Source organism: Microbispora sp. NPDC049633 (assembly GCF_040675265.1).
GTDB lineage: Bacteria > Actinomycetota > Actinomycetes > Streptosporangiales > Streptosporangiaceae > Microbispora > Microbispora maris.
In genome coordinates, this window is sequence record NZ_JBFAOO010000047.1 from 1 (window position 1) to 47,232 (window position 47,232).

The window sequence follows — 47,232 nt, forward strand, 5'->3', positions numbered from 1 at the left end:
GTGGCCGTGAGGTCGTCGCCCGCCTCGGCGGGCCGATGCGTCAGCAGGACGAGGACCGGCGTCCGGGTCAGGCGGCCCGCCAGGTGACGCAGGAGCTGAAGGGTCTCCTCGTCGGCACGGTGCACGTCCTCCAGCACGATCAGCAGCGGTCCCGGCACGCCCTCCAGATAGTCGCCCGCCGCCCGCGCCAGCCAGAACTGGCCCACGGGCGCCGCGTCGTCGGTCAGCAGCGGCGCCAGCCGGGCCGCGGTCTCGGGCTCGGGCGGGCAGGTCGCGGACAGCTCCCGCAGCACCTCGCTCCACGCCCAGGCGGGCGGCACGCCGCCGGTCGTCTCGGGACAGCGGCCGACCACGGTCTGCCAGCCGTCCGCGGCCAGGCGCCGCACGAGCGCGTCGGCCAGGGTGCTCTTGCCCGAGCCCGCCTCGCCGCCGAGCCACACGATGCGGAACCCGGCCCCGCCTTGCTCGGCCGCGGCGGCCAGCCGGGACAGCTCCGCCGTACGGCCGACCATGCGGGGGGAGACGGGATCCGGGACGGGCGCGGGGGCCGGGATCACGAGCTCCGGAACCACAGGCTCCAAGACCAGCGGGGCCGCGTCGAGCGACTCGGCCTGCGCGAGGATGTCCGACTCCAGCGCGCGCAGGGCGGGCCCGGGGTCGACGCCGAGTTGCTCGGCGAGCAGGGCGCGCGTCCGGCGCAGGGCCGCGAGCGCCTCCCCCTGCCGCCCGGCCCGGTAGTAGGCGAGCGCGAGCAGCCGTACGGCGTTCTCCCGCAGGGGATGCGCGGTGAGGTGACGCTCCAGCTCCGGGACGACCTCGGCGTGCCGGCCGAGCGCGAGCCCGGCCTCGGCGCGGTACTCCACCGCGACCGCCCGCAGCTCGTCCAGGTGGACCACCTCGGGGAGGGCCCACTCCTCCTCGGTGAACTCCGCGTACGCCGGGCCGGTCCACAGCGCCAGGGCCTCGTCCACGATTTCGAGCGCGTTCGCGGGCCGCCCCTCGGCGAGCTGGCCGGCGGCGGCCTCGACCAGCCGGGGGAAGCGCCAGGCGTCCACGTCGCCGGGCTCCAGCGCCAGGCGGTATCCGGGGGGAGCGCTGACCAGCACGCGGGCGGCGGCGCGGGGGGCGCGGTCCGGCTCCAGGGCCCGCCGCAGGTTCGACACGTAGACCTGGAGCGCGGCCAGCGCACGCGGCGGCGGCTGCCCTCGCCACAGGTCGTCGACGAACCGGTCGGTCGACACCACGTGCCCCTGAGCGCCCACCAGCCGGGCCAGCACGGCGCGCTGGAGCGAGGTCCCGAGGTCCGCGGGGCGCCCGTCGACCTTCGCCGCAATCCGCCCCAAAACCCGCACTTTTACCATGACGGAGCAAGCATAGGGATCAGGCCGGATAGTGGTAATAACCGAGCAGGTCGTCCAGAACGCTCACGTCGTCCATCCGGATCCGCGTCCCGGTCGCGAACGCGTTGATCATCTTTCCTCCGCCGACGTACACCCCGACGTGGTGAGTCCTGCCCGGCCTGCCGTAGAAGACCAGGTCGCCGGGTCGCGGCACGCCGACCCGGCGCAGCCTGCGGAGGTGGTCGTCGGTGTTGCCGGGGCCGAGCACGTCGTCGCCGAAGGCCAGGCCGTACACCCAGCGGGTGAATCCCGAGCAGTCGAAACCACGCGTCCGGCCCGCCGGGCAGGGCTTGATCGAGCCGCTGTAGCCCCGGCACGTCCCCTTCGACGGTCCCGGCCGCGCCGCGTGCCCCCCGCCCCACGAGTACGGAAGGGAGCCCTGCGCGGCGTACGCGACGGCGACGGCCCGGGACAGTTCCTCGTCGAGCGGCGCCGATCCGGCGGCGGCCAGCGCGACGATCCCTCCGATCAGCAGCCGACGCTTAACCCCCATGGATCGGGACAATAGCCACCCATCTTTTTATTGGCCATAGAAGCTTTACCCCACTCGATCGACGCGCCGGAGGGGGATTGTTACTCTGAGTACGGCTCAGCTCGTACGTTCATCGGCGTGTCGGTCGAAGCGCTTCGTCGGTCGCCCCGGACCTACCATCCCGTTCCCCGGTGGTCCCCGGCGCCAAGGAGAGCGAAGGGAACCACCGTGGAGACGTGGACGGCACAACCCCCTTCCCCCACCCGCTGGTGGGTGCTGGGGCTGCGCGGAGAGCTGGATCTCCACGCGGTGCGGCACCTGCGCGAGCCGCTGCGCACGCAGATCGAGGCCCGCGGCCCGTGGCTGGCCATCGACCTGAGCGAGGTGCGGTTCATCGACACCACGGGCGTGGGGCTGCTCGTGCGCCTGGTGCACAACCTGCGCGAGAGGGACGGCGACCTGGCGCTCATCGCGCCGGGCGGCCAGGTGCTGCGCATTCTGCGCTGGACCAACCTGACCCGGCTGTTCCGCGTCCTCGACACCGCCGACGCCCTCGATTAGCCGACGCCCTCGATCAGTCGGGCAGGATCTGCACCGGCGTGTCGCCGCCTCCCGTCGGGCCGTGGCCGCCTCCCGCCGGACCGTTGCCGCCTGTCGGAGGCGTCACGGAGACCAGGCCCCGGCAGCTGCCGCCGCAGCCGCCGAACCGCTCGGTGTTGATCGGCGTGAACTCGGTCGCGGGCACGCCGCGCAGCGCCCGCAGCATCGTGTCCTTCCAGATCGGGCCGGGGATGCTGGCGCCGAACACCGAGCCGTAGTAGCGCCCGCCGATCGTGACTCCGTTCAGCTTGTACTTCTGGGCGCCGCGCGGATCACCGACGCTGACCGCGCCCGCCAAATCCGGGGTGAACCCGGCGAACCAGGCGGAAGAGGAGTTGTCGTTGGTTCCGGTCTTGCCCGCCGCGTCGCGGCCGATGCCCCCCACCGACGACATCGTGCCCTTGGTGAACACGCCTGACAGGATGTGCGCCGCCGCGTCGGCCACCTCGGGATCGAGGGCCTGCCGGCACTTGGGCTTGTAGTCGGTGCTCTTGCCGGTGCTGTCGGTGATCCGGGTGATCGCCATCGGCGCGCAGTACTTGCCGCGCGCGCCGATCGCGGCGTACGCGGTGGCGACGGTGACCGGGTCCATCTCGTTGATGCCGAGCGTGAACGTCTCGTACTCCTGGAGCTTTTCGCCGTCGGCGCGGCGGATGCCCAGCGACTTGGCCGTCTTGACCACGTCGCAGAGCCCGACCCGCCGCTCGAGCTCCATGAAGAAGGTGTTGACCGAGTGCCAGGTGCCGGTCTGCAGGGTCAGCCAGCCGGGCGAGCCCTCGTCGTTGGTGACCGTGTGATTGATGTCGCCGATGCCCTGGCCCGAGCAGGTGGTGAACGTCGACAGGCTCGGGGCGCGGTAGCCGGCGCCCGCGCTGAAGCCGTCGTTGATCTTCATGCCCTGCTTCAACGCGGTGAGCAGGGTGAACGTCTTGAACGTCGAACCGGCCTGGAACCCGATACCGCCGCCGTGCGCGACGTCGGCCACGAGGTTGTAGGACATCTGGTGCTTGCTCTTGCGCGTGCCGTACGGGCGGCTCGCGGCCATCGCCTTGATCGCCCCGGTGCCGGGCTGGACCAGCGCCTCGGCGGCGACGGGGTTGTCGGATGGGTGGACCCACTTCCTGATCGCCCTGTCGGCGGCGGCCTGCGTGGTGGGGTCGATCGTGGTCCTGATGGTCAGCCCGCCGCGGTTGAGGAACGCCAGGCGCTGCTTGGCCGTCTTGCCGAAGTCGGCGTTGTTGAGGATCTCGTTGCGCACGTAGACGCAGAAGTACGGGTATTTGCTCGACTCGCAGCCGCCGGGCAGCGGGGTCCCCTTGTAGCCGAGCCTGGCCTTCTTCGCCTCGGCCGCCTGCTCCTCGGTGATCTTGCCGAGCTCGGCCATCCGGTCGAGCACGACGTTGCGCCGTTTCAGCAGCCGGTCGCGGCTGGTCTTGCCGAGGTTGGGGTCGGTGGCGTTGGGGTCCTGCACGGCCCCGGCCAGCGTCGCCGCCTGCGGCAGCGTCAGCTCGCTCGCGCTGATGCCGAAGAACCGCTTGGCCGCCGCCTCGACGCCGTACGCGCCCGCGCCGAAGTAGGCGATGTTGAGGTACTTCTCCAAGATCTGGTCCTTGGAGTACTTCTTCTCCACGCCCATCGCGTAGCGCAGCTCGTTGAGCTTGCGGGCGTAGCTGGCCTCCAGGGCCTTGTTCTTCTCCTCCTCGGTGTCGGCGGCGTTGAGCAGCACCTGCTTGACGTACTGCTGGGTGATCGAGGAGCCGCCCTGGGCCACCCCGCCCGACTGCAGGTTCTTCGCCAGGGCGCGGACAGTGCCCTCGATGTCGATCGGGCCGTGGTCGTAGAACCGGTAGTCCTCGATCGAGATGATGGCGGTCTTCATGATGTCGGCCATCTTGTCGAGCGGGACGACCTCGCGGTACTGCTCGTAGAAGCGCGCGATCTCGCGGCCCTTCACGTCCTGGATGACCGAAACCTGCGCCAGCGGGGGTTCGGCCAGGTCCCGGGGCGCGAGGCCCACGTCCTCGACCGCCGACACCAGTCCGACGCCCGCGCCTCCCACCGCCGGCAGCGCGATGCCCGCGACCAGCACGCCCGCCGCCGCTCCCATGGCGGCAAGGCGCAGCACCTTCCCCGTGGCGTTCACTAGATCCTCCCCCATATGGCTATAGACAAGGTTATGGGGCCGTAAAACGCGATCGACCCCGTAACGAGTGGTTACGGCAGCCGGCCGAGGCCGCGCGCGAGCACGGTCGCCGTCTTGGCGACGACCTTGTCGTCACCGGATCCGTCGGCCGCCAGGCGATTGGTGTAGATCGCCATGATGATCGGGGCGGCCCCCTTGGCCGGCCAGACGACGGCGATGTCGTTGGCGGTGCCGTACGTGCCGCCGGTGCCGGTCTTGTCGCCGACGATCCACGTCTTGGGCAGACCGGCGCGGATGCGCGCGTCCCCGGTCGTGTTGTCGCGCAGCCACCCGAGCAACCGGGAGCGGTCCTTCGCGCCGAGCGCGTCGCCCGCGGTGAGCGCACGCAGGTCGCGGGCGATCGACGCGGGCGTGGTCGTGTCCCGCCTCTCCTTGGGCGACCACTCGTTGAGCTCGGTCTCCCACCGGTCCAGCCGCGAGACCGGGTCCTTGAGCGTGCGGAAGTAGCGGGTGAGCCCCTCCGGCCCGCCGATGCGCTTCAGCAGCATGTTGCCGGCGGTGTTGTCGCTGTAGATGATCGCGGCCCGGCACAGCTCGGCGAGGGTCATGCCGTCCTTCACGTGCTTGGCGGTCTCCGGCGAGTTCGGCTTCACCTCGTCGGCCGTCCAGCGGACGACCTTCCGCGTCAGTTCGCGGTCGGTGGTGCGGTCCAGCACCGCCGCGGCGGCCACCGCCTTGAAGGTGGACGCCAGCGCGAACCGCTCGCCCGCCCGGTAGCCGATCGTCTTCCCGGTCGCCGTGTCGATCGCGTACGCGCCGATGCGGCCCTTGAAGGACGTCTCCAGCGCGCGCAGGGCGGCGGCGGCGTCCGTCCGGGGCGCGGCGGCGGCGGGGGTCGCCGGGGCGGCCCCGACCAGGACGAAGACCGTCATCGCGGCGGCTTTCACCGTCACCGGGTGTCCCATGGCATGTCCTCGCTCTCGTGCGTCGGTGATCTGTCAGACGCAGGAGCAAACCAGAGGGTTCGGAACAAGTCCAATATTCATATGGACACCCGGCCGATATCGGTTCACATATGAACCGAGCTCAGAGCGGCGGCGCGAAGTGGCGACCGGCCGCGACGAGATCGTCCACGGCCCGTGCCGCGGCGGCGAGCCGCTCCCCCGGCGATCCGGAGACGACGATGTGCGGGAGGCCGCGCCGGGACAGCTCGGCGCGCAGCCGCCGGTCCATCTCGTGCCTGACGTGCTCGCCGTCGCGCCAGCCGTCCTGCTCGAAGGGCACGCCGCCGACGGACGTGTGGATCCACAGGTCGTGCCGGGCCCGCTCGTGGACGCGCAGGACGTCCGCGCTCACCGTGCCGAGATAGCGCTCGTGCCACAGGGCGGTGGCGAGCGCGTCGGTGTCGCAGAACAGCACGGGCGACCCGACCCGCGCCGCCGCCTCCTCCCAGCCGAGCTGCCGGTGCGCGATCAGCGTGAACTCCTCCGGCTCCCACTCCAGGTCGTCGAGCCACGGCTCGGGCGCTCCCGCCCTCTTGGCCGCCCGGCGGGCCAGGGCGAGCTTCTCCTCGCAGTAGGTCCTGCCGTACTCGGGCACCCACCGGGTCGCGGACCAGACACCGCCGCGTGCGGCGTAGCGGGCGGCCAGGGCGCGGGCGAGGGTGGTGGTGCCGCTGGACTCGGCTCCGACGACGACCACCCGCCAGGCGAGGTGGGCGCGTACGGCGGGGCTCAGCCAGGGCCACGCGGCCACCGGGTCGTCGCGGACCATCGTCCCGCTGACCGGGTGGCGGTTCCGGTCCGGATCGACCGCCACGTGCGCGCCGCCGAACCTGCGGGCCAGCTCCGGCCCGTACGCCTCGGAGGAGAAGACGGCATCGACGTCGGGCGCGCCGCCGCCGTGGGCGAGCGCCAGCGCGTGCCGGAACGCCTCGACGTGCGCGGCCCAGACGTCCGGGTCGTCGTAGTCGACCTCGACGTCGTCCACGACCGGCGCCACCACCACGTGCGGCTGCGGATGGGCCTCGCGCAGCCATGCCGTACGCAGGGCGAGCGGGATGCTCTCCACGCTCGAGGCGGCCACGACCACCGTGACCAGCGCGCAGTGCTCGGCGGCCGTGTCGACGAGGTGGTGGTGGCCGGCGTGCGGCGGATAGAACTTGCCGATCACCAGCCCGTGCGCGTAGCGGGCGCTCACCGCGCCACCGCCGCACCAGGGGCGGGGACGGGCCGGGCGGCGGCCAGGTCGCGCCGCCAGGCGACCAGCCCGGCCACGCACAGCGCGAGGAACAGCACGTAGAGGACGCTGGTGAGATAGAGGTCCTTGTACGCGTAGAGGGGGATGTAGATCAGGTCGACCGCGATCCACAGCCACCACGACTCCACCCGCTTGCGGCACTGGCCGTAGGTCGCCATGAGCGACAGGGCGGTCGTCAGGGCGTCCCAGAACGGGACGGCCGAGTTGGTCCAGGCGGCCAGCGCGGCGGTGAGCAGCCCGGTGACTCCGGCGCCGGCGAGCGCGAGCCACACCCATTCGGCGCGGCCGGTCCTGGTGACCGCGAGCGTGGTCCGCCCGGCCCCGCCGTAGAGCCACTGCCACCAGCCGTACAGGCCGAGGACCACGTAGACGATCTGCAGGCCCGCGTCGGCGTACAGGCCCACGGCCAGGAAGACCAGGCCCAGGAGGACGACGTTCGCGACGCCGATCGGCCAGTTCCAGATGTTCTGGCGGGCCACCAGCCAGACGGTGAGCGCTCCCGTCACGAAGCCGAGCAGCTCCGCCCAGCTCGTCGACACGCCGCCCAGGGTGATGGCGGGCTCCAGGAGGGGCCCCAGCAGATCGGTCAGTGCCACCACGACCTCCTTAATCGTCAGTGTGACGATAACAGGGGATCGCGAAGGGGAGAACACACCGGCAGCCGGCGACCGGGACGGCCCCGCGGCCGTCCCGGTCCTGACGGTGTGTCAGACGGACTCCTGGATGAGCCGGACCCGTTCGGCGCTCTCGCGGTTGTGCCGCTCCGTCCACGTGGCCAGCGCCGTACGGCAGGCGTGGTCGAGGTGGCGCAGCCCGATCAGGTCCAGCTCGATCGGGCGGTCCGTCGGCAGGGCCTCCAGCGTGTCGAGCATCGTCGGCAGCCGCAGGAAGGTGGCGTTCCCGGCGAGTCTGACCAGCACCGGGCCGTCGCCCGCGTCGTCGACCTCGACCTGGATGTGCGAGGTCTCCCACGCGGCCTTGACCACGGCGAGGGCGAGGCCGATCAGGACGCCCTCGAACATGTTGAGGGTCACGATCGCCACCGCGGTGACGACGAGGATCACCGCCTCACCCCGGTGCGCCCGCCAAAGTGGGACCAGCTTTCCGACCGGCAGGAGCTTGAACCCGGCATGGATCAGCACTCCGGCGAGCGCCGCGACGGGGATGAGGCCGAGGACGGCCGGCAGCAGCGCGGCGAACAGCAGCAGCCACACCCCGTGCAGCACCCGGGACAGCCTGGTCTTCGCGCCCGCCTGCACATTGGCCGCGCTGCGCATGATGACGCCGGTCATCGGCAGCGCGCCCAGCAGGCCGCACAGGGTGTTGCCCACGCCCTGCGCGAGGAGTTCCCTGTCGTAGTCGGTGCGCGGCCCGTCGTGCATCCGGTCCACCGCCGCCGCGCAGAACAACGTCTCGGCGGAGGCGATGAGAGCGAACGCCATGATCGCGGCGAGGACGCCGAGGTCGGTCAGCCGTCCCACCTCGGCCGGGCCGGGCGGCTGGATCACGTCGAGCAGGCCGCGTACCTCGATCTTCGCCACCGGCAGGTGGAGCGACGTGGTGATGATGGTGGCGAGCACCACCGCGGCCAGCGCGCCGGGCACGACGCGGACCCGCGCGGGCAGCCGGCTCCACAGCGCCGTCACCACGATGGTGCCGGCGCCCACCGTGAACGCCGTGGCGGCCGGGGCCGAGGCGACCAGGTCCGCGGCGAGACCGGGCAGGTGGGCGATCTTCGCAAGCCCGCTCGCCGGGGCCTTCACCCCGGCCATGACGTACAGCTGACCGGCGATGATGACCAGGCCGATCCCTGCGAGCATGCCCTCCACCACGGCGACGGAGATGGCCCTGAACCAGCGGCCGAGCCGCAGTCCGCCGAGGGCGAGCTGCAGCAGCCCGGCGGCGAGGACGACGACGCCGAGGACGCGCAGCCCGTAGGCGTCGACGGTCTCGGCGACCAGGACGGTCAGGCCGGCCGCGGGGCCGGAGACCTGCAGGCTGCTGCCGGGCAGCAGGCCGACGACCAGGCCGCCGACGATCCCTGTGACCAGGCCGAGTTCGGCCGGCACGCCGGAGGCGACGGCCACGCCCACGCACAGCGGCAGGGCGACGAGAAAGACCACCGTCGAGGCGGTCAGGTCGGTACGCAGCGCACGCCGGAGCGGCGCGGTGATGGAAGACAAGGTGGTCCTTCCGCGACGAGGGTGTACGGGCTCGGTAGGGCGGGTGCCGTTCCCCGCGGCGCTCACAGGGGCTCGAACCCGCCGGCGCCCGGCCTGCGGCGAGGAAGCTCCTCCCGCCGGTCGCCGACGATGGCCGGGAAGCGGCGGGCGTGGTCGATGAGTGACTGCATGAATGGCCTCGTGTTCTTCTGTCGCTCTTCAGGTCGGCAGAAACGTGACGTCAGGCGCGCTCCGGACCCGGCGGCCGTGCCCGCCGGGTCGCGGGCAGGCGGGAACCCCGGTCGCGGGCAGGCGGAAGGAACGCCTCGCGGCCGCGGGGGCACCGGTGTGATCAGGTCGTGCGGAACGCGCTGTCTGTCAGCAGCGGAAGACCTGCGTGACGACGGGAGTCGGAGGCTGCCCCGCGCTGGGGGCGTGCCGGCTTCTCGCGGTACGCGCGTGCGTGGCCCCGGCGGACGTATCCGGCTCGGCGGACTCGGTGACGACCGTGGGGACCTGGGCCGATTGCCGGCGGGGAGAGGGCGCGGAATGCTGCCGCTGGCTCAGGCCGCGCAGGACGCGGCCCTCGTGGGAGGCCGAGGCGCTCGTCCGCCCTTGCGAATACGGCGCGTCGTACCCGCAGTCGCGGGTGTGGGACTCCGAGCGCTCCAGGGTCCGTTCCGTCACCGCGACGAGGGCCGGCCCGTGATTCGGCAGCACGACGTTGCCCAGCAGAGCGGACAGGAGCAGCGCGACGACCACCGCCATCCCCCGCGCCATGGGTGATCCCCCCGTCGCCCTCGCCACGTCTCGCCCGGATCCCGGTACCGCGAGCACCGCGGCACGCGCCGATGTCGCATCCCCGTCTCACAGGATGGTTGACCGGTCAGTGACATCCGGAGTTGAACAATATGTAGAACGACGCGGCCGGAATCGCAAGCCCTACAAACTCGGCCAGATGTTAATTCTTGGTTACCTTGGTGCGATTGTATAAGCAGATACAAGTTCCAATCGGTAATTCAGACGCGTGCCGAACGCTTCATTTCGTACGCATCGAATGAACGGCGTATCCGGCGGCGGCGCCCACGGCGTACCAGAACAGGTCGGGGGCGTTGAAGGTCGTGCCGAGCGCGAGCCGGGCCAGCGCGCTGTGCGCCGACAGCTCGGCCGGCACGCCGGTGAGCTGGGCGAACTCGACCAGCCAGCTCAGGCAGAGCGCGACGGCCGCCACCATCACCGGCCGGGCACGCGGCGCGGCCACGACGACCAGCGCGTACACGAGGAGGGTGTAGAGGAGGTCACCCGCGTACTTGGCGACCGCGCCCGGCAGCAGCGCCCGGACCGCCAGGCCCGCGGCCACGACCACCACGGCGGCGGCCAGGGCGGCGAGCCGGCGACGCGGCGAATGCGGCATCCGGGCACCCTATCGGGGCCCGGCCGTCAGGGGATCCGGTGGTAGCGCACCCAGATGTCGCCGCCGATGTGCCCGGACAGCCGCAGCACGACGCCGTCGGGGTCGGGCGGCACGGGAGAGGTGTTGTGCACGCGTTTGTGCCGGACCCACCCGCCGGAGGTCACCTCGTCGGCGACGACGCGCCAGCCGATCGGGACGCGGATGATGACGTCGCCGAACATCGAGTCGCAGCGGACCGTCATGTCGATCTCCCGGTGCGGGCAGTCCGCGTACCGGAAGTCGACCACCGCCGTCCGCCAGGTGCAGTCGAGCGTGATGCGCGGCGGCACGCTCCAGCGCCCGGTCTTCCTGACGGCACGCGTGCCGCGGGTGAACAGCAGCAGGTCGTCCGCCGGCTCCGACCGCACGTCCGGCGCTCGCGTCCCGGGCAGGTCCGCGACCAGGGCCTCCAGCTCGCCGTACGTGCGCGCGGCGTACAGACGGTCGAGCCGATCGGTCAGTTCGTCCAGGGTGATGCGGCCCTCGCCGACGGCGGCGCGCAGCCTGTCCGCGGTCCGGTCCCTGTCCCGGTCTCCGGCGCGTAATTCCGCCTGGTCGCCCACGATTGCGCACTTTAGTAATCGGCATTCCAGGGTCGCCACGCCCGAATATCCGAAATAGCGGTAATCGTCGGCCCGAAATGTCATGAGCGCGTGTGAAAAATCATCTCATGGAACGATCTAGCCGGGAAAACGATCGCTAGTTAAACTCCGAGTCAGCTTCGGCCGCCCGTCTCGGGTGGCCGTTCGCCCGTCGCCCAACGGGGAGGGCCCGTGCCCTCCCATGCCCGGGGGCGGCGCGGCTCCTCCACGCCCTGAGCGGCGGGGCCTCACAGGTCTCCATGGAGGTGTCGTGTCGAGGAAGCCCCCACCTGCCTACTTACGGACCACAGCGGTCATCGCCGGCCTCGGCCTGGTGACGGCGATGATCCCGGCGGCCACCGCGGCCGCCGACCCGAGCCCCACCCCGTCGCGGTCGTGGAGTGCCACGGCCGTGACGGGCGCCGAGCGCGTCCAGGGCGCCAAGTCGCCCAGCGGCCGGCTCGCCAAGAGCGACCCCGCGCTGCTCGCCTCGCAGTCGGCGGAACGGACGAGCGTCGTCGTCAAGCTCGACTACGACTCACTCGCGGCGTACAAGGGCGGCCTGCCCGGTCTGCCCGGCACCAGCCCGTCGGTCACCGGCAGAGCGCTCAACCCGAAGAGCGGTGACGCGGCGAAATACACCAAGCACATCGAGACCGTCGAGAACACCTTCCTCGGCGAGCTCGGCAGCAAGATTCCCGGCGCCAGGGTCGGGCAGAAGCTTCGCACGGTCTACGGCGGCGTCGCCCTGACGCTTCCCGCCAACAAGGCCGCCGACCTGCTGAAGCTGCCCGGCGTGGCCGCCGTGCAGGAGGACAAGCGGGAGCAGCCCCTCACCGACTCCAGCCCGGAGTTCATCGGCGCGACCGCCGTCTACAACCGGCTCGGCGGCGCGAAGTCGTCGGGCAAGGGCGTCATCGTCGGCATCCTCGACACCGGCGCGTGGCCGGAGCATCCGTCGTTCGCCGACCCCGGAACGCTTCCGGCTCCCCCGCCGAGAGCGGACGGCACCGCGCGGACGTGCGACTTCGGCGACAACCCGCTGACGCCGGCGGCCGACCCCTTCCGCTGCAACAACAAGCTGATCTCCGGCCAGCCGTTCCTGGAGACGTACAACGCCATCGTGGGCGGGGAGATGTACGGGGACAGCGCCCGTGACTCCAACGGCCACGGGACGCACACCGCCTCCACGTCGGCGGGCGGGCCGGTCGACCACGCCAACCCGCTCGGCATCGACCGCGGCGCGATCCACGGCATCGCGCCCGCGGCGCACGTCGCGGTCTACAAGGTCTGCGGCGCGGAGGGCTGCTACCAGTCCGATTCGGCGGCCGCGGTCGCGCAGGCCATCGCCGACGGCGTGCGGGTCATCAACTTCTCGGTCGGCGGCGGCGCCGACCCCTACAGCGACCCGGTCGAGCTCGCGTTCCTCGACGCGTACGCGGCGGGCGTGTTCGTGTCGGCCTCGGCCGGCAACTCGGGACCGGGCGCGGCGACGACGGACCACCGCGGCCCGTGGGTGACCACCGTGGCGGCCTCGACGCAGAGCCGCACCTTCCAGTCGACGATCACGCTGACCGGAGGCCCGTCGATCAAGGGGGCGTCGATCACGGCGGGCGTCGCCTCGCCGCTGCCCGTGGTGCTCGCGTCGGCTCCGCCGTACAGCGACGCGCTGTGCGTCAGCACCCCGCCCCCGGGGCTGTTCACCGGGAAGATCGTCGCCTGTGAGCGCGGCCCGAACCGGGTGCTCAAGGGAGCGCAGGTCAAGAAGGGCGGCGCCGCGGGGATGATCCTGTACAACTCCACCCCGCTCGACGTCATGACCGACAACCACTGGCTGCCGACGGTCCACATCGACAAGCCGGAGACCGACGTGCTGCTCGCCTGGCTGAACTCGCACCCGGGTGGGACGGCGAGCTTCACCCAGGGGGAGAAGGCCACCTGGCAGGGCGACGCGATGACGACGTTCTCCTCGCGCGGCCCGGGCGGCGACTTCCTCAAGCCCGACGTCACCGCGCCCGGCCTGCACATCCTGGCGGGCACCACCCCGACGCCGGAGTCGGAGCTGGAAGGCCCTCCGGGCAACCTGTACCAGGCGATCGCGGGCACCTCGATGTCGTCACCGCACGTGGCGGGCGCCGGCGCGCTCGTGTTCGCGCTGCACCCCGACTGGACGCCCGGCCAGGTCAAGTCGGCCCTGGAGACCACCGCGACGACCAAGGTCACCAAGCAGGACCGGACCACCCCGGCCGATCCGTTCGACTACGGCGGCGGCCGCATCGACCTGAGCAAGGCGGGCGACGCGGGCCTTACCCTCGACGAGACCGCGGCGAACTACGCCGCCTCGGCCGCCGACCCGCTGAACCGGATCGACCTCAACCTGCCGTCGGTCAACGCGCCCGTCATGCCGGGAGTGATCACCGCCAAGCGCACGCTCGTCAACGCCACCGGCAAGTCGCTGGTCTACGCCGCGTCGGGCACCACCGTCAGCGGGGCGAACATCACCGTGCTGCCGCCGCTGTTCACGGTGAAGCCGGGCAAGAGCCAGAAGATCACGATCGTGATCACGGCGCCGGACCTGCCCGACGGGCAGTACTTCGGCCAGGTGAACCTCAAGCAGGTCGGCGGCAACCGGGAGCAGCACCTGCCGGTGGCCTTCTACCGGCAGGAGGGCGTCGTGCCGATCGACCAGACCTGTGCGCCGAGCACCATCGCCAGGAACACGGGCGAGTCCACCTGCACGGTCACCGTCCAGAACAACACCCTGGAGGACACCGAGGTCACCGCGGTCAGCACACTGGATCTCAAGCTGCGGCTGGGCGGCGTCACCGGCGCGACCAAGATCGGCAGCCAGATCGTGACGGCCAAGAGCACCCTCGCGGGCAGGCAGCCGGACAAGCCGACCATCGCACCCGGCGAGAGCCCGGTGGGCTACCTGCCGCTGTCGGCCTTCGGCATCGCCCCGACCCCCATCGGCGACGAGGAGGCGCTGAACTTCACCGTCCCGGCGTTCACCTACGCCGGACGTACGTTCACCAGGATCGGCGTCGTCTCCAACGGCTACACGGTGGCGGGTGGCACGAACGGCGCGGCGGACATCCAGTTCGCACCGCAGACGCTGCCCGACACGGCCCCGCCGAACGGCGTGCTCGCGTCGTACTGGACCGACCTGAACGGCACCGGGACGCCGGGCGTCTACGTCGCCTCCCTGACCGACGGGGTGAACAGGTGGATCGTCGTCGAGTGGCAGGTCAACCTGTACGGCACGAACAGCCGCAAGGTCTTCCAGCAGTGGATCGGGCTGGGCGGCGCCGAGGACATCTCGTTCGCCTACGACCCCGCCAACCTGCCGGGTGACCCGGGGGCGGAGTACGGCCTGACCGTCGGCGCCGAGAACGCGGAAGGCACGGCCGGCAGTCAGATCAGCGGCCCGCCGACGCAGGACTACCGGATCACCAGCACGCCGGGCGCCCCCGGCGGCACGCTCAGCTACTCCTTCAAGGTCAAGGGCGTGTCCTCGGGCACCGGCAGCGTCACGACCGGCACCTCCACCCCCCAGGTGAAGGGCATCACGGTCGAGGTCGACAAGATCACCGTTCAGTAGGGTTCCGGGGGCTTTCGGAGGGCCCGGCGGACGTGCGTGTCCGCCGGGCCCTTCGCGTTGTTATGCGGTTTCCGTTCACGCGGAGCCGTCATCTAGAGAAATTATAGAGCCTTTTATTGTTGACATATGCTGACGAGACCTGGCAGAGTTTTGATTCGAACCGGGAGATAGGGGAAATCCCGTGGACGGTCGCTACTGCGATTTCGAGATGAAGCATCACCGAATCATTTGCAGTGAGGGGATCGGGGGAACGCGCGAGGCCATTCAGGGAGCCCGCGCGCGGACGCGAGTCGAAGCCCTGCACGGGGACGCGAAGGGCGCCGCCGCATCGACGCAGGGAATTCGTGCCACGCATCGCGAGCTCCGTTCTTCCGCCGTACCGATGACTCTCCTTTCCGTGCATCCGCCGGCTACCTGGCTCCTGGTTCCGCCCACCCAACACACGCGAAGGCACCCTCAACCAGGCGAGGTCGCAGAGCATGTCGGCATTCAGCCGGAGAATGCACATCCCGCATTCCGCGGATCGCAGGACGGCACGTTCGCTGATGGCCATTTACGAGGCGGTCGAGCAGCTCAGCCTCGCGAAAGGATTCGACGCGATCACGGTCGCGGATATTACGAAGATCGCCGACGTGCATCGCTCCACCTTCTACCGGCACTATCGCGACAAATTCCACCTTGTCGAATCCTGCTATGAGGACGGAACGCGCAAAGGCCGGGAAATGCTGCTTTCGGCCACGAGCGGCCTGGTCTCCCCCCAGCAGTTCGTCACGGCGTTCGCCCAGATACTCGACCACATCGCCGCACGCCGGAATCTCTATGGCGCGCTGCTCGTGCACAAGAGGAGCACCTGGTTCGAAAGCTGGCTCCACGAGCACTGGAACGGCCTCATCCACGACGTCTACCGGAGGTCTCTTCCGCCGGGCGTGCAGATGACCGACGGAGCCCTGGCCGACCTCAGAACCGGGATAACCGCACACGCGTCCGTCGCCACCGTGCGGTGGTGGGTGCGGGAGAAGCAGCGGCTGACCTCGGAGCAGCTCGCCTGCTGGTACACGAGGCATACGCTGCACGACATCTCCCGGCACCTCACGCCCTGCCCGCCGGGCACCCACTGACACGCCTCACACGACCGGCGGAACAGGCCGTCCGTGATCACGTACTCAGGACGTCGAGCCGTCCGCTCCGCCGGCGAAGCCACTTATGAGCTCGATCGCCTTCGCGGGTTCGTCCGCATGACAGCGCACCCTCCTGATCGGGTGCTCGGACCTGCGCAGCTTCACCACGTGCGGGCCGGCGAGCTCGATCACGATGTTCGTGGAGCTGGAGACCTCCATCACCAGGGTCTCGCCGACCACCTCGGCCGATCTGCGCATCCCCTTGCTGCTCCTCTCGATGCGGACCGACTCGATGAGGGAGGCCGGTATGGAGATGTCATAAAACGACGCGAAACGCAGGCGGAGCCGTCGCGGTCCGACGGCGTGCGGATAGACGTGCAGGGTCGCCAGGAAGCCGGCCAGCCACAGCAGTCCGAGGACGCTCAGCACGAGCAGGACCGTGCGCATCGTCGGCCAGGGAAGAGCGAGGTGGACGACCACGAGCAGCACGCCGTCGACCACCATCACCAGCCACATGATCGTGCGGACTTCCGCGCCGTAGGCAACGGCCACCTCATCCGCGCCGAGGTCCTTCTTGCGGCGGACCGCCAGGTACAGCGCACGCCACAGAAGCAGATCCTGCTTGAAGACGGCGGCGGCCGGCGCGGGCAGCACCGCGTCGAGCGCCGTACCGGCGGCTCCGATCTCGTCACGCCCGTCCGCCCGCGCGTCGCGGTAGATGGACCACGCCAATCTCGCCTGCAGCAGGACGAGCCCGAGTAGCGACAACTCGACGACCAGCACGATCCGGACGCCGGTGCCGAAATCGATCACCCCGGTCACCAGAAGCAGCAACTCGATCGCGAGTACGGCGGGAATCAGCCACCGCCCCGCCGACGCCAGCCTCGCCGTCAGGGATCCGCCCTCAGGTCTCAACGGGATACTCCGTCCATCTCTTCTCGGACACCACCCACGCCTCCCTGATCAAGTGGTCGTTCAGGTAGGAGTACGGCAGCCACCCGTACCCGTCCGCCGCCCACCCGGATCCCCAACTGTTCCGTATCAGAAAGGCGCCGGCCGCATCCTCTCCGCGCGGCCGGTCGTCATATCCGGCGATGACCACCACATGCCGTCCGTATTTCTTCGCGTCCTTGGGCGGCAACGGCATGACGTGGGTCCGGAACGAGGACATCTGAACCGGGTGCAGGGGAATGTCGACCGCCACCGGAACCCCGCCGACGAGGAATTCCTTCAGCAGGCGCAGGCGCGACTCCACCGGCATGGCGTCCCGGAAAACGCAGTCGTACTCTATCCCCCGCCGGGCCGCCGCCCGGCGGAAGCATCGGGGCGGCGGGTCGGTGTTCGCGCGGTCCTCCGTGAAAGGCCATTCCTCCTCTTCGAGCATGCCGAATCTGTTCCACGCGTCGAAGCTCCGGAGCAGCGTGGATCCCGCCCTGTTCCTGTCTCCCATGATGAGGCGGGAGGTGCGGTAATTGAACAGGACGGAGGGGGTGAAATCCCGTTCTCCATTGCGGCGCGCGTAGAAGCCGGCGATTCCGGCGGCCACGGCGGCGGTGCACAAAGGAACGGTGCGCTGGTTCACCACCGGTGGAAACCAGGCGGTGAGATCCACGGAGTTCGGCATGCCCGGCCCATCGGCGGGCCGGGCGGTCCAGGGTGTTCGGAAAGGAAGCAACGCGATCCGCACCGCCTACACGGCGCGGGCACCGGAATCGTGACCGGCGCGCATGACGGTGACCATCCTGCCGTGCCGGATCCTCGTCGCACGGGCGAACGCCTTGAGGGCTGCGGCGCCGAACTCCTCGGCGAGCCTGGGTTCGAGTTCGTAGTGACCCGACGTGTCGGAGCCCCGTACGAGGAGAGCGCTGTCGGGGCCGCCCAGAGGCCGTACCTCGGGCCGGATGAAGTCGATGGCGAAGCAGACCCGGTCGGACCGGCTCACGTTGGGGCCGGAACTGTGGATCGTCGTCGGCAGGTGCAGCGAGCACTGGCCCGCGGTCAGCGTCACGTCCACCGCTGTCTCGTCGTCCACGTTGAAATCGACTTCCTCTCCCCGCATGAGAGCCGACACGCCGGACCCTCGGTAGCTGTGCGGCATGAGACCGCTCCCGTGGGTGCGCGGCGCGTACCGCATCGTGCCGTTGCCGCGGTGGGTGTCGGTGAGCGCTATCCACATGCGCACCGCTCTCCCGTCGAATCCGTCCCAGCCGTAGTACGGAGCGTCCTGGTGCCAGGCGAGCTCTCCGGGGCTTGCGGCCTTCCTGAGGAACAGGCTCGTGGCCCAGACGAGCAGGTCGGGTCCGAGCACCTGCTCCGCGACCGCCAGGACACGGCTGTCGTGCACGAGGCGATCGGCCCATCCCGCGACCAAGTGGCTCTTCGGAAACGTCCAGTGATGGCCGAGGACGCCGCCCACCCTGGTGGCGAGGCTCTCGTACCTCCGCACCTCCCGGAGGATCTCCGCCGCCTCCTCCGGCGTGAGAAGGTCCACCGGGAGGCAGAAACCCTCGCTCCCGAGCATCGAGAGTTTCTCCTGGTCGAGCGGCGTCACGACCAGGCGCCTTCGTCCGAGGGCGCCGGCGCGGCTGGAGGCAGGAACTCCACGACCCTGGCCATCAGAGTCGCCGCGTCCTCGCTCTTGGTGTCGGGCGCGGAGGACGCGAGGAACTCCCCGATCCTGCGATGCTCTTTCGCGGTCACCTCTCCGGCCGTCAGCCGCAGCACTCGGTCGACCGTCCGCTCCGGGAAGTAGAGCGCCTTGGCCGCACGCAGGAAGACCTCCCCCGTGTGCTCCTCGAAGGCGCCTGCGGACACTCCCGCTTTCACGGCGAATCTCAGGTTGATCATCGGCTCGGAGATCGGCAGGAAGTCGCCCTCCGAGTAGATCATCGCCACCTCGTCGTCCGCGTCGACGCGGCCCGACAGATACTCCTCGAAGATCTTTCCGACGCCGTGCATCCCGTACGGCGCGCACTCCACCGCTCGGAGCGCGCCCATACTGGACGAGCCGAGCAGGTGGATCCCTTGGTCGATCGCTTTCAGCACCTCCTTGGGAGAGATCGACAGACTCTGCATGAAGCGGCCGTCGACGATGCCGATTACGGTCGGAGGCATGTCACGGGCGAGGAGTGCGTCGATGTCGCCCCGCTGGATCGGTGGCAGGATCTCGATGTCCCGCCGGTCCGGAACCGACTCCCGCCGGAGGCTTGGGCCCGCGAACACCACGGCTGTCATTGAAGACTCCTCGATCAGACGGTAACCGCGAGGTCACGCTTTTTCTCCGCCAACTCGTTGAGCGCCCTCGTCCAGGCTCCGGCGCCTCGTTCCCCCAGCTTGCTGTAGTCGACTCCCCACGATTCGAGGTGCGGCACGAGCAGACGCACCACGTTCACCGGAATCCCCGGAGGAGAGAGGTCCACGACCACCGCGCGCCGTATCCCACAGGAGCGGAGCCTGCCGAGCATGAACTCGATGTCCGCGATGATGTCCTCGCTCGGCCGGGAAGGGATGTCGGACATCCGGACGCGCGCGCCGACCGGCCGCCACGCCCATCCGCCCTTGTCGAGGGTGGACGACCTGCGTACGTGGTACAGGTGCCTTGGAACGTCCTCACCGGGGAGGCTGATGTCCTCCCGCATCGCCTGGATGTCGACGGCTCTGCCCTGCGCGCACTCCGAGATGGCTCTCAGCAGCGCGACCTCCGCGTCGGGGTGCGTACCGAAGCCGCCGTGCCCCTGCGACACCGTCGGCCCCAGGTCCTCGGCCGTCGCCGCCATGAAGCTGGCCACCCCGAGGTCGGTGGTGATGTTGATCAGCCGCATCTCGATGCCGGCGGTGTGGAACTGCTGGACGAGCGCCTGCACCCGCGGCGGCAGACTCTCCATGTCGAGATGGGGGTGCAGCTCCTTGAGCCGCTCGAAGATCGCGGCCGGCTGCCGCTCGACGTGCAGGCCCTTCTCCAGCACCTGGGAGAGCTGGCTGCTGAGCAGCTCCGCGATGGTGATCGAGTCCCGTTCGATCACCTCGCAGAGCGCGTGGCAGATGGCCTCCTCCAGGCTGTTCCCCGATGCCAGCCCGTTCGTGGTGGAGATCTCGTAGGTGGGCGGCTCGTGCATCTTCATGTTGTAGACCGCGCCGTCCTGCGGCACGAGGACCGATTCTTCGTTGAGCAGGTCGAACCCTTCCACCCAGGAGATGGGCGCGTCATCCCGGTAATGGCGGGACAACTTCAGGTTGTAGTCCCTCGGGTTGAGCACCGGGCGCCCCTGCGCCGACAACTCCTCGTAGGAGGCGATGGCCGCGGGACGAACGGGAAGCCAGGCGGAGAATCTCTCGATCCCCTCCATGACGGCCGACGTCATGGCGTCGATCGGCCGGGCGCCCTTGCCGTTGTACACGGAGATCACGTCGTGCGAACGCGGTGAAATCGCGTTGTAGACGGGTATTCCGACCCGGTCCAGCCACGTGATGTCGGCGACACGCGTGATACCGGCCCGGCGCAGGTGCGGCCGCACCCGGTCCCATGTGACCTCCGAACTCACCTCACGGTGCGCTCCGGTCCCGTTGATCTTCGGAATATGCCTGCGAAGGCGCATGCTTCCTCCTCTTGGATCGTCCTATGCGCCGACGAGACTCGACGTCTTCCGGCTCCCGGGCGCGTTGAGATAGGGGCGACGGATGTCGAGACCCTCCTCGACGTACCTCTCCTTGATCGACAGGAAGCGCTCGCGCGGCGAGTGGCGGCCTTCCTCGTACGCGCGCACCAGTCCCTCCGCCACGAGCTGGCAGCGGTGCAGGCCGAAGCTCGTGCGCTGTCCCTCGATTTCGGGCTCCTGCGCGAAGGAGAAGCCCCGGGCCAGTCTGAGCGCGAAACAGGGGTGGTCGTCGCGGAAGCGGTTCTCCCGGCTGCGATGGATCTCCTCGATCACAGTCCGATGACGCTCCCAGGCTCCCGCGCCGATGTAGACAACGAAAGCGTCCCGGCGTTCGAACGCCTCCTGGTTGTTCACTAGTTTCAACTGGAAGGGGACATGCAGGTCGTTCAGGGCCCGAGTGATGGCGTGGACCAGTTCCGGCGCCGCATCGGCGTCCGCCAGCGTCAGATAGAGACGGACGAGCCCGTCCGCCCTCCCGTCCAGCCCACCGTGGTCACCGAAGATCGTGTACCACCCCAGCAGCAGGTAGGGCCGGCCCGACGGCAGGCGCAGCGCGACCTCCGCTCCCTCTGTCAGCGGCCCCTCGGCGATCAGCTCCTCCGGTGCCGCCCGCAGCGTCAGGGCGTCCTTGGTGACGAGGTAATCGCGGCCCCGCCTGCTCCGGACGACCCAGCCGTCCTGCACCTGTCCCCGCCCAGCGTCGGCGGCCTGGATGCGGCTGACGAGTTCGTAGTCCTCGTGTCCCTGCAGCGACGCCGCACGGCGACCACCCCGCAGAAACAGCTCCGCGGCGAAATAGTCGCCGGCGTAGTAAGTGAGGTAGATCAACCGGTGCAGGTGCGCCAGAACCGGGCGCTCCGGATCGACGTCCAGATCCCTCGGCGGTTCCAGGGTGCCGAACTCGGGATGCCGGAAAGTGGCGGAGTCCAGGATCTCAATTTCCTGCGCTATTCGCCAGAAGATCTTCTCGTAAACGTTCATCCGGCCCCCCTACTTTTCCGGCCGCGCCGATGAGCAGCGTGGAAACGACGTTGGGAAACTGCACGAAGCGCTTGCCGAAATGCAGGCAGAGATAGCCGATCCTGCCCAGTCCGCCGAGTTGCTGAAGCCTGACCGTGGCATGCACGAGCAGTGCTATGCCGGCGTACTGCACCGCTCTGTTCAGCTGCTCGGCGGACATCGGCGCGCCGGCCGAATAAGCCCGCAGGAACGCGCGTACGTCGGCCTGCAACCGCGGCAGCCAGCCGGAGTCTCCGATGGAGAACCGCACGCGCCGCATATGGCCGACGAACAGCTGTCCCACCAGGAAACCGACGTCGTACATCGGGTCGCCGAATCCCGCGAGCTCCCAGTCGATGAGCCTGACCGGCAGCGCTCCTTCCGGCCGTTCCGCCGGGAAGAGGACGTTGTCTCCCCCCAGGTCGAAATGGATGAGGCTGCTGGGAGCCCACTGGTCGTGCAGATCCCGGAAACTCGGTTCCAGTTCCTGCATGGCCCTCAGATAGTCGTCGAATTCCAGGCCGCAGCCGTGGACGTACTCCCACGTGCTCACGACCGTGTCGCGCGGCACCGGAGGGCCCAGCCTCCGGTCCTCGTACCTGTCCCTGATCCCCTCGACCGGGATGCCGTGCAGGGCGACGAGAACCCGGGCCAGGGCAGTCAGACACGGCTCCGGCAGCCGGTTTTCCTCTTTGAGCATGTCGTGCAGGCTGGGGCACGGGGCGACCGCGTCGACGACGACCACTCGGGCCCACGGGTCCACCGTCAGGATCCGGGGGATGGACGCCCTCACCCGCGGAGGAAGCCGCAGCTCGTCCAGCAGCCCCAGCATGGTGGGTTCATAGTCGTTCTGGACGTCGATGTCCTCATCCGGCCACTTCAGCAGCACATGTGAGTCGTCCGCCAGTCGCGCCAGGGCCACGCGCCGCCGCGAGATGCAGCGCACCACGGAGGTCACGTCATGAACGGGGTGTCCCGCCGAGCGGAGGATGCGCCCGACCGACTCGGCGGTGAACAGGTGATCGTCATCCGCGCGCGGCGACGGACGCGCGCCCGGACGCGGAATCAGGAACCCCAGCGTCCGGGCACGCAGTAGATCTTCTGGAGAAGGGTTCATCGATGCTTCAGCCGTCGACCGTCTCAGCAGTGTGTGGCGGGGGTGACGAGCGCTCCGGTGAAGGTGCCCTGGATGCTCTCGTCGGGGGAGACGCCGACCTTGTCCTCGAGGAACCGCTGCAGTTCCTCCGCGCTGATGCCGGCGAGCTCGGAGAACGACACGTCGACGGACTCGATGTCGATGCTCTGGACGTCGTCCTCCTCGACCCGGCCCATGAGCTCTGCGACCAGAGCCTCGTCGACTGTGACTTCGGACATTGTTGCCCTCCTTCATGTAGGTGTCGACCGAGTGTCAGGTTATTTTGCGGCAGCAATGCCCACAATAGGCACTACTCTCCTTTGCGTCGCATATGCGACACTTTTGCGAATGTGTCGCTTGATAGCGAAATATCCGCCACCTAGGCTGTCTGCGAGATCGGCAACTGCGGCAATGCAATGCGGCATTGGCGCGAGCAGGTGATGAACCTGACGGTTCATCGGATTCAGGAAAGCCCGTTCACATGACAGATAGGAAAGCGACCCGGTCGATACGTGGCCCTTTCGTCCACAGGATCTGCGCGAGAACGCGGAACGGGTATCGATGGGCCGAGCACCTGCAAAGACCCGGCGGCGTTTATCTGGACAATTCTGGCATCGCCGCTCTGTTTCGGATCGTGCCGCGGGTCGGCGCGATCGCCGCGCCCCCTCGTGTGCACGGTAACGATCTGGCGGTCTGGAGCGCCCTGCCCACCCCCGGACTGCTGTGCGACCGGCTCTTCGACCGGAGGTTCGCCGGGGAGGAGACCTGGTGGCGCGACGTGCTGGAGGGCCTGGCCTCTTTTCTGGGGGCGCTGCACCGGCTCCCGGTGGACCAGGTGGCGCAGGCCCTGCCGGACCGGGCGACGGCCACCGCCTGGATCGCGTCGGACAACGAGGCCTCGGCGGGAATACGGGAGGCCGCGAAGCGACTGCCGCTGCACCTGTCCCCGCTGATGTCGGGCGCGGCCGACGGCTCGTGCCCGCCACCGCGACGGCTGTCAGTCGTCCACGGCAGGTTCTCGACCGGCGTGATCGCCCTCACGTCGCCGGTGGTCATCCTCGGATGGCGGGAAGCCGGTGTCGGAGACCCCTCGAGCGATGTCGCCTATCTCCTGGGCGAGTTGCTGGAGGCGGCCGGGCTGGCGGACATGGACGCACCGCTTCTCCGCAGGCATCTCGAAGCATTCCTCGCCCGGTACCAGGCGTCTGCGGGCCATCCGCTGGACACCGCCGAGCGCGAGCGGCTGAACGTGCTCACGGCGCGAAGGGTGATCGACCATTACGCACAGGCGACCTGGGCCTTCGGACCGGACGACGCCCTGTGCGACGTCCTGCCGCAGGTGGAGAAGCAGTGGCTGGTCCTCTGCGAGGTGACAGCCCCGTGACGACTCCTCCGCCGCAGGGGCAGCTGAGACTCCTGCTCGGTGTCTGCGGCTCGGTGTCGTCCCTCACCGTCCCGCATCTCCTTCCCTGGCTCAGCCTCAAACTCGGCGTGACCGAGGTCCGTGTGGTGCTGACCGGAATGGCCCGGCGGTTCATCACCGAGGAGTCGCTGAGAGCGGTTGCCCCGTGTGAGACGTTCTCCAACTGGGACGACCTACCGGCCGGCCGCGACTCGCACGTGACGATGGCCGGCTGGGCCGAGGCCATCGCGGTCCTTCCCGCCACGGCGAACTTCCTCGGGAAAGTGGCCAACGGCATCGCCGACGACCTACTGACCTCGATTCTCCTTGCGGCCACCTGCCCGGTCGTCCTCGTTCCTGCCATGAACCAGGTCATGTGGGAGAAACCCGCGGTCCAGCGGAACGTCGTCCGGCTGCGTGAGGACGGTTATCGGGTGGTGGAACCGGGGGACGGCGCCGCGTTCGCCACCGGAGAAACGGAATTGGGATCCCTCGGCGACTTCCGGCGGCCATTGATCACCGCGATCGCGCAGGCGCTGGCGGCACGTCCAGGAAAACAATCTCCCCAAGGAGCTGACTGATGCTGAAGGCCGACACTCTGTTGCAGCGTGTGCCCGAACTCTACATGGAGCTGGAGAGCGCGAACCTGGTCCGCGTCCATCACGATCAGCGTGTGTGGGAGTTCGGCCAGCACGCTCTCGGGCTGCTCGACGTATTCCATGCCCCGACGTCTGTCGCAGAGTGCATGCGGCGCCTCGGACCGCGGCTCAAGGGACGCCGTGCGGTGGAGGAGACGCTGACGACGCTCAGCATGATGGTGAGTGCCGGCATCCTCACCGAGGATCCGCCCAAAGGCTACACCCCGCTGATGTTCCCGACAGGAGGGTACGGGCTGGCCCACCTGAACATCCGCATCCTGGAAGACCCGGTCAGGAAGGCTACGTTCATCCGGGCGATAAACGAGGTGGTGACTCCTGACGACGTCGTGCTCGATCTCGGCTCAGGCTCGGGGATCCTGGCCATCGCCTCCGCAAAGGCCGGCGCCAGGCACGTCTACGCGATCGAGCCGGCGAGAAGCGGCGACCTCGCCGCCGAGGTTGCCAAGGCCAACGGCGTCGCAGACCGCATGACCTTCGTCAAGGGCTGGTCCAGCACGACCGAGCTGCCCGAGCCCGCCACCGTCCTGACCACCGACATCGTGGGCAACGAAGCCCTGGACATGGTCATCTGGGAGTCGGTCCAGGACGCCAGGGAGCGTCTGCTCACACCGGACGCCCGGCTGATCCCCTCGTCGTTCGACACCTATCTGTACCTGGTGAACATGCCCGAGAGCATCGTGGGGCAACAGCGCATCCTCCCCCGGCAGATCGAGCGATGGCAGAGCCGATACGGCATCGACTTCTCCCCGATGCTGCGGGCCGACCGAGAGCGGGTCGCGGGGTTCTACGAGAGACCGGAGACCGTCCGGCAGTGGCAGCGGATGTCGGATCCTCACCCGCTCAGCAGGATCGACCTCCGGGAGGACGCCCGCGTGTTCGAGGGGGACGTGACTCTCACCGCCTCCCAGCGAGGCACCGTCTCCGGCGCCGTTCTCTACTTCGAGGCGCGGATGTCCCCCAGCGTGTCCATGTCGACCGCCCCCTGGCATGGGGACGAGCGGAGCCACTGGTTCACCGCCTGCTGGGCCCTGTCTTCCGAGATCGAGGTCGTACCGGGTGATCAGATCCGTCTCCGATACCGCTACGACGGCGACGGGCGCGCGAATCTGACGCTGGTGAACGACTGATCGAAACAGCACCCTCACCGGTGTCCGGTCACGCCCTGCCCTGGCTCACCGCCGCGACCCCGTACACCCCTGCGTTCAGTCGGCGATGGCGATCTGGGCGCGTACGGCGGGGCTGAGCCCGGCCAGAAGGCGCTCGGCGCGGCCGTCCGTGGTCGCCCGGAGCAGGGCCGCGGTGACCGGCGGCGGCACGTACTCCAGCACCTGCCGGGCCCGCCGGGTCGTCATCGCCTCGACCAGCCGGACCGCGGCGGGCGTGACGCCGAGCGCGTTGAGGATGTCCGCGGCGACCCGATCGGGGACGTCCGCCAGGATGCTCGCGCCCCGGCTCGCGGGCAGTTGCCGCAGCAGCGCGGCCGCTCCCGCCGCGGTCATGTGGCCGACCGCCCGTCCCGCCTGATCCGGCGGCAGCAGGGCCAGCACCTCGGCCGCCCGGGAGGGATCGCCCGCCATGGCGTCCAGCGCCTGTCCGGCCGCGCCGGGCGTCATCGCGGCCAGCGCAGCGGCGGTGCCGCGTGAGGAACCGTACGGGGAAGAGCCGCGCGGCGGCGACGGCGGCTGTCGCTGCTGCTGCGGTGCGGGTGGCGGTGAGTGTGGCGGCCGCCTCGGCGGCGGGGACGGCGGCGGGGCGAGGATCGCCGCCAACCGGCGGTCGAGTTCGGCCGCTCCCGTCCGGAGACCGGGCTCCTTCCTGAGCAGCCCGGCGATCACGTCGTACAGCGGCCCGGGGTGACGAGGCCGCGGGAGATCGTCGTTGCAGACGGCGTGCACGGTCGCGTAGGGGTTCTCCCGGCGGAAGGGCGAGTAGCCTTCCAGCGCGCAGAAGAACGTGATGCCGAGCGACCACAGATCGGCGGCCGGTCCCACCGTACGCCCGTCGATCCGCTCCGGCGCCATGAACTCCGAGGTGCCGAGCAGGGTGCTGCGTGAGGTGAGCCCGCTCTCGCCGGCGATGTGGGCGATGCCGAAGTCGACCAGGACCGCCTTGCCGTCGTGCCCCACGACGATGTTGGCCGGCTTGACGTCGCGGTGCAGCACGTGCGCGGCGTGCGCGGCCGTCAGCCCGGCCAGCACCTCGCGTCCCATGGTGGCGATCTCGCGCTCGGACAACCGCCGCCGCCGGATCAGGTCGTCCAGGGAGCCGCCCTCGATGTGGACCATGACGATCCACGGCGAGCCGCCCTCCTCGAAGACGTCGTAGATCCCGGCGATCGCGGGATGCCTGATTCGGGCCAGCGACCGAGCCTCCCGCAGCGCCCTCGCCCGCTGGACCTCGATGCTCTCGCCGTACGGCGTCAGCGCGACTTCCTTGAGCGCGACGAGCCGGCCGAGCATCCTGTCCTTCGCGAGCCAGACCGTGCCCATGCCGCCACGGCCGAGCTGGGACCTCAGCTCGTAACGGTCCCTGATCACGCGCCCCGGACTCGCCATGGGAGCGTCAGTCGTCATCGGGCAGCAGCTCGACTCCCCCGTGACGCTCGGCGCCGGCCCGCGGCACCCGCATGGTCCTGTCGTCCGGCATCCGTCTCAGCTCCTGGTCCTCCAGCGAGTCGTACACGTCGGTCTCGCCGACGGTCTCCGCGCGGGTGCCGGTCGGGCCCGCCGGGTACGGCGCGCCGTCCCCGGAGACGTCCACGACCGGCTGGGGACCCGTTTCGCCCGTACGGGACCAGATGCGCCAGACGTCCTGGGAGCGGGCCGAGGGCGGGACGGACGTACCGGGACCGGACATGCCGGGGGAGGCGAAAGTGCCCCGCGCGTCGCGGAACTCGTGCTTCTCGGCCAGCGCGAGGACCTTCTCGTAGTTGCCCGGCCGCTGCATCAGCTTTACCGCGATCGGCAGGCACTCGATCAGGAGGAACAGCAGGAACAGCAGCAGACGGGTGACGCTGAGGCTGGGATCCTTGCCGGTGATCTCGTTCAGCGCCTGGATGCGGATGAGCAGACCGTTGGTCGCCATGTTCTCCGCGTCGAAGGACGCCTGGAGGTCCGCCTGCCGTTTGATCCCCGCGTCGAGCTGCGCCTTCGCCTTGGGCAGGGCCTCCTGCGCGCTGGCGAGGCGGGCCTGCTTGGCCTCCTCGCTGCTCGCGCTCAACTCTCGCTTGCGGTTCTCGATCTGCCGGTTGATCAGGTCGATGCGCCGCTTGTCCTTCTCGTACGCGCGCCGGCTGTCCTGTGCGAGAGGACCGTCGCCCTTCTTCGGGCACGAGGGTCCCCCGTACAGCTGGCACTGCCACTCGTCGTAGTGCTTGTCGGCCAGTTTCTGCTGTCTGGCGCGCTCGACGGTCAACGCCTTGACGGCCGGGTCCTGTTCGGTGTCGATGGGCACGTCGCCGCCGGAGGAGATGACCTTCTCCAGATCCGCCACCTCCTTGCGGAGCTGGCCGACGTCCTTGCCGACGTTGCCCTGCTGCTGCTGCGCGACGAACGTGTCCGCACGCCGCTGCTTGATTTGCACGATTTGAGCATCAATCTCGGACCGGAAAATCTGCAGCACCAATGGCGTGGAGATGACGAAACCGAGCAGGAGTGCCATGAGAACGCGCGGAACGGCCAGCGGCCAGCGGCGCGGGGCGTCCGCCCTCATCGTGGTGACCAGCCAGCGGTCGAGGCTCAGGATCATCAAGCCCCAGACGAGCGCCGCGATGACCGCCAGGACGACGTTGACGCCCAGGGCGCTGTTCAGGGCGAACGTCATCGAGACCACCGCGAGGACGGCCGTGGTGAGCACGGCGCCGCCGATGCCCTCGAACTTCCCGTACTCCGTCGGGCACCGTTGGAGCACCTCCGGCCGCGCTCCGGACAGCGCAATCAGAAACCGTCTCATGTTTCTCCTCGCCTACGCGGCCCCCACCTGGAGCGCCATATCGCAACCTGGCATAACGCACGCGACGCGGGCTATCGTAGATCCCTGTCGTGTGATTGCGGGAAATTGACAATGATTCGACGCAACGACACAACAAGAAGCCTAGCGTTATGACAAGTCGTCTCTTCGTAGTTGCCGACTAGACATAAAAGGACGTGGGCGACAAATAGGACGATAACCGGAGGATTCGTGCCAGAGCCCGACAAGGCTCTGCTTCGCAAGGCCGTCGCCCGGGCCGTTGCGGGGCTCACCGCCACCGGCCGCCTCACGATCGTCGAGGTCGCAGCCGACGCAATGACCGTCTTCCAGATCCATCGGGACGACAACGGCAGACCTCGCTGCCACTACTGGTCCCTGTCATGGAGCGAACTGGCCTCCGAGCACGGGTGGGCAGAGGAGTCTCCCCGGCAGGCCGTGCTACGGGCCGCCGACCTGCCGTCCGCCGACGAGGTCGTCCTCGCCTGCTCGTTCCCGGACGGCGCGGAGGCGAGCCGGGTGCTCGGCTGGCTGAGCGAGGCGCGGCCCGCCGCCGTCCACCCCGTCGACGGGCCGGTCACCGCGGTCGTCGAGGACGTCCTGGCCTCCGACCCGCTGACGCGGTCGTACGACCTGGTCGTGATGCGTGCCGACCACCCGGACGGGCGACTGCGGCTGGGGAGCAAGCAGCTGTTCCCGATCGGCGCCGTCCCCGGCACCCGGGCCGAGGTGACCGTCCGCTGCGAGCCCGGCGACGAGTACGGCACCGCGTTCGCCGTGGTCACCTGGCAGGGCCGCGAGCCCAGGCTGCTGTCGGTGCACAGCGCCAGGCTCACCCCCGGGCGTTACCCGCTGACGGCCGAGCTGGTGCGGCCGGGAAAGGTGCGGTTCACCGGCGTGGGCGAGCTGACGCGCGACCCGCGCGACTGGGGCGACCTCGTCGCCGCGGCGCCGTCGCAGCTGCCGCCCCGGGCCGGACCCACGCATCTGATCTGCGCGGTGGAGGTGTGCGGGCCGGACGCGAAGGTGGAGGAGCGGCTGAGCCGGGTGCGCCAGGTGGTCAGTTTCCTGTCCACCGAGCTGGCCGGCCTCCTGCGGGTCTCCCTCGTGACGTACGGCGCGCACTCCTACGACGACCGGTCGGCAGGAGAGCATCCGGTGGAGGTCGCCGCCTGGCAGGTCGCGCCCGAGCACGCTCTGGCCGCTCTGGAGCCGCTGGAGGATCGCGGCGCGATCACCGAGGGCTATCCCTATTACCCGCACGCCGCGCAGCTGGAGGACATGCTGGACGCCGTGGCCCGGCGGCTCTCGACGTCGGAACACATGCGCACGGTCCTGCTCACGGTCGGCGACCGCCCGCCGCATCCGGTGCGCGCGAACCGGTCGTTGATCCTGCCCTGCCCGCACCCGCACGACTGGCAGTCGCTCCTGAGTCGCGTGCGGCACCGGCCGGACACCCTGCTCGCCGCGATCTGCGACCGCCGGGACGCCTCCGCGCACCCGGCCTGGCGCCGGCTCGGCGCGGACGCCGTCGCGCATCTCGACGCCCTCGACATCCGGGGGCTGGCCACCGACCTGGGGCTGAGCGCGCCCGCCGCCCTCCCCATCCCGTTCCCCCTCCTCGACGAGACGGAGTGAGACCAGGCATGCAGTCCGATCCGGCGCCGGGACCACCGGCACACGACATCGCCATGTGGGGCGCCCCGGGCAGTGGCAAGACCACGCTTCTGGCCGCCCTGAACATCGCGCTGATGCGGCGGAATGACGACTGGAAGATCATCGGCTCCGACGCCGCCTCGTCCGACTACCTCATCGAGAGAACGAACGCGCTGTCGAGCGGGAAGGTCTTCCCCGAGGCGAGCCAGAGCCTGGAGCACTACCGCTGGACGCTGGTCGGGCCGACCGGGCGGCGCAAGCGCCGGTGGTGGCACAGGCTCCGGCCCGCCCCGCCACTGAAGATCGGCATCAGCATGGTCGACGCGCCCGGGGGTCTGTTCAGCGCGGCTCCCCTCCGTACGGGGACCGGCTCCGGAAGTGCCGAGGACCCGCGACGCCGCCTGATGGACAACCTGGTGAAGAGCCGGGGCCTGGTCTTCCTCTTCGACCCCATCCGGGAATTCGAGCTCGGCGACGCCTTCAATCACCTGCACCCGCCGCTCACCCGCCTGGCCGAGAAGATGCTGGAGACCGGCGAGCTCCGGGACGGGAAGCTTCCCCATCACGTCGCCGTCTGCATCACCAAGTTCGACGACCCCCGTGTGCTCGAGACCGCGGAGAAACTCAACCTGCTCGACCCCGCGCCGGACGACGAGTACGGATTTCCCCGCGTGAGCAGCGAGGACGCCCGGGACCTGTTCCGGGCGCTGTGCGAAGTGTCCGCGAGCGGCAACGCGGACATGGTCGTCAACGCCCTGGACCAGTTCTTCGACCGCACTCGCGTCGAGTTCTTCGTCACCTCGTCGATCGGCTTCTACGTACGGCCGCAGACCAAGACGTTCGACTGGCACGACTACCAGAACCTGCTGCCCGAGGCGGGCAAGGACCTGCGCATCCGGGGACAGGTCCATCCCATCAACGTCGTCGAGCCCATGCTGTGGCTAGGGCAGCGCCTCGCCGCCGGCGGCTCCCGGTGATCGGATTCGAGTGGGCACTGGAAGGCAAGCGGCCCGGCAGCTATGACGAATACGGTCTACTGAACTGGAGCGACGGACGACTCGATCACGAGGTGTTCGAGAAGCTCAGGGACCGTTACACCGCGGGCACCGCCGTCGACCTGCCACAGGTGACGATCGGGACCGCGAAGATCAGCGAGAACGGGGAGATATCCCACTATGTGGTCCTGGCGATCCGGGAGTGGTCCGGTCACCACGACTTCGCCAACCGCAGGATCGCCTACACCCGCTGGTTCTACGTGCCGTACGAGCAGCTCGTCGATCGGCCCGTGTCGTACACGGCGCTCTACACCGCCTTCGCCGCGTTGCCGCTGGAGCCGCGGCCCCCGCTGACCGTCGACGTGCCCCCGTACGCCCCGGAGGCGGTGTCTCCCGGGCCGGACGCACTCTCGGCGGCGGCGCTGCTGCTGAACGGCCGGCCGGTGTGCGTGGTGGGCGCCGACGCCGTCCCGATGATCGACCGGCTGCGGTTCGTCGACACCGTCGCGGCGCTGCTGCCGTACGGGACGCGGACCAGGTTCACCGCAGCCACCTGGACCAGCAGCACGACCGAGCACACCATCAAGCTGTCGTTCGCGCGGTACGCCCCCGAGGGAGGGCAGACGGTGGTGTGGGGGCACCCGGCGGAGAGCCTCCGCGACCAGACGGCCTCGAAACTCTGCTACCAGTTCTACACACGATCCGACGTCCCCGTGGCGACGATGGTCGCAAGGCTCGCCCGCGACACCGAGCCGCTGTCCCTCGAGAAGGACCGGCCCAGGGTGCTCCAACTGGTCGAACTGTCCGGCAGCGCGGTGCCCGAGATCGAACCCGGGCCGGATCACTCCCCGCCGGGCGCCCCTCCCGCCCTGCCCGCCGGTCCCGCGGACACCACGGTGGCGTACCGGAACGGCGCGGGGCAGGCCTTCATCGAGGCGCTGGCCGACGCGCTCAGCTATGCCCCGGACGTCCGCGCCGCGGTCGAGGAACTGGCTCGAACGGGCACGAACCCCACGACGCGGCAGCACATCCAGCGGGTCCTGCTCCAGCGCAACTGCTTCCGCGGCGTCATCGACTCCCGTAGTGACGCGAGCCGCCTCTACGCACGGCTCGTGGACGCGGCCTTTCCACCCGAGGAGATGGGGAGGCAGTCCAGCCAGGACATGGCCGACGCCCTCGTTTGTGCAGACAGCACACCTGAGATCGTCCGGCGGATGCTCACCTCTCTGCTGGGCGAGCCGCCGCCCGAGCGCCGGTGGAGCTGGCGGGGCCTGGACCGGCGAGCGCGTCTGACGGTGACCCTGGCGGGAACGGCCGTGCTCGTCGTGGTGTCCGTCGTGACCGTCTTCCTCACTCTGGGCGACGCGGGCGAATCCTCCCCGGAGCAGTTCTCCCCTCTGCCGGTGGTCGTGCAGGCGCCCGCGGAGCAGCAGTACGCCGCCGAGGCCTTCGCCGAGATGCTCCGCCGCGACGGCTACGCCCCGGCCGTCGAGACGATCGATCCCGCGACGGTCACGCCGCACGCCGACGTGCCGACCGTGACGATCGCCTACGACCTCGACGTCCTCCGGGCGGTCAGCGGCGGTCGGTACTCGGGCAGGGACGTGCGGGGAGAACTCCAGGCCTTGGGCCTCAGCGAACTGGCGGACCTGCGGGTGACCGACACCGACGTCCTGCTCGTCAACGACGACATCAAGCCCGAGAGGTTCCTCGACCATCCCGAGAAGGGCGAGGAGGTTCTCATTCGCGACACCCTCGGCGCGGAACAGCTGAATGCGCTGCGTGATTGGGGCGTCCAGTTGCGCCCCGAGTCTGCCCAGGAGATCTCGCGCCGGCTCGCGGAGCACTCCGCCGACGCCGCGATCGTTCCGGAGAGCGTGAGCGCGTACGAGGGCTACCGGCGTCCTGATCCACGGGGCCTGCCGCTTCCGCGGCGCAGGCTGGTCGTGCTCGTCAACAGCGCGGCGGGCGACCGGATCCGGCAGGACCTGCTCCAGGTCACCCGGACGGCGGATCTCGGGCACGCTCCCCCAGGCGACCTCAAGGCGGCCGCGAAGGCCCTCATCGACAGGATCGCTCCGGTGGTGGAACCGGCGACCCTCGAAGAGCCGGCGGAAGGAGGCCGCTCCTTCCCGTACGTTCTCTTCTTCGTGGTGGTCGCCATCGCCTTCGTGGGGGTAGTGCTGTGGATGTGGCGCCCCGCCCGGCTCGGCGACCACTCCCTCAGCCGGAAGCCGTCCAGGAGGGGCAGCAAGTGACCGACCGCGCCGGGTTCGCCGGCTATGACATCCGGGACATGCGGGAGGCCGACGCCGCGCAGGTCCTCGCCATCTACCAAGCGGGGCTCGACAGCGGTGACGCCAGCTTCGAGATCACCGCCCCCACCTGGCAGGCGTTCGACGCCGCGAAGCTGCCCCGCCACCGGCACGTCGCCGTGGACACCACCACCGGGCGGGTGATCGGCTGGGTCGCCGTCAGCGCCGTCTCCGGCCGCTGCGTGTACGCCGGGGTGGTCGAGCACTCCGTCTACGTCGATCCGGCCCACTCCGGCCGGGGAGTCGGGTTGGCGCTGCTGAACGCCCTGATCCGGTCCACCGAGGCCGAGGGCGTATGGACCATCCAGTCGGGCGTCTTCCCCGAGAACACCGCCAGCCTGCGCCTGCACGAGAAGGCCGGCTTCCGCGTCGTCGGCATCCGCCACCACATCGGCCGGCACCACGACCGCTGGCGCGACGTCGTCCTCCTCGAACGCCGCAGCACCGTCACGGGTCTCTGACCGTCATCCGACCGACCGTGGGGGATCTTCATGGAGAACGGAGTGGCGGAGTGGCTCGAGTCGCGAGCGATACCGTTGAACGGTCTGAAACCAGGCGCCGGGACCGCCGACCTCGCGCCGTTCCGCGCCGCGCTGGACGGGGTGCGGGTGGTGGGAGTCGGTGAGGCCACCCATGGCAGCCGGGAGTTCTTCCTGATCAGGCACCGGCTGCTGGAGTTCCTGGTCGAGGAGCTGGGCTTCACGACACTCGCGGTGGAGGCCAGCGCCTCGGCGTCCCGAGCCGTGGACGACTACGTGCGGGGCGGCTCCGGTGATCCGGTCGAGGCGCTCGCCGGGCTGGGCTTCTGGACGTTGCACACCGAGGAGATGCTGGCGGTCGTCCAGTGGCTGCGCGACCACAACCGCACCGCTGCGGAGAAGGTCCGGTTCGTGGGGATCGACCCGCAGCACCCGGCGGCCTCGCTGGAGGCCCTGCGTACCTACCTCGGCGATGACGCGCCGGACCTGCTCGACCCCCTCGCTCCCCTCGCCGGCAAGCGCCTGGGCATCGGCCCAGCACTGGACCGGCGGATCGAAGCCGACGCCCGCCGCGTGGAGGACTTCCTGACCGGCCGGGCCTCCGGCCCCGAACGGGATGAGGCGCTGGCGCACGCGCGGATCGTGCGGCAGAGCGCGGACCTCTCGAGCCGGCCGTTCCGGCATTCGGACCCCGCCGAGACCGTGAGCGTCGCCCGCGACCGCTATCTCGCCGACAACCTCGACCTGCTCCTGGCCGACCCGAACGCCAGGATCGCCCTCTTGGCGCACAACGGCCACATCATGAAGGGCAGTCACAGCGGCGGGTCGGTGCCCGCCATGGGCCGGCACCTCGCACAGCGCCACGGCGAGGCGTACTACGCACTCGGCGTGCTGTTCGGAGAAGGCCGGTTCCGGGCCCGGCGACCACGGTTCGGAAAGGTGAATCCGTCCAAGCCTCCGGTCACCTTCCGCGTCCCACTCGTCCACAAACCCACGATCGTGGAGGGCCACTTGGCCGCCGCCTCCCCGGGCGAGTATGTGGTCGACCTGCGGGGCGGGCCACGGCCCGAGGCTGTGGCGCAGTGGCTCGGCGATTCCCTCTACATGCGGAGCTACGGCGCGGTGGCGAGGCGGTTCACCTACAAGCTCAGCTACACGTCGACTGTGCTCTCCGAGCACTTCGACGGCATCGCCTTCGTGCCGGAGACCACCGCCTCCACGGCTCTGTAGACGCCGATATGAAGCCGGCCAAGATATTGATCACCGGAATGTCGGGAACCGGCAAGTCGACCGCGCTACAGATCCTGGGCTCACGAGGGCACCGGGTCGTGGACACGGACTACGGCCATTGGAGCCACTGGGTCACCCTCCCTGACGGGTCGCCGGACTGGGTGTGGCGCGAGGATGCGATCGCCGAGCTGCTCACCGGCCACGAGGAGGGCGCCCTGTTCGTGGCCGGCTGCAAGAGCAACCAGGGCACGTTCTATCCGCTGTTCGACCACGTCGTGTTGCTGAGCGCACCCGCCGAGGTGCTGCTGGCCCGGGTTGCAGAGCGGACCAACAATCCGTACGGCAAGCGGCCGGAGGAACGAGACGCGATCCTGGAGCACCTGCGCGTCGTCGAGCCGCTGCTGCGGGCTACCGCGACCATGGAGATCGACGCCAACGCTCCGATAGAGCATGTCGTCCGGCAGATCGAGGAGCTTGCCGCGGCGCGGGCTCCACGCACGTGATCGGATCAGGGCATGGGCGAGCCGACGCGATGCAGTGTTCCGTCAGGGTCGATGTAGGCGAACTCCCGGAGTCCGTACGGAGTGTCGCGAGGTGCGCCGAGGCGGCCGGCGACGTCCGCCGCGGCCCATTCGGCGTACACGGCATCGGCGTCTGAGACATATATGTAGACGGCCGCAGCGGTACGGGCAGGATCGTGCTCATTCCACTCGGTCAGATGGAGCGAAATCGACCCCCGGGCGACGAACCCGTACCTGGGGTCCTCTTCGGCTTTCCGCACCGAAAACCCCAGCTGACGGTAACGCTCGAGTGCAGCAGCCAGATCGAGGACGGGGATCACGGGCGCCACCGTCCCGAAGAGAACCTCGCTGTCCATGACCACCTCTACGGCTGTCGGCATCGGAGTCGATGCGAGGCTATGCGGTGACCCTGACAATTTCACGGATGCCAAGGTATTTTTCGGCGTCGTCCGAGGCGGTAGTCAGCCGATCATCCCGCCCGGGCGCAGTGAAGCGTTCAGCCACTCGCGTGCTCGTCCCCGGATCCCCGATATCCACCCCGACAGATCGGCGAAGTGTGACCATGCAACGAATACCGATCAACGCTTGATGGATCACCAACGACAGGGCACGCTCTGCAGCCGGCGGATACAAGGGCCGACGTTCCCACCACCCCGCAAAGCGCAGAATCGCATGATTACTCCTCTGCCCGGACCTTGCCCCCCTGAGACGAGTGAGCAATCTTCGCGTGTACCTAAGCCGGTCGCCCTTCTTCCTCGAAAATTGGACGCCAAGGGCCTCAGATGGGCTTCAGCCATGGGGACCCCAACTGCTGGGGATGGCCGGTCGACGGCAGAGCGGATGCCCGGACTCCTACCCCAGTTACCTACAGGCCGCACTCACCAGCTCCGCATCCCGGAGTCGGAGGCCCCGCCGGAGGCGTCTGCTTTCTGAGGTCAGAGTAGGTCGATCAGGTGGCTGATCACTCCGGATTCGAGCACGATCACTGTGCCGATGGCGATGAAGACGAATGGCACGAGCCAGTGTCCGTAGCGCTCGACGAACTCGATGATCTTCTTGTGGGAGCCGAGCAAGGATCCGACCAGGCACCACAGGGCGACCAGGACAGAGAAGATTGCGATGGTGATCAGGGTTGCGCTCACGCCGATGGTGCGGAACATCGGCGTGTAGACCGAGATGTTGTCCGCGCCGTTGGCGACGGTGACGCTCGCAACCGAGAGGAGACCGGAGGCGACGGCCGATGGGGGTTCGTCGTCGGAGTTCTTGGCACGTATGGCTTTGATCAGGCCCCAGACGCCCAGAGCGAGGGGAACTAAGCCGAGCAGGCCGACCCATTGGTCGGGGATGATGGTCAGGCCGAGGGCGGCGATGACGGAGACAGCGACCAGGGCCGTGATGCCGACGTATTGACCGGTGACAATCTGCCAGGGACGGGGTTTCCCGTTAGCGCGGGCCGACAGGAACAGCACGGTCAGGATGATGATGTCGTCGATGTTGGTGCCTGCGAAGACGGCTCCCGCGGTACTGGCCGTTCCAAGGACGCCGTCCATGAGCGATCAGCATAGGCGGCGTAAGGGCCTGCGAGGCGACTGCGGTGTGGCGCGGAATCTCGGCCCCCGACGTAGCCGAGCGCGCCGGGCACAGCGTCGACGTCCTCCTGCGGGTCTACGCGAAGTGCCTCGACGGCCAACAGGAGATCGCCAACCGACCAGATGATGACGCCCTGGCGGCGTAAGGCAAGATCGGCACAGGCAGGGCCCCGAAAGCCGGCCGGGGCACCTCGCCGTTTCTTGGGCTCATCTCGTCGCTCTCACAAGACCGAAAAGCGCGGTGCGGCCCGCGGCACCGCGTGCGCGCATTCGGTGCACCGGCCACAGATAGGACTCAGAGTGGCCTACGGCTGCACAGGTCCGGAAAGCACAGAGAGGCCCCGGAGGGCCTCTGAGCTGCTGTTCTGCTGGTGGCAGGTCCAGGGTTTCGAACCGGGGTAGGCTGAGCCGGCGGTTTTACAGCTCGTGACCATTCCAGGTTCCCCGACGCTCTTGACCTGCACCGGAGCGGGCTTACTCAGCCTTGGTCCGCAAGATCATTGCACGCATATTGCACGGCTCGGAAACGATCAGTTTCAGCACGTAGACTCGGTGCCATGACGGCTGCTGCCCCTGAAGAGTACGAGGACATGCATCGGCTGGTCGACCAGCTCACCGGAGAACAGCTCCGCGAGATCCGCGCGCACACGCTGCGGCTGGTTCACTCCTCCGAGCACGCCGAGAGCGACTCCTGGCCGCCCGCCTTCTTCGGCTCCGTCCGTGCCGGCCGCTCGGATGTGGCCGCCCGTACCGAAGAGATCCTTGCCGAGGGCTTCGGACAGGGCGAGTGATCGTCGTCGATACCGGCCCGCTCGTGGCCGCCACGATCTCCGACGATGCCGATCATGAGCGCTGGTAGGCGAGTTCAAGCGCCTCCACGATGCGCGCCGAGAACTCCTCATCCCCAGCTTCGTCGCGGCCGAAGTCTGCTACATGATCTCCAGGTTCGGCGGCGCCGCACCGGAGGCCGCGTTCCTCCACGCTCTCGAGTCGGACGTGTTCACGCTCGTCGAGCTGACCAAGCCTGACCTCTCCAGAGTCGCCGCGCTGGTCGAACGCTACGCGGACTTCCCCCTCGGCGCCGTAGACGCCTCGGTCGTCGCGGTGGCCGAGCGCCTGAAGGTCAACGAGGTGTTCACGCTCGACGTACGCCACTTCGCCGCGGTCCGCCCCGTGCACGTGCACGCCTTCACCCTGCTTCCCGGGTAGGGCTTCCGTCCCTGCGATCCGCGATCAAGCCCCCGGGGCTCGCACGCTCCTCCCCCGTCCGCGCATCCCGTATGCCGTCGACCCGCTGCGGAGCAGCAGCAGGCCGGCGACGGAGGCGCAAGCCCGTCTTCGCGTGTACGTCAGCCGGTCGCCGTTCCTCGGCAATTGGACGCCAAGGGTCACAGACGGGCTTGAGCCGTAGGAGCTGGTCTGCTGGGCTTGCCCGGGTCGATGGCAGGAGGGATGCGCGGGCTCTACATCAGCCACCTGCGGCCCGCGTTCTCCGGCCGGTCGGCATCCCGGAGCCGGAGCGCCCCCGCCGGAGGCACAATATGCGCGTGACGGTGATCGCTCTGCCGTGCGTGGGGTCTCTGAGGTGGGTCGCGTGGCAGGCAGGAAGTGGGATCGTGAGGCTCGCCGGGTTCTGCTCGGCTGGACATGCTTCTTAGCGTGTTGGTGCCTGTGGGATGTGCTCTCGGACCTTGTCGTTGACGGCCCCCAGAAGATCACGGCGGTGCATGTCGTTGCCGCAGCTTTCTGGCTCGTGGGTGCGCTGCTCCTGCGCTGGCTGGTCCGGGCGGTGAACGGGAGATCCGAAAGCGGGGAAGACACCGACGGCTGAGAGGTCAGCGGTCGATGGTCGGGGCGTTGTAGGCGGGCCCCCGCGATTGCCTGTGGCGTTGGTTCCGGCCTGGTGGTGTGTGGCGGACGGCCCGAGCTGCCGGCGGCCGGGACCGGCCCCCAGGCCGCATGCCCGGCCGCCGAGCGGGCGCAGGGCCGCGAGGCGGCGCGGAGCGCCGCCCTTGATCCCTACAAGAGCAACTCGGCAGCTACGCATGTCGTGGGAGTAGCTGCGAGTGTGGTGAGACTAGGCACGGAAGCCCGCCCGACTTTCCATCGCCCCACAGATCGTCTAACACGGCCTGCCCGCCCCAGAGCAGAGAGGCTATGCGTAAGAGAAAATCTTGGCTATTATCTCGGCCTCTGAGCCCCCGTCAACATCGCGGTCCACGGTAGCTAGCACATCTCATGCCCACGAAGATAGCCATAAGGAGTTGCAGCGCTTTGGGTAACGAGCGAATCACCGAAGGATTCATTCGAGAACTTCTTCGGGCGAACGAATATTACGACCCCGAGACCAGCGTTAGAGTCGAAGAGCAAAAGAGCACTATTGATTCAGTCAAGCGCCTTCTGCGAAACGCCAGCAAGGCTGGAACCGGAATGGGATATCCCGAATATATCATTACCTCTACAGCAGCGCCAGATTTTCTTGTGCTAATAGAGTGTAAAGCTTCAGCTAATGACCATTCCAGCACAGATCCCCTGGCTGCGTTCTCCGCAGAGATAGACTTGCCCTCCGAGGAAAGAAAGAAGCGGGCAAACCGCTATGCGGTAGATGGAGCCTTGCACTATGCCGCCCACCTATCGAGAGAATTCAATGTGGTGGCCATCGGAGCGAGCGGGCAAGAGGAAGACCAGCTCCTCATCACAACCTACCTATTCACAAAGGGCACTCCCGCCCCCAAGAAGCTTGTCACCAGACAGGGCAGGGAGATTGAGTCAATCCTTGCCTGGGATGACTACATTGAGCATGCCACATTTGACCCTTCTATTCAGCGTCTGCGCGAAACGGAATTGATGGCCTTCTCGCGTGAACTTCATGAGTTCATGCGTGACCACGCAAAGTTAACCGAAAGCGAAAAGCCGTTGCTGGTTGGCGGCACGCTCATCGCACTGAGAGATACGGCCTTCGCTACCAGCTACAGTGTTATAACTCCGGCCGAGAATCTTCAGCGCGCATGGTATCGCGCAATTCAAGATCAGGTTAATGAGGCGCACCTACCGCAGGCGAAGAAGGAAAGTATGGTGCAGCCTTATTCGAGTATTGCCGTCCATCCCGAACTGGGCAAGCCGACGAAGGATTACCCCCGTGGAGTTCTGCACGAACTCATCCAACTGCTACACCAAAAAGTTTGGCCGTTTATCAGCATATACCATGACTTCGACATTGTAGGAAAATTCTATGGGGAGTTCCTGAAATACACTGGTGGCGACAAGAAGGCTCTCGGCATCGTGCTGACGCCACGTCATATCACCGAGATATCCTCAGTGCTGGCTGAAGTAGACGAGGCTAGCGTGGTTCTAGATATCTGCGCTGGTACCGGGGGATTTCTCATCTCTGCTATGCATCGGATGATCTCGCAATCACAGAGCAGAGCAGAGGTGGATCGGATCAAGAGTCGGGGTTTGGTTGGAGTGGAGCAGCAACCAAACATGTTCGCTCTCGCCGCCTCCAACATGATTCTTCGCGGAGATGGTAAGGCCAACCTATACCAGGGATCTTGCTTCGACCCCGCCATAACAGCTGCCATCAAGAAGCACCGAGCCACAGCAGGCCTTCTTAATCCCCCTTTCTCTCAAAGTGATACGGATCTACATGAACTTCGTTTCACAAAACATCTACTCGACTGTCTCGGCCCGAACGGTAAGGCGGTAGTGGTTCTTCCCATGGGTTGCGCCATTGGCAACTCGACACACAAGAGCGCCATCCTTCGAGACCACTCGCTTGACGCAGTAATGTCACTTCCAGACGAGCTCTTTTATCCGGTCGGCACTATCACCTGCCTAATGGTATTTACGGCACACAAGCCGCACCGAACCAAGAACAGTGGCACATGGTTTGGATATTGGAAGGACGACGGGTTCGTAAAGACGAAGCATCTCGGGCGCATCGATCAGAACGGTCTCTGGCCACAGATCCGTGAGCGTTGGCTCTCCGAATACTTTGATAGGACCGTAGCCGCCGGGCGGTCTGTGGTAAAAAAGGTGACTGCGGACGACGAGTGGTGCGCCGAAGCATACATGGACACCGACTACTCGTTGCTTAAGCCTGACATCTACCGCGATCACGTAGAGCACTTCCTTTCCCATCAGTTGCTCTCTGGGAGGATCGAGAAAATGGCCGGGAATCGGGATAAGGATAGCTAATGCCTACACTAAGCGAGATCTTCGAACCCGTATACGGCGTCAATCTGGAGCTCAATCGACTCACAGAAGACCCCAATGGAATCAACTTCGTGTCCCGCTCTAGCAAGAACAACGGGGTCACTGCTCGCGTTCGCAGAGTCGTTGGGATCGAACCGATTCCCGCGGGAGTGCTTACCGTCGCTGTTGGGGGATCGGTCCTGGAGACCTTTGTGCAGTTAGAGCCGTTTTATAGTGGTCGGGATCTCTACTACCTTCGCCCAAGAGTAAGTCTCAGCCTGCCAGAAAAGCTGTACTATTGCGCGTGCATTCGAGCGAATAAGTACCGCTACAACTATGGCCGGCAAGCGAATAGGACGCTAAAAGATTTGCCCATACCAGGCGTTCATGAGATCCCCGACTGGGTTCACGAGGAATTTCGATCTTCGGTGACAGCCTGGCAAGCTAAGCTTATTAAGCTCGAAGATCTCTTCGAGTCGCATTGACGTGAAGGCTCTCTCGGTACCTGCGCCCCCTTTCCTAGCCTGATGCGCTGTATCTAGTGAAAGGGCTGAAGTTCGGGCATTCTGTCGGATGCTACCTGCGAGGGCTAGTCGATGCAGTGTCTCGTGCAGCGCGTGCGGCCACATCATGTAGGGAGGTTTGGGGTGGCGAGACCCATCGAGGTTCGGGTGACAGTAAGCGAGCGTGCGGAAGCAGACATGATCTGTTCGACGGTCGTGAATCGCCGACTGGCGGCATGCGCGCAGGTGGTCGCGCCGGTCTCCTCTACCTACTGGTGGAGTGGTGACGTTCAGCAGGCGGAGGAGTGGTTGTTGCTCATGAAGACAACCGCTGACCGCTTCGAGGACCTCGCGGCGTGCGTCCGTGAGCTGCACTCGTACGAGGTGCCTGAGATCGTGGCGGTGCCGATCGTCCAGGGGACGCCGGACTACTTGGAGTGGATCAGGCGGGAGACGTCCCCAGAGCGCGGCGAGTAGCGCGGATGTCGCCGAGTAGTTCGCGGGCGGCATGGTCTGGCCGGGCGGCGAGAGCCTTCTCCACCTTGGCGAGGTGCTGCATGCCCCAGGTGGATTCGGTGCGCTGGGCTGCTTCGAGGGCGCGGCGGGCGTAGGCGACTCCCTCGCTCACATCGCCGATCTGGAGCTGTGCCTGTGCGATGTCGGTGTAGACGACCGACACGCGCTTTTGGTCCTCGTCCTGGCCGAGAGCGGCAAGGGCGGCTTGGCCCGCCTCTGTGACGTGCTGTTCGTCGCCGAGCCGTACGTAGGTCGAGAGTTGGAAGGCTGCCATGCGTCCGGCGTCGAGAAAGCGGTCCATGCGCGCTCTCGGTGGGGCCGGGCTCGGGTGTGGGCTTCCTCGGCTCGCTGCAACAGTTCGACCGCCTGGCCGTCGCCGAGCGCGGCCAACTCTTCGGCTTCTCGGGCGAGCAACCATGCGCGGGTCGCGTCGTCTCCTTCGGCCGGGAGGAACTGCTGGGCGCGTCGGATGTGCTCGACGGCCTCGGGGCCGGTGGTGGCGTACGACCGGTAGGCGTAGGTGCATGCCTGGATGACGCGGTGTCCGCTCTCCTCGGCGGCCAGGGCGGCGACGCGCTCGAATGAGGCCGATTGCGCGGGCTGCTTGAGGTCCCAGGCGATCCAGGACGCCAGCGTTGCGGCTTCGCCGGCTGTTGCCGCCAGGCGGCGCCGGTAGCGCTCGGGCGGGCCGCTTTGAAGCAGGGTGCTCAGCTCGTTGATGTGCGTCGTGAGCCCTTGGTAGATGGCTCGGGCGGGCATGACGTATTCGAGCCGGTGGAAGCCGATGGTGCGCGCTTCTAGCCGTTCGATCGTGTCGTCGTCGAGCATCTGCGGTCCCTTCAGCGCACGGGAAAGGCGTTCCCAGGGGTCCGCGATGGAGGCCGCGGTTTCGGCGGTCATTCCGGCCGCGAGGAGCAGCATCGTTCGTCGGTCCATCCGGGCATCCAGCCTTCCCACTACCCAGGCCAGCGTCAGAAGGTCGACATCCCACAGGTCGTCAGTTGGACGCGGGCCGATCACCACGCCTTCGACGCTAAGGAGTTGACTCGCTGGCATCCCATCCCGAGAAGGGATAGCGCGACGGGATGAGGCGGCCTCGATGATGTGGGTACTGCCGGATGAGCGGGGGGCGAGTCCGAGAGCGAGCCGGGCCGGGTCGGGCATGCGCAGTCCATCGGCGATCCGCTCGAACACGTCAAGCGCTGTGACCTGCGCGCTTCCGCGCATGATCTCGCTGACCTTGCCCTGGCTGAGATTCACGGCAATGCCAATGCGAGTCTGACTCACGCCCGCATATTGCCTGATAAGCCGGAAAACCTGCCCGATGTTCCGTTTCTTCAGGGCGTCGAGCATTTCAGGGCGCTGCCAGAGGTCAGGCGGGATCATGACCGGTTCCGCCGCTTCTGCGGGCATAAGGCGCTTCCCCTTGCGTCTGCTTGACTGCCTGTATTTCCAAGCTTCCGGGTTGGGGTTAACCCGTCAAGGGATATCGGCATGCCCGGCCGGAATATCGGCGCGGGATGGGTTGAGCGACCAGCAATTACGACCCTTGCCCCATGGTTACGGAGACGGAGAGGTGCGGGGCCTGCCGGGGGGAAGGGCTGGCGGCTCGTTCGGCGGGCGTCGGCGGATGCCGAGTACCGGCTTAACGGCGTGATCGTGGAGCTGTCCACGGTCGAGTGTTTCGAGTGCTCGGGCTCGGGCCGTAGGGCGGTGGCGTCATGAGCGCCGATCGGCTCGTGGCGGGCCGTCGCCCCTTGGCCGTTACGGCTGCCCAGTGCGCCGAGCGGCTGCGTGTGGAGCTGGAGCAGTACGGCGTGGCCGCCGACGTCCACGAGGGGTACGGGCTGGCGCTGGTGTCGGTCTGGGTCGAACTGGTCGTGTGGACCGATGGCCGCTGGTTCCGCTGGCGCTCGGGCCGTACCTCGACCAGCGGGCGGCCCGTCTACGCCTTCGGCCCGTCCTCCGACGTCGTCACCGCTGCTCGGCGGGTGGCTCACCGGTACGGGCAACTGCGCCAGCAGTACCCCCGTCCGCCGTACCTGGCGGGGGATGCCTCGTGAACGATCTCGACGAGCCGGACCGCCTGCATAGCGCACACGTCCCCATCCGTCGGGGTTACTTCCGGAAACTGGAGTGGTGGAAGCCCACACCTGCGCGGCGGGTCCTGGTGCTGGCCTGGACCTGCGACTGTCAGGCCAGGTTCTACGAACTGTGTCAGTCCGGCGGGCTGGCCTACATCCGCCGTACCGTCCAGGACGAAGAACCGGAGATCGCCGAAACTCACCGGTGGCCGGTCCGGCAGGGCTGGGCGACCTGGTTCGACCTGCTGACGGGTGAGGTCCGTTAAGGTCGGCGCTTCGCTGCCCTTGGGTTACGGGCTCCTGTCGGCAATGGGCCTTCGCGCGACACACCTGCACTGCTAGCCTGCTTGCCTAGACAGGCATGTTGAATGCGGGGCTCTGATGTCATTTGAATACACTCCTCCCAAGTACGCCCAACTGATCGCCGAGCTTGAACGGCGCATCGAATCAGGCGAATATCCGCCCGGCTCACCGCTGCCGAGCGAACACCAACTCATGGCCGAATTCGGCATGGCGCGGCCCACGGTGGTCAAGGCGCTGGGCGTACTCCGAGATCAGGGATGGATCGTCACCCATCAGGGCAAGGGCCGATTCGTACGCGGCCGTCCCGCCATCGCCTCCGGACGGCAGGTCCGCACGGGCCGGGAACTGCTCGACCGCAAAGAGACCCAGGTCGGAAGCTCGCTGCTGTCGGCCGGGCCGGTGCCGGCCCCCAACCGCATCGCGGCCTACCTCAACATCACACCCAAGTCGCCGGTCGTCCTCCGCAAGACCCTCGTCACCCGCGACGACGAAGCATCTGAGATCTCCTCCACCTGGGTGCCGGCTGACGTGGCCGAAGGTAGCCCGCTGACAGAGCCCGACGATCTCAAGCAGGGCGTACGGCGCTACGTCGAAGCCGCGGCCGGGGTCGAGCTGGACCACATCGTCGAGCACGTGACCGCACGCAACCCCACTCAGGAGGAGCGCGACCTCCTCGGCGTCAAGACCTCGGCCGCGCTGCTGGCCGTCTATGCCGTCGCCTGCGACGCGACGGGCAAGCCCTGGGCCGTCGTGGAGACAGTGCTTCCCGGTGATCGTCACGAGCTTGAGGACGCCTACCCGATTAGGTAATCCAACTTTCCCGACTGAACCCACTTGGACTGCTTGACTAGCCAAGTGGGTTCAGTGCTTAATGGAGAAGCAACTTGGTCAGTCAAGATGGTTGGCCGTGCAAGAAGGGAGGGCGGTAATCATGGCTCTACAGGGACCCATTCCGATCAGCTTCGGCCAGATCTTCCCGTACGGCTGCTACGCCGTGGGCGAGGTCGAGCCGGTCAAGGACTTCGAGGCGTCGAGCAACGGCCGGTTCGTCCAGGCACGGGACAAGCAGACGGGAGAACTCGTCTGGCAGATCCCCGTGATGGACGCCGACCCGTCGCTGAAGGCGGCGCAGAAGACCGTGGCCGTCAAGATCCTCGCTCCGGTTCAGCCGGTGCCCCCGGCTCCGGTAGCGGGCCTGCCGTTCACGCCGGTCGAGTTCGACGGACTGACCGTGACCCCGTACGTCAACGGGTCCGGACGGCTCGCCTACTCGATTCGGGCTCGGGAAATGCGCGCTCCTCGCGCTCACGCCAAGGCGGCCAGCAACGGCAAGGAGGCGGCGGCGTGAACTGGCGGCCGTATACGCACCTGTCGATGTCGATCGACCCCGGCGAGCGTCCCCGGATCAGCATCTCGTTCTACGCCTCGATCACTCGGGCGCGTGCGCGGGTGCTGGAGTCCGGACGGCCGTACCTGGTCCTGGAGTCCGACGAGGCGGACGTGACTGTCTCGACCACCGGGGCGGCCGGGCCGGTCACCGCCGCAGACCTGGACATCGCCCGGGAGATCTTCAAAGCCGCCGCGCGGTACCTGGCCGACTGCGAGCGAATGCACGCCGAACACGCTCAGGCCACCGGCTCGGCGGCCTGACACGCGAGCGGGGCCGCTGGAACTGGCATTCCAGCGGCCCCCCGACCTCTCACACACGCCAATGCCTGAGAGGACACCAAGCCTAATGTTCAAGAAACTTCCCGGCGACGAGGCACGCAACCTCGTCTCCACCACCCCGGACACGGCCGTGGTCTTCCGCCCGGCCGTCATGCAAACCCCCGCCATCGTCACCATCGTGATCTGGCTGTCGCGCCTCGTCGCGGGCCTGGTCCGCCTCGTGGTGCGGCATCCCGTCGCGGTGGCCGTGCCGGTCGCCTTCGGGGTCATCTGGACCCTGTACGGCTGGCGCCTGGCCCTGGTCATGGCCGCTTTCCTGCCCTCGGCCGGGCTGTCGTGGCTGCTGCTGGACCGGGCCTCGTTCCTGCGGTTGGTCGGCTGGCCCCTGCTGGCCTGGTGGCGGCTCGTCGCCGTCTACCGGCGGCACTGGCAACCCGTCATGGTCGTCTCCGGCCTCGGGCGGCGCATCCGGGGACGCGACTACCTGCCCCGCCTCGTGCGGGTGGAGTGCGACGGCTGGGCCGACCGCGTCACCGTGCGCATGCTGTCCGGGCAGGCCGTCACCGACTGGGCC

At 68.2% G+C, this 47,232-nt stretch carries 45 protein-coding genes and 1 pseudogene; 22 read left to right on the forward strand and 24 right to left on the reverse strand.

Annotated features, from left to right (window positions below; genetic code table 11):
* The coding region (locus AB0J39_RS15005; protein WP_363464442.1) for a BTAD domain-containing putative transcriptional regulator at window positions 1-1,352 on the reverse strand (1,352 nt) is incomplete at its 3' end.
* A 28-nt stretch (window positions 1,353-1,380) separates the two neighbouring features.
* Window positions 1,381-1,893 (reverse strand): NlpC/P60 family protein, encoded by a 513-nt coding sequence (locus tag AB0J39_RS15010; RefSeq protein ID WP_363464443.1) that lies wholly within the window; start codon window positions 1,891-1,893, stop codon window positions 1,381-1,383.
* Between the two features lie 207 nt (window positions 1,894-2,100).
* Here AB0J39_RS15010 and AB0J39_RS15015 point away from each other — a divergent pair, with 207 nt between their 5' ends.
* The gene (locus AB0J39_RS15015) at window positions 2,101-2,433 is read left to right on the forward strand and encodes an STAS domain-containing protein (RefSeq protein WP_363464445.1); all 333 of its coding nucleotides are present in this window, start codon (window positions 2,101-2,103) and stop codon (window positions 2,431-2,433) included.
* A 13-nt stretch (window positions 2,434-2,446) separates the two neighbouring features.
* Here AB0J39_RS15015 and AB0J39_RS15020 read toward each other — a convergent pair whose 3' ends face one another.
* The 8 genes from AB0J39_RS15020 to AB0J39_RS15055 all read right to left on the reverse strand — a co-directional run bounded on the left by AB0J39_RS15020 (window position 2,447) and on the right by AB0J39_RS15055 (window position 11,052).
* Window positions 2,447-4,615 (reverse strand): transglycosylase domain-containing protein, encoded by a 2,169-nt coding sequence (locus tag AB0J39_RS15020; RefSeq protein ID WP_363464447.1) that lies wholly within the window; start codon window positions 4,613-4,615, stop codon window positions 2,447-2,449.
* 71 nt (window positions 4,616-4,686) lie between these two features.
* Entirely contained in the window at window positions 4,687-5,580 is an 894-nt protein-coding gene (gene bla / locus AB0J39_RS15025; RefSeq protein WP_363464449.1) for a class A beta-lactamase, read from the reverse strand.
* Between the two features lie 121 nt (window positions 5,581-5,701).
* Entirely contained in the window at window positions 5,702-6,814 is a 1,113-nt protein-coding gene (locus AB0J39_RS15030) for an AAA family ATPase (RefSeq protein ID WP_363464451.1), read from the reverse strand.
* Window positions 6,811-7,470, reverse strand: a complete 660-nt coding sequence (gene pnuC / locus AB0J39_RS15035; protein WP_363464453.1) for a nicotinamide riboside transporter PnuC — start codon at window positions 7,468-7,470, stop codon at window positions 6,811-6,813. Before pnuC ends, AB0J39_RS15030 begins: the two co-directional genes overlap by 4 nt.
* A gap of 111 nt (window positions 7,471-7,581) precedes the next feature.
* The gene (locus AB0J39_RS15040; RefSeq protein WP_363464454.1) at window positions 7,582-9,057 is read right to left on the reverse strand and encodes a SulP family inorganic anion transporter; all 1,476 of its coding nucleotides are present in this window, start codon (window positions 9,055-9,057) and stop codon (window positions 7,582-7,584) included.
* 357 nt (window positions 9,058-9,414) lie between these two features.
* The gene (locus AB0J39_RS15045) at window positions 9,415-9,816 is read right to left on the reverse strand and encodes a hypothetical protein (protein ID WP_363464456.1); all 402 of its coding nucleotides are present in this window, start codon (window positions 9,814-9,816) and stop codon (window positions 9,415-9,417) included.
* Between the two features lie 259 nt (window positions 9,817-10,075).
* Window positions 10,076-10,450: a DUF2809 domain-containing protein gene (locus AB0J39_RS15050; RefSeq protein ID WP_363464457.1), complete on the reverse strand. Its 375-nt coding sequence runs from the start codon at window positions 10,448-10,450 to the stop codon at window positions 10,076-10,078.
* Window positions 10,451-10,476: 26 nt separating this feature from the next.
* Window positions 10,477-11,052, reverse strand: a complete 576-nt coding sequence (locus AB0J39_RS15055) for a DUF1707 domain-containing protein (protein ID WP_363464459.1) — start codon at window positions 11,050-11,052, stop codon at window positions 10,477-10,479.
* Between the two features lie 289 nt (window positions 11,053-11,341).
* Here AB0J39_RS15055 and AB0J39_RS15060 point away from each other — a divergent pair, with 289 nt between their 5' ends.
* Both AB0J39_RS15060 and AB0J39_RS15065 read left to right on the forward strand, forming a co-directional pair.
* A complete protein-coding gene (locus AB0J39_RS15060) occupies window positions 11,342-14,671 on the forward strand; it encodes a S8 family serine peptidase (RefSeq protein WP_363464460.1) in 3,330 nt (1,109 codons plus the stop codon).
* Window positions 14,672-15,150: 479 nt separating this feature from the next.
* Window positions 15,151-15,789: a TetR/AcrR family transcriptional regulator gene (locus AB0J39_RS15065; RefSeq protein ID WP_363464462.1), complete on the forward strand. Its 639-nt coding sequence runs from the start codon at window positions 15,151-15,153 to the stop codon at window positions 15,787-15,789.
* A gap of 45 nt (window positions 15,790-15,834) precedes the next feature.
* On the opposite strand, the gene AB0J39_RS15070 is transcribed toward AB0J39_RS15065, so the two are convergent.
* The 8 genes from AB0J39_RS15070 to tvaA form a co-directional block, all read right to left on the reverse strand.
* Window positions 15,835-16,704, reverse strand: coding sequence for a hypothetical protein (locus AB0J39_RS15070; RefSeq protein WP_363464464.1), 870 nt, complete (start codon window positions 16,702-16,704; stop codon window positions 15,835-15,837).
* A complete protein-coding gene (locus AB0J39_RS15075; protein ID WP_363464466.1) occupies window positions 16,694-17,413 on the reverse strand; it encodes a C1 family peptidase in 720 nt (239 codons plus the stop codon). The genes AB0J39_RS15070 and AB0J39_RS15075 overlap by 11 nt, the downstream gene beginning before the upstream one ends.
* Window positions 17,414-17,479: 66 nt before the next feature.
* Window positions 17,480-18,340, reverse strand: a complete 861-nt coding sequence (locus tag AB0J39_RS15080) for a phytanoyl-CoA dioxygenase family protein (RefSeq protein ID WP_363464468.1) — start codon at window positions 18,338-18,340, stop codon at window positions 17,480-17,482.
* Window positions 18,337-19,023 (reverse strand): TfuA-like protein, encoded by a 687-nt coding sequence (locus tag AB0J39_RS15085; RefSeq protein WP_363464469.1) that lies wholly within the window; start codon window positions 19,021-19,023, stop codon window positions 18,337-18,339. Before AB0J39_RS15085 ends, AB0J39_RS15080 begins: the two co-directional genes overlap by 4 nt.
* A gap of 14 nt (window positions 19,024-19,037) precedes the next feature.
* Window positions 19,038-20,384, reverse strand: a complete 1,347-nt coding sequence (locus AB0J39_RS15090; protein WP_363464471.1) for a YcaO-like family protein — start codon at window positions 20,382-20,384, stop codon at window positions 19,038-19,040.
* A 21-nt stretch (window positions 20,385-20,405) separates the two neighbouring features.
* Window positions 20,406-21,425, reverse strand: coding sequence for a T3SS effector HopA1 family protein (locus tag AB0J39_RS15095; RefSeq protein ID WP_363464472.1), 1,020 nt, complete (start codon window positions 21,423-21,425; stop codon window positions 20,406-20,408).
* Complete coding sequence (locus AB0J39_RS15100; RefSeq protein ID WP_363464473.1) at window positions 21,379-22,560, reverse strand: phosphotransferase; 1,182 nt, start codon at window positions 22,558-22,560, stop codon at window positions 21,379-21,381. The genes AB0J39_RS15095 and AB0J39_RS15100 overlap by 47 nt, the downstream gene beginning before the upstream one ends.
* 23 nt (window positions 22,561-22,583) lie before the next feature.
* Window positions 22,584-22,817: a thioviridamide family RiPP peptide gene (gene tvaA, locus AB0J39_RS15105; RefSeq protein ID WP_204049206.1), complete on the reverse strand. Its 234-nt coding sequence runs from the start codon at window positions 22,815-22,817 to the stop codon at window positions 22,584-22,586.
* A gap of 431 nt (window positions 22,818-23,248) precedes the next feature.
* Between tvaA and AB0J39_RS15110 the strand changes: the two genes are divergently transcribed.
* Genes AB0J39_RS15110 through AB0J39_RS15120 form a run of 3 tightly spaced genes read left to right on the forward strand, consistent with a single transcriptional unit; the run spans window position 23,249 to window position 25,766 of the window.
* A complete protein-coding gene (locus AB0J39_RS15110; protein ID WP_363464475.1) occupies window positions 23,249-23,962 on the forward strand; it encodes a phosphotransferase in 714 nt (237 codons plus the stop codon).
* Window positions 23,959-24,561 carry a flavoprotein gene (locus AB0J39_RS15115; protein ID WP_363464477.1) on the forward strand — a complete coding sequence of 201 codons (603 nt, stop codon included), beginning with the start codon at window positions 23,959-23,961 and terminating at the stop codon, window positions 24,559-24,561. The genes AB0J39_RS15110 and AB0J39_RS15115 overlap by 4 nt, the downstream gene beginning before the upstream one ends.
* Window positions 24,561-25,766: a 50S ribosomal protein L11 methyltransferase gene (locus tag AB0J39_RS15120; protein ID WP_363464479.1), complete on the forward strand. Its 1,206-nt coding sequence runs from the start codon at window positions 24,561-24,563 to the stop codon at window positions 25,764-25,766. Before AB0J39_RS15115 ends, AB0J39_RS15120 begins: the two co-directional genes overlap by 1 nt.
* A 75-nt stretch (window positions 25,767-25,841) precedes the next feature.
* Here the strand turns inward: AB0J39_RS15120 and AB0J39_RS15125 are convergent, their stop codons facing one another.
* Window positions 25,842-27,212: a protein kinase gene (locus AB0J39_RS15125; protein ID WP_363464481.1), complete on the reverse strand. Its 1,371-nt coding sequence runs from the start codon at window positions 27,210-27,212 to the stop codon at window positions 25,842-25,844.
* On the reverse strand, window positions 27,202-28,590 hold the full coding sequence (locus AB0J39_RS15130; RefSeq protein ID WP_363464483.1) for a DUF4407 domain-containing protein: 1,389 nt from the start codon (window positions 28,588-28,590) through the stop codon (window positions 27,202-27,204). The genes AB0J39_RS15125 and AB0J39_RS15130 overlap by 11 nt, the downstream gene beginning before the upstream one ends.
* Window positions 28,591-28,818: 228 nt before the next feature.
* On the opposite strand from AB0J39_RS15130, the gene AB0J39_RS15135 reads away from it, so the two are divergent.
* From AB0J39_RS15135 to AB0J39_RS15160, 6 genes are read left to right on the forward strand one after another with little or no spacing between them, the layout of a single operon-like run.
* Window positions 28,819-30,243, forward strand: a complete 1,425-nt coding sequence (locus AB0J39_RS15135; RefSeq protein ID WP_363464484.1) for a hypothetical protein — start codon at window positions 28,819-28,821, stop codon at window positions 30,241-30,243.
* Window positions 30,244-30,251: 8 nt separating this feature from the next.
* Complete coding sequence (locus tag AB0J39_RS15140; RefSeq protein WP_363464486.1) at window positions 30,252-31,238, forward strand: hypothetical protein; 987 nt, start codon at window positions 30,252-30,254, stop codon at window positions 31,236-31,238.
* Window positions 31,235-33,514, forward strand: a complete 2,280-nt coding sequence (locus AB0J39_RS15145; RefSeq protein WP_363464488.1) for a hypothetical protein — start codon at window positions 31,235-31,237, stop codon at window positions 33,512-33,514. The genes AB0J39_RS15140 and AB0J39_RS15145 overlap by 4 nt, the downstream gene beginning before the upstream one ends.
* Window positions 33,511-34,032 (forward strand): N-acetyltransferase family protein, encoded by a 522-nt coding sequence (locus tag AB0J39_RS15150; protein WP_363464490.1) that lies wholly within the window; start codon window positions 33,511-33,513, stop codon window positions 34,030-34,032. The genes AB0J39_RS15145 and AB0J39_RS15150 overlap by 4 nt, the downstream gene beginning before the upstream one ends.
* A 42-nt stretch (window positions 34,033-34,074) precedes the next feature.
* Complete coding sequence (locus tag AB0J39_RS15155; protein WP_363464492.1) at window positions 34,075-35,280, forward strand: erythromycin esterase family protein; 1,206 nt, start codon at window positions 34,075-34,077, stop codon at window positions 35,278-35,280.
* 8 nt (window positions 35,281-35,288) lie between these two features.
* The gene (locus AB0J39_RS15160; RefSeq protein ID WP_363464494.1) at window positions 35,289-35,783 is read left to right on the forward strand and encodes an AAA family ATPase; all 495 of its coding nucleotides are present in this window, start codon (window positions 35,289-35,291) and stop codon (window positions 35,781-35,783) included.
* 5 nt (window positions 35,784-35,788) lie between these two features.
* Here AB0J39_RS15160 and AB0J39_RS15165 read toward each other — a convergent pair whose 3' ends face one another.
* The gene (locus tag AB0J39_RS15165) at window positions 35,789-36,157 is read right to left on the reverse strand and encodes a VOC family protein (protein ID WP_363464496.1); all 369 of its coding nucleotides are present in this window, start codon (window positions 36,155-36,157) and stop codon (window positions 35,789-35,791) included.
* 579 nt (window positions 36,158-36,736) lie between these two features.
* Window positions 36,737-37,351: a cadmium resistance transporter gene (locus AB0J39_RS15170; protein ID WP_363464497.1), complete on the reverse strand. Its 615-nt coding sequence runs from the start codon at window positions 37,349-37,351 to the stop codon at window positions 36,737-36,739.
* Between the two features lie 596 nt (window positions 37,352-37,947).
* On the opposite strand from AB0J39_RS15170, the gene AB0J39_RS15175 reads away from it, so the two are divergent.
* From AB0J39_RS15175 to cutA, 4 genes are all read left to right on the forward strand, one after another.
* Window positions 37,948-38,181 carry a hypothetical protein gene (locus AB0J39_RS15175; RefSeq protein WP_363464499.1) on the forward strand — a complete coding sequence of 78 codons (234 nt, stop codon included), beginning with the start codon at window positions 37,948-37,950 and terminating at the stop codon, window positions 38,179-38,181.
* A 142-nt stretch (window positions 38,182-38,323) separates the two neighbouring features.
* Entirely contained in the window at window positions 38,324-38,599 is a 276-nt protein-coding gene (locus AB0J39_RS15180; RefSeq protein WP_363464501.1) for a PIN domain-containing protein, read from the forward strand.
* Window positions 38,600-39,628: 1,029 nt separating this feature from the next.
* The gene (locus AB0J39_RS15185) at window positions 39,629-41,587 is read left to right on the forward strand and encodes an N-6 DNA methylase (protein ID WP_363464502.1); all 1,959 of its coding nucleotides are present in this window, start codon (window positions 39,629-39,631) and stop codon (window positions 41,585-41,587) included.
* Window positions 41,588-42,285: 698 nt separating this feature from the next.
* Window positions 42,286-42,564 carry a divalent-cation tolerance protein CutA gene (cutA, locus tag AB0J39_RS15190; protein WP_363464516.1) on the forward strand — a complete coding sequence of 93 codons (279 nt, stop codon included), beginning with the start codon at window positions 42,286-42,288 and terminating at the stop codon, window positions 42,562-42,564.
* Here cutA and AB0J39_RS15195 read toward each other — a convergent pair.
* Both AB0J39_RS15195 and AB0J39_RS15200 read right to left on the reverse strand, forming a co-directional pair.
* Window positions 42,530-42,715 (reverse strand): hypothetical protein, encoded by a 186-nt coding sequence (locus AB0J39_RS15195; protein ID WP_363464504.1) that lies wholly within the window; start codon window positions 42,713-42,715, stop codon window positions 42,530-42,532. The genes cutA and AB0J39_RS15195 overlap by 35 nt on opposite strands.
* Window positions 42,712-43,989: a helix-turn-helix domain-containing protein gene (locus tag AB0J39_RS15200; protein WP_363464506.1), complete on the reverse strand. Its 1,278-nt coding sequence runs from the start codon at window positions 43,987-43,989 to the stop codon at window positions 42,712-42,714. Before AB0J39_RS15200 ends, AB0J39_RS15195 begins: the two co-directional genes overlap by 4 nt.
* Before the next feature lie 335 nt (window positions 43,990-44,324).
* Here AB0J39_RS15200 and AB0J39_RS15205 point away from each other — a divergent pair, with 335 nt between their 5' ends.
* The 6 genes and pseudogenes from AB0J39_RS15205 to AB0J39_RS15230 form a co-directional block, all read left to right on the forward strand.
* Window positions 44,325-44,666, forward strand: a complete 342-nt coding sequence (locus AB0J39_RS15205) for a hypothetical protein (protein WP_363464508.1) — start codon at window positions 44,325-44,327, stop codon at window positions 44,664-44,666.
* The gene (locus AB0J39_RS15210; protein WP_363464510.1) at window positions 44,663-44,953 is read left to right on the forward strand and encodes a hypothetical protein; all 291 of its coding nucleotides are present in this window, start codon (window positions 44,663-44,665) and stop codon (window positions 44,951-44,953) included. The genes AB0J39_RS15205 and AB0J39_RS15210 overlap by 4 nt, the downstream gene beginning before the upstream one ends.
* A 115-nt stretch (window positions 44,954-45,068) precedes the next feature.
* Window positions 45,069-45,800 (forward strand): GntR family transcriptional regulator, encoded by a 732-nt coding sequence (locus AB0J39_RS15215; protein ID WP_363464512.1) that lies wholly within the window; start codon window positions 45,069-45,071, stop codon window positions 45,798-45,800.
* 121 nt (window positions 45,801-45,921) lie between these two features.
* Window positions 45,922-46,338 carry a plasmid replication, integration and excision activator gene (locus tag AB0J39_RS15220; protein ID WP_142619338.1) on the forward strand — a complete coding sequence of 139 codons (417 nt, stop codon included), beginning with the start codon at window positions 45,922-45,924 and terminating at the stop codon, window positions 46,336-46,338.
* Window positions 46,335-46,640 carry a hypothetical protein gene (locus AB0J39_RS15225; protein WP_363464514.1) on the forward strand — a complete coding sequence of 102 codons (306 nt, stop codon included), beginning with the start codon at window positions 46,335-46,337 and terminating at the stop codon, window positions 46,638-46,640. The genes AB0J39_RS15220 and AB0J39_RS15225 overlap by 4 nt, the downstream gene beginning before the upstream one ends.
* An 85-nt stretch (window positions 46,641-46,725) precedes the next feature.
* Window positions 46,726-47,232: pseudogene (locus tag AB0J39_RS15230) on the forward strand (cell division protein FtsK); the annotation flags it as partial.

Coding starts and splice junctions, on each gene's coding strand:
- AB0J39_RS15010 (WP_363464443.1), bottom strand. CDS start 1,893: ATGGGGGTTAAGCGTCGGCTGCTGATCGGAGGGATCGTCGCGCTGGCC.
- bla (WP_363464449.1), bottom strand. CDS start 5,580: ATGGGACACCCGGTGACGGTGAAAGCCGCCGCGATGACGGTCTTCGTC.
- AB0J39_RS15045 (WP_363464456.1), bottom strand. CDS start 9,816: ATGGCGCGGGGGATGGCGGTGGTCGTCGCGCTGCTCCTGTCCGCTCTG.
- AB0J39_RS15050 (WP_363464457.1), bottom strand. CDS start 10,450: ATGCCGCATTCGCCGCGTCGCCGGCTCGCCGCCCTGGCCGCCGCCGTG.
- AB0J39_RS15065 (WP_363464462.1), top strand. CDS start 15,151: ATGTCGGCATTCAGCCGGAGAATGCACATCCCGCATTCCGCGGATCGC.
- AB0J39_RS15075 (WP_363464466.1), bottom strand. CDS start 17,413: ATGCCGAACTCCGTGGATCTCACCGCCTGGTTTCCACCGGTGGTGAAC.
- AB0J39_RS15085 (WP_363464469.1), bottom strand. CDS start 19,023: ATGACAGCCGTGGTGTTCGCGGGCCCAAGCCTCCGGCGGGAGTCGGTT.
- AB0J39_RS15090 (WP_363464471.1), bottom strand. CDS start 20,384: ATGCGCCTTCGCAGGCATATTCCGAAGATCAACGGGACCGGAGCGCAC.
- AB0J39_RS15095 (WP_363464472.1), bottom strand. CDS start 21,425: ATGAACGTTTACGAGAAGATCTTCTGGCGAATAGCGCAGGAAATTGAG.
- AB0J39_RS15100 (WP_363464473.1), bottom strand. CDS start 22,560: ATGAACCCTTCTCCAGAAGATCTACTGCGTGCCCGGACGCTGGGGTTC.
- tvaA (WP_204049206.1), bottom strand. CDS start 22,817: ATGTCCGAAGTCACAGTCGACGAGGCTCTGGTCGCAGAGCTCATGGGC.
- AB0J39_RS15120 (WP_363464479.1), top strand. CDS start 24,561: ATGCTGAAGGCCGACACTCTGTTGCAGCGTGTGCCCGAACTCTACATG.
- AB0J39_RS15125 (WP_363464481.1), bottom strand. CDS start 27,212: ATGACGACTGACGCTCCCATGGCGAGTCCGGGGCGCGTGATCAGGGAC.
- AB0J39_RS15130 (WP_363464483.1), bottom strand. CDS start 28,590: ATGAGACGGTTTCTGATTGCGCTGTCCGGAGCGCGGCCGGAGGTGCTC.
- AB0J39_RS15140 (WP_363464486.1), top strand. CDS start 30,252: ATGCAGTCCGATCCGGCGCCGGGACCACCGGCACACGACATCGCCATG.
- AB0J39_RS15160 (WP_363464494.1), top strand. CDS start 35,289: ATGAAGCCGGCCAAGATATTGATCACCGGAATGTCGGGAACCGGCAAG.
- AB0J39_RS15165 (WP_363464496.1), bottom strand. CDS start 36,157: ATGGACAGCGAGGTTCTCTTCGGGACGGTGGCGCCCGTGATCCCCGTC.
- AB0J39_RS15170 (WP_363464497.1), bottom strand. CDS start 37,351: ATGGACGGCGTCCTTGGAACGGCCAGTACCGCGGGAGCCGTCTTCGCA.
- AB0J39_RS15175 (WP_363464499.1), top strand. CDS start 37,948: ATGACGGCTGCTGCCCCTGAAGAGTACGAGGACATGCATCGGCTGGTC.
- AB0J39_RS15180 (WP_363464501.1), top strand. CDS start 38,324: ATGATCTCCAGGTTCGGCGGCGCCGCACCGGAGGCCGCGTTCCTCCAC.
- AB0J39_RS15185 (WP_363464502.1), top strand. CDS start 39,629: ATGCCCACGAAGATAGCCATAAGGAGTTGCAGCGCTTTGGGTAACGAG.
- cutA (WP_363464516.1), top strand. CDS start 42,286: ATGATCTGTTCGACGGTCGTGAATCGCCGACTGGCGGCATGCGCGCAG.
- AB0J39_RS15200 (WP_363464506.1), bottom strand. CDS start 43,989: ATGATCCCGCCTGACCTCTGGCAGCGCCCTGAAATGCTCGACGCCCTG.
- AB0J39_RS15205 (WP_363464508.1), top strand. CDS start 44,325: ATGAGCGCCGATCGGCTCGTGGCGGGCCGTCGCCCCTTGGCCGTTACG.
- AB0J39_RS15215 (WP_363464512.1), top strand. CDS start 45,069: ATGTCATTTGAATACACTCCTCCCAAGTACGCCCAACTGATCGCCGAG.
- AB0J39_RS15220 (WP_142619338.1), top strand. CDS start 45,922: ATGGCTCTACAGGGACCCATTCCGATCAGCTTCGGCCAGATCTTCCCG.